Below are 57,671 nucleotides of genomic sequence, written 5' to 3' on the forward strand. Positions count from 1 at the left end.
ATATAACCGAAGGTTTGCGTGAACGCATTGTGGAACTTGACGGAAATTATAGTGTGTATGGCACGGAGATTACTTGGGACCAAGAAGAAATCGTCAAGGAATTACATGAGTACCCGGAACGGTTTAGTCCTAATGTCATTATGCGTCCCTTGTATCAAGAGGTGATTTTGCCAAACCTTTGTTACATTGGTGGAGGCGGTGAATTGGCTTATTGGTTTCAGTTGAAATCGAATTTTGAAGCCCATAAAGTCACCTTTCCAATATTGTTGCTAAGGAATTCGGTTTTATTGGCAACCGAAAAGCAGCAGGAGAAATTGGAAAAGTTGCATCTATCCATGGCCGATTTATTTTTGAATCAAGAAGATTTGGTTTCCAAAGTAACCAGATCCATTTCTGAGGTTGATATCGATTTTAGCACTCAAAAAAAACACCTCGAACAACAGTTTAAGGACCTATATAAACTTGCGGAAAAAACCGATCCCACATTTTTAGGAGCCGTGGGTGCTCAAGAGCGCAAACAAATCAAAGGTTTGGAACATTTGGAAAAGCGTTTGCTCAAGGCGCAAAAGCGGAAATTGAGTGGTCATTTGGACCGTGTTGTGCAACTTCAAAACGAATTATTTCCGAATCAAAGTTTGCAGGAACGTAATACCAATTTTTCTCAATTTTATTTAGAGTTTGGAGACCAATTAATTCATCAGTTAATAGTAAATTTGCAGCCCCTTAAAAAAGAGTTTATAATTCTAAATTTAGAGTAGCAAATGCATAAGATAGATATCGACTTGGTAGAAATGACATTGGATGTCATGAAATACGTTATCGATAGAGTTTCCGCGACTGAACGCCAAATAGGTAAACCCAAAAAAGCAGAAGAGTTAAAAGTCTTGGTAGGTGAGACCATCACGCCAAAAGGAGTAGGAGGCGAATACGCCTTCGACCTTTGGAAAAAACACTTGGCTAATACCAATGTTCCTGTAGACCATCCCCGTAATTTAGCCTTTGTGCCAGCATCTCCAACAAGAGCAGCCATTATGTTCGACTTGGTGACCTCGGCATCCAGTATTCATGGAGCGTATTGGATGGAAGGTGCCGGAGGTATTTTCTGTGAAAATGAAGCCATGAAATGGATTGTATCCTTAACCGGCTTGCCAGAAGGCGCGTTTGGAGTGTTTACCAGTGGAGGAACTTCAGCCAACCTATCGGCCATCGTGACTGCACGTGAACATTGGAGACAGGACGATGCTTTTAAAAGAGAAAAAGGACTGATCATTACCTCAATTGGCGCCCATTCGTCTGTAAAGGCGATGGCAAAAGTAGCCGATGTGGATATCTTGTTGGTGGATTCCGAAGAATGTTTGACAGGAGAAGACTTGAAGAAAACCATTGCAACCTTAACGGAGCACGAGCGCAAATGTTTGTTTGCCGTGGTGGCTACAGGAGGAACTACCAATGCAGGAATTATAGATGATTTGGAAAGCATTGCTGAGGTGTGTGAAGCTGAAAATCTGTGGTTCCATGTAGATGCCGCTTATGGAGGAGGTGCTTTGGTAGCAGATTCCGTAAGACATCAATTTAAAGGTATTGAGCGTGCCGATAGTATAACCATCGACCCACATAAGTGGATGTTCTCTCCTTACGACTGTGGAGCGGTAATCTATAAAAATCCTGAGTTGGCCAAAAATGCACACTCACAGCAAGGTTCTTATTTGGATATTTTTAAGGATGAAGGGGCGCACGGTTTCAACCCAACCGATTATCAAATACAATTAACACGACGTGTACGCGGTTTGCCTTTATGGTTTTCATTGGCGACCCATGGTACCGATAGATATAAGGAAGCGGTTGAGCGAGGCATTGAATTGGCGCAAATTGCTGGTAAAATGATTAAGGAGCATGATAAGGTAGAATTGGTAAGAGAGCCAAGTTTGTCCTGTGTACTGTTCCGAAGAAAAGGATGGAGTCCAGAGGATTATACCGAATGGACCTACAGAAATCATAAGTCGGGATTTGCTTTGGTAACACCAACCAAATGGAAACAAGGTGATGCCTTTGAAACGGTGTCCCGTTTTTGTTTTATCAATCCAGATACCACAGAGAAGGATATTGAAATGATTTTAGATTCAATGAATTGATATTTTTTCAATTTTCAATATATAATTTCCCATTTAATTTTAATTTTGCACATGCAACACGATAAGATACTCATTTTAGACTTCGGTTCGCAGTACACGCAACTAATTGCAAGACGAGTTAGAGAGCTCAATATTTACTGTGAAATCCATCCATTCAACAAAGTTCCATCAACGGTAGAAGAGTACCAAGCGGTAATTCTTTCTGGTAGTCCATTTTCGGTTCGTGCCGAAGATGCACCTCACCCAGATTTATCAAAAATCCGTGGTAAAAAGCCTTTATTGGCTGTTTGTTATGGAGCGCAATATTTAGCACATTTCTCAGGAGGTGAAGTAGCGCCATCCAACACTCGTGAATACGGAAGAGCAAACCTATCATTTGTTAAGGGAGGAGAGTCCTTTTTCGAAAATATTTCAGAGGGAAGCCAAGTGTGGATGAGCCATAGTGACACCATCAAGCATTTACCTGAAAATGGAGTGTTGTTGGCGAGTACGCATGATGTTGAAAATGCGGCTTATAGAATTGAAGGGGAATCAACTTATGCTATCCAGTTCCACCCAGAAGTATACCATTCTACAGATGGAAAGCGTTTATTGCAGAACTTTTTGGTGAACATTGCTGGGGTAAACCAAGACTGGACGCCACAATCTTTTGTTGACGAAACAGTTGAGGATTTGAAAGCTCAATTAGGAAATGATAAAGTTGTTTTGGGATTGTCAGGAGGAGTGGATTCTTCCGTGGCGGCTATGCTATTGAACAAAGCAATTGGAGAAAATTTATATTGTATTTTCGTAAATAATGGCTTACTTCGTAAAAACGAATTTGAGGATGTACTGGATCAGTACAAGCACATGGGGCTTAACGTTAAAGGAGTCGATGCTTCGGCACGCTTTTTGGATGCTTTGGCAGGAAAGAGCGACCCTGAAGAAAAACGTAAAACCATTGGTCGTGTGTTCATTGAAGTATTTGATGATGAAGCCCACCAAATTCAGGATGTAAAATGGTTGGCTCAAGGAACCATCTATCCGGATGTTATTGAAAGTGTTTCGGCAACAGGAGGACCTAGTGCAACTATTAAAAGTCACCACAACGTAGGAGGATTGCCTGATTTTATGAAGCTGAAAGTTGTAGAGCCATTGAAAGCCTTGTTTAAGGATGAGGTTAGACGTGTAGGAGCATCTATGGGAATGGAGCCAGCTCTTTTGGGACGTCACCCTTTCCCTGGACCTGGATTGGGAATTAGAATTTTAGGTGATATTACGGCTGAAAAAGTTCGTATATTACAAGAGGTGGATGCCGTATTTATTCACGGATTGAAGTCCTGGGGACTTTATGACGATGTGTGGCAAGCAGGTGCCATCTTGTTGCCAATCAACAGTGTTGGAGTAATGGGAGATGAGCGTACCTATGAGCAATGTGTGGCCCTTAGAGCGGTTGAAAGTACCGATGGTATGACCGCTGATTGGGTGAATTTACCATATGAGTTCTTGCAAAAAACCTCGAACGAAATAATAAATAAGGTAAAAGGCGTTAATAGAGTAGTGTACGACATTAGTTCTAAGCCGCCAGCAACCATTGAATGGGAATAGTATAGTGAACGATTTATTGCCCCATAAACGTAAACAATAATTTAACCATATGAAAAAACTTGTTTTAATTACCCTGTTTACTCTAGCAAGTATTTGCTTTGTACAGGCTCAAAATTTTAAACAACATAAAGTAAAACAAGGAGAAACGATAGAGGAGATTGCCAAATTATATTTGGTAACTCCTTTTGACATTTATGCCCTTAACCCAGATGCCAAAAAGAAGCTAACGGTTGGGACGGTACTTATTATACCTACTTCCAAAATTCGTCCAGAAGAAGCTGTAACCGAAACAAAGGAAGTAATAGGCTACCGCTACCATAGGGCAAAGAAAAAGGAAACTTTGTACAGCATCTCCAAATTGTACAATGTGTCTGTGGAGGATATCAAAAAATACAATACCTACTTGTATGCCAATAATTTGAAGAAAGGTGATAAAATTAAAATCCCAAGATTCAAAACGGTTATAGCTAAGGCAGAACTAAGCAACACATTAAAAAAGTACACTGTAGAGCCTAAAGAAGGCAAATGGCGAGTGGCTTATAAATTTGGGATTACTGTTCCGGAATTAGAAGCTCTTAACCCAAACATGAATGAGGTGTTGCAGCCAGGAGATGTACTGAACGTACCAAATATAGCCGATAACGAGGAAAAAGCTATTGAGGAAGATTTCAATTATTATACGGTTCAGAAAAGTGAAGGCTATATGGCCTTGAATCGTAAGTTTGGTGTTACGCAGGAAGAATTGGAAACCCTTAATCCAGAATTGAAGGAAAGCGGATTGAAGTTGGGTATGGTAATCAAGGTACCAGCTACTGCCAATGCTGCTATTGCAGGTGAAGATATTGAAAATACAGATTTAACGAAAACCAATTTTGAAAATTTAAAGACCAAGCGTTTGGCTTTGATGTTGCCTTATAGATTGAACAGGATTGATGTAGATTCTGTTCAGGAAGCAAAAACAGCCATTAAAAATGATACTAGATTATCCATTTCCTTGGATTTTCATGTAGGGGTTGAAATGGCTTTGGATTCTGCAAAACAGTTGGGTATTTCTACAAATTTAAAGGTGTTTGATACCAGAGACCAATTGTCTGAGGTGTCCAATATTTTGAAGAACAATGATTTTTCAACCTACGATGCCATCATCGGACCGTTGTTCCCCAAAAATTTGGAACGTGTAGCGGCTAGTGTTAAAGGCGATCACATTCCCGTGATTTCTCCTTTTACAACTCCAGAAAACCTGTACGACAATGTGTTCCAAACCGTACCTTCCATCGAATTGATGCGAAAGGAAATGATTCGTTATGTGAAAAGCGATACGCTTCCGAAGCATATCGTAATTATTGCCGATGCCAAAAACAAGGTGGTTAGCGATCAATTGAAATCGGAGTTTGTTGCTGCGAAACAAATCTTCTCCAGAAAGGATAAGGATGGGAAGGATAGCAACTACATATTGATTTCGGATTTGGAGGATATGTTTTTGGAAGGGGAAAACATCGTGTTTTTGGAGACCCAAAATGAGGCTTTTGCTTCTAATGTAACCAGTATGTTAAATGGTTTGAACAACGAGGATCAGCAAATTGTTTTGATGACCACTCAAAATAGTTCGTTGTATGAAGAAGGAAAGAATATATCAAATTACCATTTGTCTAATTTGAATTTCACTTTTCCATCAGCCAACAAAACTTTGGCCACGCCCACTACTAATGGGTTTATTACAAAATATAAGAGTTTGTATGGTGTGGAACCAAATAAATTCGCTATCCGTGGTTTCGATTTGACTTTGGATATCCTGCTGCGTTTGGCTTCCAAGGAAGACTTGTATGAGGCAACTACTCCTGAATTGGAAACAGAATATTTGGAGAATAAATTTAGATATACTAAAAAATATTTTGGAGGTTATTATAATGAAGCTGTTTACATTGTGAAGTATAAGGACTTAACAAAAGTTGAAGCGGAATAGGCTTTCAGAACAATATTCAATACTAACATAATCCCTAAAAACGTTACCTAGATATGACAGGTATGAAATTTTTAGGGATTTGTTGTGTTTTATGGTTGGGCTTCCTTGGTGTTAATGAAGAACGTTTGTCATGGCGGGAAGATTTTAAGTTAACTTGGACAGATTTTAAAGGCGAACCCAAAAGTGACTCTGAAGCAGCTGCTGTGACGGCCTCAGGAATCAGTTTTTCGTATAGTATTACAGAATCTAAAAAAGGTATAGAAACTTTTACTACGAAGGTAGAAGCTCATTTTTACCCTAAAAAATCTTGGGTTCTAAAACAAGAGGCTACAACTCATATTTTGGGACATGAACAGTTGCATTTTGATATCACAGAACTTCATGTTAGGAAGTTCAGAAAGGCTCTCGGCAAGTTGAAAGTATCTAAATCTTTAAAGGCTGATATAGATAGTTTACATAAATCCGTTAATGAGGAGTTGGCCAAAACCCAAAAGCAATACGATACCGAGAGTGATTATTCAAGGAATTTGGAAGCCCAAGCGCGATGGCGACAATTGGTAGCCCACGAACTCGAAAAACTTAAGGATTTTAAATCTAAAGATTAAATGTTAGGACTAGACAAAGAATTTTTGATAAAATTGGCACATACAAAAATGCCTTTTGGGAAATACGAGGGGCGAGACCTCATTGACCTTCCCGAACATTATGTGGTGTGGTACCACAATAAAGGCTTTCCCAAAGGAAAATTGGGAGACATGCTACAAATGGTGTATGAGCTAAAAGTAAATGGCTTGGAGGATTTGATTAGAAATATCAAAAAAAGGTATCCAAAATAAGGCTGTCTATTCATGCTCATAAAGACGAAGGCGGTTTTGTAAATTGTTGAGTTCCGCCTGTAGGGCATCTACTTTGTGCAATAGATTAAAAACAATGTCAATACCTTCTATGTTAAGGTTGAGTTCGCGCTGCATTCGGAGCACTTTGTCCAATGAACTTAAGGAATCGGTATCTAGGTAATATTGTTTTTCTACGGTAATTATAGAAATAAGCCCAATATCTTCTAGCTCTTCCAAAAATGAAATCGTAACGTTGTACGAGCTGCAAAGTGTGGCTAAGGGAATATAGTGAGAGGTGTCCATGATTATCGTAATTTTGCTAATTCTTCAAACAATACCTTTTCTTTTTCAGAAAGGTTGGTAGGCGTTTTAATGTGGTAGGTTACATATAGGTCTCCAAATTGGCCTTCTTTTTTATATACAGGAAAGCCTTTGCCCTTTAATTTAACTTTGGTGCCATTTTGAGTTTCAGGCTTTACCTTTAGTTTTAATTTGCCGTCAAACGCATCAATAAGCACTTCACCACCCAAAACGGCTGTGTACAAATCCAGATCTACATCAGAATACAGGTTATTGTGATCACGTTTGAATTTGCTATGGTTGTTGATGGAGAACTTTATGTGTAGGTCTCCATTGGGGCCTCCATTAATGCCTTCGCCTCCATAACCTTTTATTCTTATAATTTGTCCATTTCTAACACCTGCAGGAATGGTTAATCTTATATTTTTACCATTAACGGTCAAAGTGCGTTTGTGGGTTTTGTAAACATCTTCCAAGTCCAACTGCAATTCTGCATTATAATCCTGGCCTCTAAATTTTGGGTGGCCATGACTCTGTCCTCTAAAGCCGCCACCAGTGCCTCCACCAAACATGGAGCTGAAAAAATCTGAAAAATCCTCTTCAGAAAATCGGCCAGAGGAACTTTGGTATTGGGCCCTTTGGGATTGCTGTTGGCGCTGTGCTTCCTCAAAGGCTTCTGAGTGTTGCCAATCCTTTCCGTATTTATCATATTTTTTTCGGTTTTCAGGATGGCTCAACACTTCATTGGCCTCGTTGATTTCCTTGAATTTCTTTTCAGCTTCCTTGTCGTTAGGGTTGAGGTCCGGATGATATTTTCGAGCCAGTTTGCGGTAGGCTTTCTTGATGTCGCTTTCCGAGGCATTTTTGTCGACACCAAGTATCGTGTAATAATCTATAAATCTCATACGGTGTGAGTTTTAAAAAAGCCAATGCTTGGCAATACAATGATAAATCCTAATGGAGATTAACTAATTTCGGGTATTTTTTTTAAAATATCAAGTAGGACTCTGTTTAATTGAAAACCATTGTGTAAAGCAAATGCCAATTTGCTAAAAGCATCCCAAATAACTGAAAAACTATGTGCCATAACTATTTAAATTTTGTAAATTTGCCTGCGTTTAAAAGCGCAACATGACAACTGATACAAAATACATTTTTGTAACCGGAGGGGTTACATCTTCACTAGGAAAAGGAATTATTGCGGCATCACTGGCCAAATTGCTTCAGGCACAAGGTTACAGAACTACCATTCAAAAATTAGATCCCTACATTAATGTGGATCCTGGTACCTTGAACCCATACGAGCATGGAGAATGCTATGTGACTGATGATGGAGCTGAAACCGATTTGGATTTAGGACATTATGAGCGTTTTTTGAATGTGCCTACAAGCCAGTCTAACAACGTAACTACAGGAAGAATTTACCAGAGCGTGATCCAAAAGGAGCGTCGTGGTGAATTTCTTGGGAAAACCGTACAGGTAATTCCTCACATCACAGACGAAATCAAGCACCGAATCCAAATTTTAGGGAACTCGGGAGACTATGATATTGTTATCACTGAAATAGGTGGAACTGTGGGGGATATTGAGTCCTTACCTTATGTGGAAGCCGTGCGCCAATTGCGTTGGGATTTGGGTGAACAAAACGGAATCGTGATTCACCTTACTTTGGTACCTTATTTATCGGCAGCGGGAGAGTTGAAAACAAAACCAACCCAACACAGTGTAAAAACCTTGATGGAAAGTGGAGTGCAGGCGGACATTTTGGTGTGCCGTACCGAACACGAATTGCCAGAAGATTTAAGAAGAAAATTGGCATTGTTCTGCAACGTTAGGGAAGAGGCCGTAATTCAATCTATCGATGCCTCTACTATCTATGATGTGCCTAACTTGATGTTGGAGCAAGGCTTGGATAAAGTCGTGTTGAAAAAATTAGGATTGCAAAGCGATACGCCAAATTTAGAGCGTTGGAACCAATTCTTGAACCGTCATAAAAATCCGAAGGAAGAAGTTACCATTGGATTGATTGGAAAATACGTAGAATTACAGGATTCTTATAAATCTATTTTGGAATCCTTTATCCATGCAGGAGCAGAAAATGAAGTGAAGGTGAAAGTGGAGTCCATCCACTCTGAGCATTTAACACCTAAAAGCGCCGCCAAAAAGTTAGCACATTTAGATGCTGTTTTGGTAGCACCTGGTTTTGGAGAGCGTGGTATTGAAGGAAAAATTGAAGCGGTAAGATATGTGCGTGAAAACAACATTCCATTTTTGGGAATTTGTTTAGGGATGCAAATGGCAGTTATTGAATATTCCAGAAATGTTTTAGGATTGAAAGATGCCAACTCCACGGAAATGGATCCAGATACACAACATCCAGTAATTGACCTTATGGAATCCCAAAAAACAGTAACCGAAAAAGGTGGGACCATGCGTTTAGGGGCTTGGAGCTGTGAGTTGTTGGACGGTAGCATTGCAAAGGATGTGTATGGAGAGCGTCAAATTGAAGAACGTCATAGACACCGTTACGAGTTTAACAACGACTTCAAAACACAGATTGAGGACGCAGGAATGAAAGCCACGGGATTAAATCCAGACACCGGATTGGTGGAAATTGTAGAAATTCCTGAAAACAATTGGTTTGTAGGGGTGCAGTACCATCCAGAATATAAGAGTACCGTAGCCAACCCTCATCCATTATTTGTGGCCTTTGTAAAGGCGGCCTTGAGCTTCAAAAAGAATAAAAAAGGTGCCAGTGTGGCACAAAACTAAAAAGTGGACAAGGTTTTGTACAGCTTGCCACAAGACATTTAGATATAATTCATGGAAGAAAAGAAAATTGATGTTAACTCCATTGTAGGCTTTGTGCTTATTTTTGGAATCTTATTGTACATGCTTTGGAAAAACCAGCCAACTCCAGAGGAGATTGCTGAACAGGAAAAAGCAAAACAAGAACAAGTTGAGGCAGAACAAAAGGCCAAAGCTAAAGAGGATAGTTTTGTAACCTCTGCCGAAGATTTTTCTAATACTGGGGCTTTGGACTCTACAGCCCTAGAGCAATTAAAAATCAAATTAGGGCCCTTTGCCTATGCGTCGTCCTTGCCTTCTGCAAAAGATGAGGTAACCTTGGTGGAGAATGAGGTGTTGGCCCTTAAATTTAACAATAAGGGAGGATACCTTTCAGAAGTTAAGTTAAAGCAGTTTGTCGATTACGATTCGGTGCCAATTTATATGGTGAAGGATGGTAACACGCAATTCAATATCAATTTTGGAACTTCCGATAATAGAATCCTTAATACCCAAGATCTTTATTTTCAGCCAACAATTACCAAAAGTGGCGAGAACACTATAGTTTCCATGAAACTTAAAGTTTCTGAAACCAATTTTTTGGAGTATAGATATGAGTTGAAACCAAACGATTATATGGTTGGCTTTTCTGTGAAATCCCAAGGTTTAGGAAATGTATTCAACAGCTCTCAGCCAATAGATTTATCTTGGGGCTTAAAGGGGATTCGCCATGACAAGAGTATCCAATACGAAAACCGTTATACTCGTTTGACCTACCAATACGATGGTAAAAAAATAGACAAATTGGCTCAGGCCGGTGAAGACGAGGAAACCGAAGAAAATGTGGAATGGATTTCTTTCCGTCAGCACTTCTTTAGCTCTATTTTGGTAACCGATGTACCTTTTAAAAGTGTACAGATGGAGTCCGAGAACTTGGTTGAGGACGATGATGTGGACACCCTCTTTACCAAAAAGTACTTAGCCAAATTGCCATTGGAGTTTAAAGGTGGAGAGTTGGCTGAAAACATGGGAATGTATTTTGGTCCAACAGACAGCAAGGTTTTAAAGAAATATGACAGAAATCTTGAAGAGAGTATTCCATTAGGTTGGGGGATTTTTGGCTGGATCAACAAATCGGTATTTATTCCGTTGTTTGCAATGCTAAGTTCTTTCTTACCGTATGGTTTTGCTATTATTGTTATGACCATTTTGGTGAAAATCCTATTGTCGTTTGTGCAGTATAAGCAGTTTTTGTCTCAGGCTAAAATGAAAATTTTGAAGCCAGAACTAGACGCTCTTAGAGAGAAGTACAAGGACAATAAAATGAAAATGCAGCAGGAAACCATGAGTTTGCAAAGCCGTGCAGGGGCTAGTCCGTTGAGCGGATGTTTACCTGGATTGATGCAGATTCCTGTGTTCTACGCATTGTTTATGTTCTTCCCATCTGCTTTCGATTTACGTCAGAAGAAATTTCTTTGGGTAGAAGATTTATCATCTTATGATGTGATTGCCGAATTACCATTCAAGATTCCTTTTTATGGAGATCACATCAGTTTGTTCCCAATTTTGGCAGCTGTGGCGATATTCTTTTATATGAGAATGACCACCGGACAGCAAATGGCAAATCAACCAACTCAGGAAGGGATGCCAGACATGCAAAAAATGATGAAGGTGATGTTGTATATGTCACCGTTAATGATGTTGGTATTCTTTAACCAATATGCATCTGGTTTGAGTTTGTATTACTTCATCTCTAACTTGATTAGTATTGGAATTATGTTGGTGATCAAAAACTTTATCATCGATGAAGATAAGGTGCTGGCTAAAATTCAGCATAAAAAGAAACAGCCTAAAAAGGAGAGTCGTTTGCAGAAGAAAATGAAGGAAATGATGGAACAGGCCGAACAGCAACAAAAGGCGCAACAGCGCAGAAAATAAATTCAAAAAAGCTGCCTGTTTACAGGTGGCTTTTTTGTTCTATAACATTTGTATTAAATTTTCGTTTAATATTGCAAAAGCAATAATTTCTTTAACAGGACGCTCAAATTTTTACTCTATGAAATTGAAGTATATTCAAATAATGTTATGTTTTTTGGCAACTTCCGTGATGTTGGCCCAACAGATCAACCAGTTTGACAGTAAGGGATTAAGACATGGAATTTGGCGTAAAAATTTCCATGAAACCAAACAACCTCGTTATGAGGGAGAATTCAACCACGGAAAGGAAATAGGGGTGTTTAAATACTATACGTTGAACAACAAAAAGAGTGTGTTGAGCGCCACGAAAACCTTCAATCCAAACAATGATATTGCAGAGGTGAAATTCTTTTCATCTACAGGAAAGCTTATTAGCGAAGGAAAGATGAATGGGAAACTGTATATGGGAAAATGGGTGTACTACCACAACAAAACCAACGCCATCATGTCCACCGAAACTTATAATAATCAAGGGAATTTGGACGGGGAAAAACTGGTGTACTATGACAATGGACAGATTGCCGAAAGAGTGAATTACGTGAATGGAAAAATACAAGGTGTGTCCAGATGGTATTCGGAAACAGGGGTGGTGTTAAAAGAGTTCCATTATGTGAACGATGAACTTCACGGCGAAGCCAAATATTACAATGACGAAGGGCAGTTATTGGTCGAAGGAAACTACAAGCGTGATAGAAAAGATGGTATTTGGAAATACTATAAGGATGGCAAACTTGAGGAAGAAAAAGACTTTACCAAAAAGAGCAAAAATCCTTACAAACAATAGGTTAAAGCTATCAAGGCTATAATGTTTTATAATGGTAACTTTAAGAGGTTACCATTTTTTATTTTGTAATTTTGCAATGTATAATCAAATTCAATCACTTACATAAATGAAACGAGTTATCGTAGGCCTTTCAGGAGGAGTAGATTCCAGTGTGGCAGCCTATTTGTTAAAGGAACAAGGCTATGAGGTTATTGGGCTTTTTATGAAGAATTGGCACGATGATTCGGTGACAATTTCTGATGAATGTCCTTGGCTTGACGATAGCAATGATGCCATGTTGGTAGCCGATAAATTGGGGATTCCTTTCCAAACGGTCGATTTAAGTGAGCAGTACAAAGAACGTATTGTAGATTATATGTTTGACGAATACCAACGCGGCCGAACTCCTAATCCTGACGTGCTTTGTAATCGTGAAATCAAGTTTGACGTTTTTATGAGAATTGCCTTGGATTTGGGTGCTGATTATGTGGCAACAGGACATTACTGCAGAAAAGGAACGATTCAAAAGGATGGAGAAGAAATTTATCAATTGTTGGCAGGGGTAGATGGCAATAAGGACCAATCCTATTTTCTATGCCAACTATCGCAGGAGCAATTATCCAAAGCACTTTTTCCAATTGGGGAATTGACAAAGCCAGAAGTTAGGGAAATTGCCACAAAATTAAATTTGGTTACCGCTGATAAAAAGGATTCCCAAGGACTGTGTTTTATTGGTAAAGTTAGACTTCCAGAATTTTTACAACAAAAGTTAATGCCGAAGGAAGGTGTAATTGTAGAAGTTCCTTCGGATACGGAAGTATACTTAAATGGGACTTCTAATTTCGATTCCAAAGAAGAAGAACTTCAATATTTAACTAAAAAAATAGACTACCATATCACTGATGGAAAGGTGGTAGGAAAACATCAGGGCGCCCATTATTTCACAAAAGGCCAGCGTAAAGGTCTTGGTGTAGGTGGTACTGTGGAGCCATTGTTCGTTATCGATACTGATGTTGAAGAAAATGTCATTTATACAGGCCAAGGGAAAGACCATCCTGGTTTGTTAAAGCGTGCCCTTTTTGTGGCTAATGACGAGGTGCATTGGATACGAGAAGATTTGGAACTCCACCAAGGAGAAACAATGGAAGTCAAGGCGCGTATTAGGTACAGGCAGCCGTTGGAACCTGCAACTTTGTACAAAGTTGAGAACGGACTTTACGTGGAATTTCAAAACTTACAATCGGCCATTACTGAGGGGCAATTTGTAGCTTGGTATCTAGGAGAGGAATTGGTAGGATCGGGAGTAATTTCTTAAATTGCACCAACCGATTCCCAAATACAACTAGATGTTAAAAAAAATATTGCTGTTTGGCATACTTGCCATAGGTTATTTGGGCCATGCCCAAGAAGATGCATGGGTATATCTTACCGATAAATTGGATGTTGAGGCATCCATCAACAATCCCATATCCATTTTATCACAGGCGGCCATCGATCGAAAAAATGCGCATGGCATTCCTATAGATAATCGCGATGTTCCTGTTAACGAAGCTTATATTTCAACGCTTAAAACCCAAATAGGCATTACTGTTTTGGCTAAATCCAAATGGTTCAATGCTGTGCATGTTCGAGGAGCCCAAACAGATATTTCTGCATTATTGGACTTGCCTTTTGTAGACAGTATCGACTTTGCCGATAATAGCTTGGACCTTTCTTCGGGAAAAATGGCAGCGCTTCAAAATAAATTCAGTTTAGAAGAAACCACTGCCGATTTTGTTTATGGAAATGCCCAAAACCAAGTTGAAATGCTCAATTTGGAAACCTTACATCAACTCGATTTTACGGGAGAAGGTATTGTAATTGCAGTATTGGATGCGGGATTTCCAAATGTCAATACCATGGCTGGATTCCAAAGATTACGAGACAATGATGATTTATTGGATGGCTATGATTTTGTGAATAGAACCGAAGATGTCTATACCTACTCAGATAATGATCATGGGACACGTGTGTTGAGCACCATGGCAGGTTACGTGGAAGATCAATTTGTAGGAACCGCTCCAGATGCCTCTTATTATCTTTTTAGAACTGAAGATGCGGGAAGTGAAAATCCTGTAGAGGAAAGTTATTGGGTGGAAGCTGCCGAGCGTGCCGATAGTTTGGGAGTGCACATTATCAATTCATCTTTGGGCTATAACGAATATGACAATCCTAATTATAGCTACACTACAGCAGATATGAATGGAAACACGGCTTTTATTTCAAAAGGAGCCAATATTGCTTTTGAAAAAGGTATTTTGGTAGTGTCTTCAGCAGGAAATTCTGGGGCAACTGCATGGCAAATTGTTGGAGCACCGGCTGATGCTGCCAATGTACTTTCTGTAGGCGCTGTGGATTCGGAAGGAAATTATGCGGCATTCAGTTCTCAAGGAAATGAAACGCAGCCTACCCAAAAACCAGATGTTGTGGCTCAAGGAGCAGGAGCGTCCATTATTAGTCCGAGTGATGCTTTGGTATCCAATAGCGGGACTTCTTTTAGTGGTCCAATTATTGCTGGTGCCGCGGCTTCTTTGTGGCAGGCTTTTCCATTGGAAACGAATGCAGAAATTAAGCAACGGATCCAATCATCTTCCTCTCAATATGATTCGCCTGACAATTTGTTAGGCTTTGGCATTCCAGATTTTGGATTGGCCTATGATATGCTCTTGTCCTTGCATGAGATGAGTTTAGATGAAATTCATTTGTATCCCAATCCTATTAGAGAAGAATTGACCATTCAAATGGGAACGCTTTATGAGGAAACAACATATTCCTTGTGTAATCTCCAAGGGAAGGAATTACAATCAGGAACATTGACAAAATCCGTGGAAGATATTAGCTTTTCTGGCTTGGCTCAAGGCATGTATGTATTTTCCTTGAAAACGAAAACACAAATCAAATCGGTAAAACTTATCAAACTATAAATGACAAATAGAATTACATCACTTTTCGATATAGAATACCCCATAGTTCAAGCAGGAATGATATGGAACAGTGGCTGGAGACTGGCGTCTGCAGCCAGTAATGCTGGTATATTGGGATTGATTGGTGCAGGCTCTATGTATCCAGAAGTACTGCGAGAACACATCCAAAAATGTAAAAAGGCAACAACAAAACCTTTTGGGGTGAACGTCCCAATGTTGTACCCGAACATTGAAGAAATTATGGATATCATTGTGGAGGAAGGTGTAAAGATTGTCTTCACTTCGGCGGGAAATCCTAAAACGTGGACGTCTTGGCTGCAAGAGCGAGGCATTACAGTTGTGCATGTAGTAAGCAGTGTGAAATTTGCGTTGAAAGCCCAAGAGGCAGGAGTGGACGCTATTGTTGCTGAAGGTTTTGAGGCAGGAGGACATAATGGTCGTGATGAAACAACTACGTTGACGCTGATTCCTATGGTGAAGGAGCAGTTACAAATTCCATTGATTGCTGCTGGGGGAATTGCTACAGGAAGAGGGATGTTGGCAGCCATGGTTTTGGGAGCTGATGGTGTTCAGGTAGGAAGCCGTTTTGTGGCAAGTGAAGAATCTTCTGCTCACATGGCCTTTAAAGAAGTGGTGGTAAATGCTAAAGAAGGGGACACGCAATTAACTTTAAAGGAACTGGCGCCAGTGCGTTTGGTGAAAAATAAGTTCTTTAATGATATCCAGGAACTGTATATCAAAAGTCCTTCGGTGGAGGATTTGAAAGCACTTTTGGGAAGAGCTAGAGCTAAAAAGGGCATGTTTGAAGGGGATTTGGAAGAAGGAGAATTGGAAATTGGCCAGATTGCTGGTTTGATACACGATATCAAGCCCGTTCAAGACATTGTAACTGATATGGTTCGGGAATTTAGAGCAGCTCATTCCGAAATGCAAGCATTAAAAATTTAGGGGTTTTTATCAGAGAAAGGAAGGCAGTTTGCCAACTGTAAACTAAAACGGTAAGCCATAAAATAACAAAAAGGAGATCTTGTCTCCTTTTTGTTTGAAACCATTCACGACTTAATCTTTAAAATCCCTCAAAAATTATGGCGTAAAAAGTTTCAACTAGAACTAACTCAAATAATTACTTAAATTTAGGAATTAAATGCTTTTGTTAAAAGGAATTCCTAAAGGAGTTATTAACAATTTTAAATGTAATTAATTGATTTGTAATTAAATACAGTGTTTCGGCTTCTTCTTTACTATACGTTATAAAAGCATATCTTTGTCGCATTAAAAAGAATAACGTGAATCTTTCCCTTTATACCAAAGAGTTTAAATACAATTGGAAGTTGGCAGCCCCCGTGATGTTAGGGATGTTGGGCCATACTTTTGTGAGCTTTGTAGACAACGTTATGGTGGGGCAGTTGGGGACCGCCGAATTGGCGGCAGTGTCCTTGGGGAACAGTTTTATGTTTATCGCCATGTCCTTAGGAATAGGCTTTTCTACGGCCATTACGCCTTTGGTTGCGGAAGCCGATGGTGCCGAGGATTTTCAACAAGGAAAATCAGCGTTTAAACACGGCTTGTTTTTGTGTACGCTCTTGGGCATATTGTTGTTCTTGGTGGTTTATTTTTCCAAACCGTTAATGTATTTGATGAAACAACCTACAGAGGTTGTTGAATATGCCATGCCTTATTTGGATTTGGTGGCATTTTCCTTGATTCCATTAATCGTGTTTCAGGCTTTTAAGCAATTCAGTGATGGTTTGTCCATGACCAAATACCCTATGTATGCTACCTTATTGGGCAACATAGTAAATGTCGTATTGAATTATATTTTCATTTTTGGAAAGTTTGGGTTTCCAGAACTAGGAATTGTTGGTGCTGCTTACGGAACCTTGGCATCCAGATTTATAATGGTGGCTTTCTTATGGATGTTGTTAATGAAAAAAGAAAAATCCAAGGCCTTTGTAACCCATATTAAAATATTTGTACTCGATAGATTGATGCTGCGCCAGCTTTTAAAACTGGGAACCCCTAGTGCCATGCAAATGTTTTTTGAAGTAGCCATTTTTACTGGTGCTATTTGGTTAAGTGGGTTGTTAGGGAAAAATCCCCAAGCGGCCAATCAAATTGCATTAAACCTATCTTCAATGACCTTTATGGTTGCCACAGGACTTAGTGTGGCTGCCATGATTAGAGTAGGAAACCAAAAAGGACTTCAAAATTATAAGGAATTAAGACGAATTGCCTTCTCCATCTTTTTAATGGGTTTTATCTTTGCGGTGGTTTTTGGACTGTTTTTTTACGCCTTCCACGGAAGTTTACCGAAACTATATGTCGATTTTAATGATGCCAAAAACGCCATGGATAATGCCGAAGTGGTGGGGATAGCTTCGACTTTGCTAATTGTTGCAGGTTTTTTTCAGATTAGTGATAGTATCCAAGTGGTGATGTTGGGAGCCTTGAGAGGTTTACAGGATGTAAAAATACCAACAATCATTACTTTTATATCCTATTGGGTCATTGGGTTTCCGGTTTGTGTGTTTTTGGGGAAGGAAGAAGCCTATGGCAGTTTTGGGATTTGGATAGGCCTTTTGGCTGGTTTGACAGCAGCGGCCATTTTATTGTACATCAGGTTCAATTATTTGACCAATAAATTAATAGAAACAAACAAATTAGATTCATAATACACGATGGAATTACCAAAATTTTTATTGGGAGACAACACCGATTTCCCTGAAGCCATTTATATTGTACATACCGATTTTCCCAGGTTCATCATCAATTTGGAAAACGATGATATTGAATGGTTGGAAGAGTTCGACGAACACGATCAAAAGGAAGTGGAGGCTGAAATTGAAAATTTGATTAATGCAGCTACCGACTTTTATGACCGTGAAGTGGAACGTTACGAAGAGTAGGCATGGAGCAACTCATTCAGTATGACACCGACTTATTTTTATGGTTAAATAATTTGGGTAACCCTACTTGGGATAGCTTTTGGTTGGCGGTTACCAATAAATTCACATTTATACCACTGTATGCAGTCTTGTTATATTTGCTCTACAGAAAAATGGGCGCCAAGGCATTGCTTATTTCCGTAGTGGTAATAGCTTTAATGATTACATTTACAGACCAGATTAGTAGTTTGTTCAAACACGGTGTTCAACGTTCTAGGCCCTGTAAAGAAACTGACTTAATGGAGCAAATGCGATATATTGCAGAACGTTGTGGTCGCTACGGTTTCTTCTCGGCACATGCCGCAAATTCTATGGCTATAGCTGTGTTTACAGGTTTGTTATTAAGACCCTATTATAAATCCTTGATTTTTATTCTACTGTTTTGGAGTGCCTTTGTGGCATACAGCAGGATTTATGTGGGCGTACATTATCCTTTAGATATTATCTGCGGAATGACCTTTGGAGCGTTATCCGGTTTTTTGTTTTACAAACTCAAACAAAAGGCCGATTCCCGATTTATTTCTTCCTAAGAATATAATAGTCATTAACCAACCTACCATTATGTTTTTTGGAGTCTTTTTCTGCCAAGTTCAAATCAAAAGTGGTTTGAAATTCCATCTCGTAATGATTGGATAAGAAGACTTTATCTTCCTCAGATAATTTTTGGGTTAGGAGTCCGAATGCATCTGTTTCTGGAAGCTGAAATGTACCTTCTTCAGTTTTTAATGAAGGAATTTTGTCGCCAAATTGCCATATCACTTCAGGGGAAACATAGCCCAATCCATAAACTTGAAGTTGCTCTTCATCTGCTTCGGCTTTTAAATTGGAAACAGGGTTGTAATTGGCCCCTTTTAGGGCGTTGGCCAAAGGCAGACCTGTCAGGAATAAAGAAGCGAAAAATAGCACTGTAAAATAAAATACTTTTGGGAAATTCTTCTTTTTCAATTGTATAATAATTCCAATACCTAGCCCGAATACAGTAAGAGAAGTGAGTATATATGGAAACCAATAATTGGAAATGTTGGAGCCTAAAAAAAAGTAAGCCGCAACAGGAAATGCCACTCCAATCAAGGCAATCAATCCAAAATTGAAATACAAAGGAATAGTTTCTCTTTTATCTTTTAGATCCTTAAAGCTTCTAAACAGATATTCAATATAAAATCCGGTGTTAATCGCCAATGGAATAAGTACTGGCATTAAGTATCTAGATTTCTTTTCTGGTACAATAGACAACAAAACCACGGCCAAAATCGTCCAATAAAAACTAAAACGGTAGGCTTTAAGATTGGATACTCGTGATTTCAGATAAGGATATAGGAGACCTATAAAAGCAGGGACGGTCCATATGCCGCTTTGGGTGAAAAAGCTCCAATAGTAGTAAAACGGTCTTACATTGTAGCTTCCCCAGTTGCCAGTTTCTTTTTCGGCAATCTTGGCAAAAGTAGCTGGATCATTTAGTCTTACATACAGATACCACCAGCCGCCAATAATCAAACCAATAATTAAGAACAGCAAAAGTGCTGGAATTTTTTTAGTGATGGCTTTGTATTTGTAAACTATACCGTAAGCTATAAGGAAGGGAAGCAATAGGGCATAGAAGGATACGGGGCCTTTACAAAGAATGGAGCCACCCAACATAATCCCTGCAACGACGGCATATTTATAGTTGGTGGTTTGGGCTTGAAAAAATTGAAACAGAAAATAAATCCCCATAAGCATAAAACCATGGGTGAAAATGTCCCAGGGCGCTTCCATAGTAATGCCGATGACGTAGAAAGACGTAACTACAATCAAGGCATTTATAAAGCTGTGCTTGGTGTTTTCCGTAAGCTGTTTTGAAAGCAAAAATGTGAAAATTCCTGTTAGGGCAATAAAAATAATGGCAGGAAACCTGAGGGCAGTCAATTTTGTAATCCCAAATATTTGAGCGAAAATGGCCGTAAACCAAGTTGGTAATGGTGGTTTTTCGTAACGCGCTTCCCCGTTCATGGTGGTCAAAAGCCAATTACCGTCGGTTAACATTTCTCTGGCTGTAATAAAATTACGGGCTTCCATAATGCTAACTGGAAGGTAGTGAATCGTAAATCCTAACATCAACACTACAAATAAAAGTAGTGCAATGATAGGGTTATGCTGAAGTTTTTTGAGCATTTGATTTTCTTATTAAAAGTAAATTTCGGGCATAGATAAACGATCCCAAGCTATGGCCGGTAAAAAGAACAGGGTCTTTTCTAAGGATGGCATAGATTAAAATGAGCAAGGAACCTATAAGGCTCAATAGCCAAAATCCAAATGGCAATTCCGATTGCTTTCTTCTTTCAGAATAAATCCATTGGTACACAAACCGAAGGGTGAATATCACTTGGGACACAATTCCCAATAGCAATAGCCAGAATGGAATGGCTTCGTTTTTAAATAGTAGCTCTCTGTCTATGACATTGTTATTGTAATAATAGACTACAATAAGCACAGGAAACCCCAATAAAAAATATTGAAGAGGCTTGAATAGTTTTTGCCATTCTCCTTGTAGTTGCAGATTACGGATGTAAATGTAATAGGTAAGACCCTGCCCAAGCATAATAGCAAAATCGTTGCGTAAATAGCCATACACAAACAATAAAAAGGATGCTATCAAGCTAAGTGACCAAAACAGGGTAGGAGTGATGACTTTTTGTTGTTTTTCTGAGGTGACCCATTGAATGATTAACCTAGAGGAAAACAAGGTTTGGGCGATAAACCCAATACTATATATTAGCCAATCGCTCATTTACTTGATTTGGAAACCGTATAGTTGATGTATTTTTTCTTCATCCACAAATAGGCGAAGCAGTCCATTAAAGGACCGATAAGTCTATTCCAAAGTCCAAATTTTGCAGTTCCGGCAATTCTAGGGAAATGCTTCACAGGGACTTGCAATATCTTTCCGTTTTGCAATAAGATCATTGCAGGTAAAAAACGGTGAAGGCCTTTAAACATTGGGATTCTTTTGGCATAGTCGGCTTTAATGACTTTTAATGGGCAACCTGTATCGTCCATCCCATCGTGGGTAAAAGCTCTTCTGATACCGTTGGCAATTTTGGAAGACATATTTTTTACAAAGGAATCTTTTCTGTCTGCTCTTACCCCAGTCACAAGATCATAGTCTCCAATCTGTTCCAATAGCAAGTTAAAATCCTGAGGATCGGTTTGTAAATCGGAATCGATATAGCCCACCAATTCTGTATCGGCATAGTCAAAACCTGCTTTAATGGCGGCACTTAAACCTCTGTTATCCTTAAAGAGAATGTAATTAAAGGCGTCGTTTCTATTGCAAATCGTTTCAATAAGCTGCTGACTGTTGTCTTTGGAACCATCGTTTACAAATAACACACAGGTGGGGAGGGTTGCAATTTTGGTATAGGCCAATAATTCCTGTTCCACGCGTTCTAAATTATCTTCTTCATTGTAAACAGGAACAATTATGGTAAATTTGTAATGCATCTAAAATGTATTAGGTGGTACAAAAATATTCTTTTTTAAGTAAATCGAAATTATTCTTATTGATATAATAGTCGTTACTTTGCCTAAAATAGTTTCACAAATGAAAACACTTGTTACGGGAGCCGCCGGATTTATAGGATCCCACACAGCAGAACGTTTGCAGTCCTTGGGACATGAAGTGATTGGAGTGGATAATTTCTGTCCTTATTATAGTGTAGCTTCCAAGGAAATAAATGCCGAAGCACTTGCTGAAAAGGGGATCTCAATTATCAAGAAGGACCTTAGGGATGAGGCACTTTCAGAGGTATTGCCTACAGATATAGACTATATTTTTCATTTTGCTGCACAGCCAGGTATTTCTACCACGTCCACTTTTGAAGATTATTTAAGCAACAATATTTTGGCTACCAAACAGCTTGTAGATTATGCTTTGGAATGTCCCAACCTTAAATTATTTGTGAATATTGCTACGTCCTCCATTTATGGTTTGGAAGCTACTTTTACAGAAGATGTCGCGCCAAAACCAGCTTCACACTATGGGGTGACTAAGTTGGCGGCAGAACAAATGGTACTTCAAAAAAGTAGGGAACAATTGTTTAAGGCTTGTTCGTTGCGTTTGTATTCGGTGATAGGGCCAAGGGAGCGCCCTGAAAAAATGTACACCAAATTAATAGAATTGGGAATTAAGGACGAAGCATTTCCTTTGTATGAAGGTAGCGATGCCCACTTGAGGAGTTTTACTTATGTAGGCGATATTGTAGACGGGATTGTAAGTGTTGTTGGAAAGGAAGACACGGTGAATGGAGAGGTCATCAATCTAGGGACTGAAGTGGAGCACACCACACAGGATGGTATTGATGCAGTTGCGGAAGTTTTAGGAAAACCTATTGCTATTAACATCATCCCCAAGCGTCCAGGCGATCAATTACGTACCAAGGCCAATATCAATAAGGCACGCCGTTTATTGGGGTACAATCCGCAAACAACTTTGTTGGAAGCGGTAAAAGCCCAAGTGGCATGGTATAAGGAAACGTTTCTATAAAGCAGTTAAACAGATATAAAAAAATAAAGGGTACACAACGTGTACCCTTTTCTTTTTATGTTGAAACTTGAAATGGAGTTTCAATTTATATCTATTAATCTTAAGGCAGTGTATCCTTTTTTACAGAAATGGGCACGGCCACTTTGGTTTGGTCCCAAGCCATGGTTAGATCCAAATTACCGGTAGTATTGTCAAAACCAATGGTAAACTGCTCCACGGTATTGTTCAGGGATTCCACAGGGACTTCTATTTCCAGGATATCATATTGTGGTTCGCGCATTGGTTTCATCTGTGCATCCACTCCCCAAGGATATAGTTTTGTATTAAAAATTACGCTCCAAGAACTATCTCTGGGAACGGTCCATAGGGTGTAAATGCCTTTTGGTATGGCGATTCCCTGCACATAAAGGGCCTTGTTGGTCTCAAAGGTTGTGGCTTCGTTGGCTCCCGTACGCCATACTTGGTCATAAGGTACCAGGCCTCCAAAAATTTCCCTTCCTTTTTTATAAGGACGGTTGTACTGCACCTTCAGGTCCAGATCGTTCATGCTAAACTCTATGGTATCTTTCGGACTTAAACGTTTAGAGAAGATATTTTCAACAAAAAAAGAGTATAAAAACAGACCAACGGCAACCACCAACAGTACCCATAATACCCATTTAAAAAATCTATTCATTTCGCCATGTGATTTGAAGTGTAAATATAAGGATATTGTAATGCTTTCAAAACAGCAGAACGTTAATAAAACTGGCTTTAGTATGCATTGAAAACTTAAATTTAATTTTCAATGAAATCCTGTAATTTTATATCAATTAGAAAGCTGAGTGTTGATTTTTTATATCATTTTATCTGTCAGGTGAGAAAAAATGACTTTTTAGAAGAAAAAAATAACACAATTTGCCACACTTTATTTTTTTAGACGTCTTTAGAATGAACTTAACCGAGTAACCAAAAAGTTTCGAAGCGAATGTTTCAAATTGATCTTATTGAGAAATGCAAGCAAAACGACCGTGCTGCGCAGTTGCAGTTGTACAAGCAGTATTGTGACGGCATGTTTGTGGTAGCTATGCGTTTTGTGAAGGACTCTATGGAAGCTGAAGATATCGTACAGGAGTCCTTTATCAAAGCCTTCACCAAATTGCAACAATATAAGGGAGAAGTCACTTTTGGAGCTTGGTTAAAACGAATTGTAATTAATAAGAGCATCGACCTCCTGAAATCCAAAAAGCAGCATTTACAGCAATTGGAAGAGGTGCACCTCAAGGTGGTGGATGGTCCGGAAGATGACAATTGGTTAGTTGAAGATGCGCTTAGTTTGGAAGATGTTAAGGAAGCCATTCAAGAATTACCGGAAAGGTACAAATATGTGGTCATGTTGTATTTGATGGAAGGATACGACCATCAAGAGATTTCTGGAATTCTCAATATTACCGAAGTGGCCTCCCGAACACAACTGTCCAGAGGAAAGAGCAAATTAAAAGAACTATTAACACAAAGGAGCAATGGCACAAGATATTAGAAAACTGTTCAAGGAAGAGTCTAAGGTTTCCAATGAAACAATGTCCAAGGGGCACGAAGCCCGTTTTTTACAGAAATTGGAAGCCGAGTTACCTCAGCACAAACAATCCCGATCTATGTTTAGCATGTTAAGCATAGCCGCAAGCATTGTAATACTGCTGGGATTGGCTATCGGAGCTTATATGTTTTATGAGGGCAAAGAGGCGAAGCTTGTAGATACCAATAAAGAGATGGCATCCAACCTAAAGTCCTTAGGGGATATTTCTCCAGACTTGAAAAAGGTGGAAGATTATTATCTGGCCAATATCAACTTGGAGCTATCCAAAGTAGAATTGAATGACGATAATAAGGAGTTGTTTGACAGTTATGTAATTCGCCTAGAGGAATTGGATAAGGAATACAAACGTTTGTCGGTTGAATTGACCCAGTCCGGGCCAAATGAGTTGACCGTTAGTGCCTTGATCGATAATCTAAAATTGCGATTGAACCTTTTGTACCGTTTAAAAGAACAATTAAAAGACCTAAACGAATCTGAGTTTGGTCAAGACAATGTATAACAAATGAAAACAATAATGACACATACATGTAAACGCCTTTTAGGGCTATTTCTGCTCACCATGGTACTCACCGCGTCGGCCCAGCAGAAACTTAATAAAGTATCGCAGTCCATTAAAGTGGCCGATGATGTCACCATTGATTTAAATACCAGTCATGTTCAGATTGAAGTGGATACTTGGAATCGCGATGTGGTAGAAATCGAAGCTTATGTAGAAAGCGATAAGCTGTCTGCTGCGGAATTAGAAACAGCCATGAAGGCATGGAAATTGACCGTGGAAGGCTCAGGGAATTTAATCAAGATCCATTCCAAAGAACTTGGTGGTGATTGGAATGGGGTTTATGTTGGTGATTTCGACTATAATTTTGAATTCGATGCCATTCGGGACCTAGAGTTTGAGTTGGCACAGTTACCAGAACTTCCTGAATTGCCAGAGCTTCCAGATATGCCGGAGATGCCCGAAATACCAGAGGTGAATATGCCAAAAATGCCAGCGCTTCCCGAGTTGCCAGAGCTTCCGGATGGAATTCATAATGTTCATTTCGATACAGAAGCTTATAAAAAAGATGGCGAAAAATATTTGGAAGAGTGGAGTAGGGAATATGAGAAAAAATATGGTAAAGCCTACAAGGAGAAAATGAAAGCTTGGGCCAAGGAGATGAGCAAGGTAGACTTTAAATCTTATGAGGAAGACATGAAACGTTGGGGAGAAGCCTTTGGGAAGCAATTTGGAAAAGAGTTTGAAGTGAAAATGGAGCATTGGAGCAAACAGTTTGATGAAGAATGGGGGAAAGCTTATGAAGAAAGGATGCGTGAATGGGAAAAGCGCCATGAAAGAGAATTGGAATTGCACGCTCGCGAATTGGAAAGACGTCAGGCACAGCAAGAACGTAGACAGGCGCAGTTGGAACAACAGTTGGAGCAGCGTATCGAGGTGCAACAGCTCAGAGAGGAAGCGCGTATGAAACGTTTTGAAGAACGACAACAATTGCATGAGCAACGTCGAGAAGCACTGGAGCGGTCTATGGATGCCAAACAAAGCAAGATGAAAAGAGTGATAAAGATAAAAATGCCAAAGGATGCCAAGTTGAAAATGGATGTAAGGCATGGAGAATTAAAACTCTCTTCTGCTGTAAAAAATCTTAAGGGAGATTTATCCCATGCCACTTTATTGGCGGATCACATTGATGGAAAGGAAACTTCCATCAATGTGGCCTATTCCCCAATTTGGGTAGATTCTTGGGATATGGGAGAACTTAAATTGAAGTATGTAGAAGAAGCGCATATCAAATCGGCCAATAGGTTGGTACTTAGTTCCAATTCATCCAACATTAGTATTGAAGCCTTAAAGGGCAATGCCATAATTAATGGAAGTTTTGGAGATTTAACCATAGGCAAAATCGACGATTCCTTTCAAAATCTCAATGTCATGCTAGAAAATAGCGACGCCATTATTAGTCTGCCAAAAACAGAACATAGCCTACAGTACAATGGAAACCGTTCCAGGTTTAGTCATCCCCAAAAAGATGCTTCACAAAACACTTCTTCATTTTCCAATAACCTTTTAAGTGCCAATAAAAGTATTGTCATCAATGCCAAATTCAGTCATGTCACCATGAGATAATATCTATTATGTGTAGAGATTATCTCAAGGGATAGCGCTATTTTTGGAGAAACACCGTTGTCATGACAACTACCGAATTTATCCAATTGCTTAAGAAGTTAGGCTCGTCTAAGCCTGTTATACTGGATGGCTCAATTCCGAGGGAAGATTATTTTCCTATAGATCTTTCAAAAGAGAATCCTTTCCTCCAAAACATTGATGTGTCCAACAGTTCTAAATTGCAAACATTTGTCAATGACCATTTAAAAATAAATGTGGCAAGGGTTGCCTTTGGCGGTTTTATGGAAGTGCGGAATATTTATCAAAGGAGCTCTCATTTTAACCATAAACATAAAACTTTGGAGCGTTCCATACATTTAGGTATGGATTTTTGGGCGGAAGAAGGCATAGGTGTTTGTGCTCCCTTGGAAGGGCGTGTCCATAGTTTTCAAAACAATGATAGGCTAGGTGACTATGGCCCTACAATTATTCTGGAGCATGAGGTTGAAGGGGAAGTTTTCTATACTTTGTATGGACATTTAAGCTTAGAATCTTTGGCGCCTATATCGCTAGGGATGCCTGTAGAAGAAGGGAAGGTTTTTGCTACATTGGGAGCGGTTGCTATTAATGGAGATTATCCTCCGCATTTGCATTTTCAAATTATTAGAAACTTGCAGGGAAAGGTTGGGGATTACCCTGGTGTATGTAATAAATTAGAAGTGGATTTTTATCGGAAAAACTGTCCCGATCCTAATTTTCTACTGCAGTTATGATGTCTTCCTCGGCTTTAAAAAATGGACTTTTCACTCCTTTAACTCCTGGTACCGCCATAAAAATAGAACCTGCCAAAGGATAGGTTCCGTACTCGTCCGTAGTCATATCTTGGCTAGAGGTGGTGATAAATAGGGTATCCAAATTTTCTCCTCCAAAAGCACAAGAGGTTACATTGTGGGCAGGAACTTGAATTTTGGAAAGCACCTTGCCTGTCAATGGGTCAAATCGGATTACGGCATTGCCGTTCCACATACCTACCCATAGTTTGTCCTCTTCGTCTATGGTCATACCATCAGGGAAACCAAGGGAGTCTGGAACTTTTACAACAACACGTTCGTTTGAAATTTCGGCTGTTTGGTCGTTATAGTCGTAGGCTTTTATTTCGGCCGTTGGCGTATCAATATAGTACATGGTCTGTTTATCCTTGCTCCAAACAATACCATTAGAGATGGTAACACTATCTTTTTTTAGTTGAGCCTTCCCTTGTTGGTCTACCATATAGAGGTTTGCATCATGCGGACGTTGTTCCAAGCCCATGGAGCCAACCCAAAGTCGTCCAGAGGGATCGCATTTTCCATCGTTAAAACGGTTGGTAGGAATGTTGGATTCAACATCCGATAAAAGGGTGTAGGATTTTGTATCTGTGTTTAAAATGTAAATACCGTCCTCAAGGGCAACCACAGCCCTTTGCATATCGATAGGAACTACGGTGCCTATTTTTGAAGGCGTTTCAATGGAGCGGTCAATTTTTGTTTTAGGATTGTAAATATGTAAGGCTTTTCCATCGATGTCTACCCAGTACAATTCTTTGGTTTCATGGTTCCAAAAGGCCCCTTCTCCCAATTGGGATTTAATTTTATATTCTAAGGTGGCTTGTGTTTTTAGAGCCATATCTGTTGGCTTTTGATGCTGTTTAGTATTGCAACTGAATGCAAAAAGAAGAAGCGTCAACAGGGCGCAAGAGTTAGTAATCGTCTTGACATTAGAAACCGATAGCATAGGTTAAGTACTTTGATGGTGAATAAAAATACTAAAAACCCATTTAAAATCAATATAAATAATTGAAAAAGCGTTTTTTATAGTCCGAAAGCCCAGTAAACACTATAAAAAAAGCTCCTGATGAAAACATCAGGAGCTTTGATTTATTAGGGGTAACTTTGGTTTATTCTTCAATAAGTACCCAATCACCTTTGGCCAATAAAGGTTCGGCCTGCTTGTATTTCATGGTTTTGTTTTCACCACTCATCACATTTTTGATGGTAACCTTGTCGTTACGTCCAATTTTTGGTTTGTCTCTTACAATGGTTTCCACAGCTTCAGGTTGGCTTTGGGTATTTCCAGCAGCACGACTTTGAGCAGCACGCTCATCCATATTAGGGATTTCCTCCTTGGTAGTCTCTAATTTTTCTGCACGTTTGGCGCGAGCTTCCTGAATGGTACTTTGGGTTTCTGTTGGTAATTCCCCTTTGAAAAGGAATGAAATTACATCCTTGTTCACTTGGTCCAACATACGTTTGAACAATTCAAATGCTTCAAATTTATAGATCAATAAAGGATCTTTTTGTTCGTGAACAGCTAACTGAACGGATTGTTTCAGTTCGTCCATTTTACGCAAGTGCGTTTTCCAAGAGTCGTCTACAATGGCCAAGGTAATGTTCTTTTCAAAATCATTGATCAATTGCTTACCATTGGTTTCATAGGCCTTTTGAAGGTCTGTTACTACTTGAAGTGTTTTTACTCCATCGGTAAATGGTACTACGATGCGCTTGAATTTATCGCCTTGGTTTTCAAATACATTTTGAATTACAGGGAAGGCTAATTCTGCGTTGCGGTTCATTTTTTCACGGTAGTGTTCAAAGGCTGCTTTGTAAATTTTACCAGCGATTTCCTGTACCGATAGCTTCCCGAATTCAGCCTCATTGATAGGAGAACTCATGGAGAAGTAACGAATCAATTCAAACTCAAAGTTTTTAAAATCGTTGGCTCCTTTATTGGTTTCGGCAATGGTTTCAGCAGTGTCATAAATCATGTTAGCCAAATCCACGCGCAAACGCTCCCCAAAAAGGGCATGGTGACGACGCTTGTAAATTACTTCCCTTTGGGCGTTCATGACATCATCATATTCCAATAAACGTTTACGGATTCCGAAGTTGTTCTCTTCTACTTTTTTCTGTGCACGTTCAATAGACTTGGAAATCATAGAGTGTTGAATTACCTCTCCTTCTTCCAGTCCCATGCGGTCCATCATTTTTGCTATACGCTCACTACCGAACAAACGCATTAGGTTGTCTTCAAGTGATACGTAGAACTGTGAACTACCAGGATCTCCCTGACGTCCAGAACGACCACGCAACTGACGGTCCACACGACGAGAATCGTGACGCTCTGTACCAATAATGGCCAAACCGCCGGCAGCTTTTACAGCTTCGGTTAATTTAATATCGGTACCACGACCAGCCATGTTGGTGGCGATGGTTACCTGACCTGGTTGTCCTGCTTCAGCAACAATGTCGGCCTCTTTTTTATGAAGTTTCGCGTTCAATACATTGTGAGGAATCTTGCGAATGCTCAACATTTTACCTAAAAGCTCACTGATTTCTACGGAAGTGGTACCAATCAATACAGGACGTCCTGCTTGAGATAGTTTGGTTACTTCGTCGATTACAGCGTTGTATTTTTCACGCTTGGTTTTATAGACTAAATCTTCGCGGTCATCACGCGCAATTGGTCTGTTGGTTGGAATTTCCACAACATCCAATTCGTAGATTTCCCAGAATTCTCCAGCTTCGGTTACTGCCGTACCAGTCATCCCAGAAAGTTTGCGGTACATTCTAAAGTAGTTCTGAAGCGTGATCGTAGCAAAGGTTTGGGTAGCGTCCTCAATTTTTACATTTTCCTTGGCCTCGATAGCTTGGTGCAATCCGTCGCTATAACGACGCCCTTCCATAATACGTCCCGTTTGCTCATCCACAATCATGACCTTGTTGTCCATGACTACATATTGAATGTCTTTTTCAAATAGGGCGTAAGCTTTCAACAATTGGCTAAGCGTATGGATACGCTCAGATTTTACACCAAAATCCCTAAACAGTTCTTCTTTTGCGTCAGCTTCATCTTCTTTTGAAAGGTTTTGAGCTTCGATTTTGGCGATTTCCACACCAATTTCCGGCATGACGAAGAAATTAGGATCGTCATTTCCAGAAAGGTATTCTACTCCTTTATCGGTAAGTTCAACCTGATTGTTTTTTTCATCAATTACATAGTACAACTCCGCATCAATTTTCGGCATTTCACGGTTGTTGTCCTGCATGTAGAAGTTTTCAGTTTTCTGAAGCAACATTTTGATTCCTTCTTCACTCAAAAACTTAATAAGCGCCTTGTTTTTTGGCATCCCACGATACACGCGTAATAATTGGAATCCTCCTTCTTTCGTGTCACCGGAAGTAATCAATTTTTTAGCTTCTGCCAACACTCCAGTCAAATACTGACGTTGGGTGGCAACAATAGAATCCACTTTAGGTTTTAATTCGGTGAATTCATGACGGTCTCCCTGAGGAATTGGTCCAGAAATAATCAATGGGGTACGGGCATCGTCAATCAATACCGAGTCCACCTCATCCACAATGGCGTAGTGGTGTGGGCGCTGTACCAAATCGTCTGGCGAGTGGGCCATATTGTCACGTAGGTAGTCAAAACCAAATTCGTTGTTGGTACCGTAAGTGATATCGGCATTGTAGGCTTTTTTACGAGCAGCAGAGTTAGGTTGGTGGTAGTCAATACAATCTACACTCATCCCATGGAACTCAAACAACGGAGCCATCCACGCGCTATCACGTTTTGCCAAATAGTCGTTTACGGTTACCAAGTGCACTCCTTTACCAGCAAGGGCGTTAAGGTATACCGGTAGGGTAGCCACCAAGGTTTTACCTTCCCCTGTTTGCATCTCGGCAATTTTTCCTTGGTGCATGGTAATACCACCAATCAGCTGAACATCATAGTGTACCATGTCCCAAGTGATGGCTTTTCCTGCAGCATCCCATGAGTTGGCCCAAATAGCTTTGTCATCTTCCAGAACAACATAGTCCTTAGAACCTGAAAGTTCACGGTCGAAGGTGTTAGCCGTTACAGATATACTAGTATTGTCCTTAAAACGTTTGGCAGTTTCCTTCACAACAGCAAATGCCTCTGGAAGGATATCGGTTAAAACGGTTTCGGTAACCTTGTAGATTTCGTCTTTGATACCGTCGATTTCTACATAGATGTCTTCTCTTTGGTCGATGTCTTCGGTAGCTTCAGCTTCTTTCAATAAAGCCTCCATTTTTTCGTTCAAAGGCTGTCTAGCCTCAGCAATTTGTGCTTTAAAGGCCACTGTTTTGGCACGTAACTCGTCGTGTGACAGTTGTTCTAGGGCACTTTCAAAGGACTTTATTTTATTGACAATTGGCGTAATTGCTTTGACATCCTGTTTGGATTTGTCGCCAACAAATACTTTTAATACTGAATTTAAAAAACTCATGGTGTGTTGTTTAGCTTGTCGTTGGTGGGATGCCAACGTATATGTTATTAAATATGTTGTTACCTAGGTAAGCCTTTTTAAGGCTTCCAAAGATAAGGTTTGTGTTATGCTTATTAAAGTATAGCGTATAAAAAAAGTCTCTAAATGAGACTTTTTAACTATTCTTTCTGATTTATTTAGTATTCGTCCTCATTCCAGAGGTAATCTTCGTCTGTTGGATAATCTGACCAGATCTCTTCAATAGAATCATAGGAATCGCCTTCATCTTCAATGGCCTGTAGGTTTTCAACTACTTCCAATGGCGCTCCCGTACGGATAGCATAATCTATTAATTCGTCTTTAGTGGCAGGCCACGGAGCATCACTTAAATAAGATGCGAGTTCTAAGGTCCAATACATTTCTTATAGATTTAGAATTTTCTGCAAAAATAAATTTTTAGTCGAGAAAGTCAAGAAAAAAATGAATTATTTCAATGTTAACTAATCATTAATAAAAAGAGCGTCCTTTTTTTGTGAAATTCCTAACTTTCTATCTAGAATACTACAAAAAAATTGCACTTCCAAAATTTATTAAGATTCTTTTTTAGGAATCCATTTAATTTCTTCGGCTTGCAAGTCGTAGGACAACTTTCGTGCCAAGACAAACAGGTAGTCGGATAGGCGGTTCAAATACATTAAAGTTTCCGGTTGAAAGGGACTAATCTCGTTTAAGGCAGAGGCTAAACGCTCCGCCCTACGGCAGACACAGCGTGCAATATGACAGAATGACACGGTTTGATGGCCTCCAGGTAAGACGAAGTGTGTCATCGGAGGTAAACTGTCGTTCATTTGGTCTATGGCGGTTTCTAAAACCTGAATGTCCGCTTCGGATATTTTTGGGATGTTCAAACGATCCTTGCCGTTTTTTAAGGTCCATTTTTCGGGGTCGGTGGCCAAAATGGCACCTACGGTAAACAAATGGTTTTGGATGTCTACCAATAAGGCTTTGAATTCCGCAGCCATCTCCTGATCCCTTAAGAGGCCAATATGGGAATTGAGTTCATCTACGGTGCCGTAGCTTTCTATGCGTATATGGTGTTTGGGGACGCGGGTACCGCCAAATAGGGCTGTACTGCCTTTGTCTCCCGTTTTTGTGTAAATTTTCATGGGTTTAAAATCTATATTCCTAAGGTCAAAGGTACTGTATTTTAGATGGTTTGTACTGTGTCCTTTGGTAGGGTTTTATTTAAGTCTAGTGTCGCTTTCAATCATACCGTCTCGTAAACGGATGATTCGGTGGGCATGGGCGGCAATGTCCTCTTCGTGGGTTACTAAAATCACCGTATTGCCACTTTTGTGAATGTCGTCAAATAGAGCCATGATTTCCACGGAAGTCTTGGAATCTAAGTTTCCTGTTGGCTCATCCGCCAAAATAATGGATGGTTTGTTCACTAAGGCTCTTCCTACCGCCACACGTTGGCGTTGTCCTCCAGAGAGTTGGTTGGGGCGGTGGTCCATACGGTCGGCGAGTCCCACATCGTTTAGGACCTCTTCGGCTCGAATGGCACGATCTTTTTTAGAAGCCCCAGCATATACCATGGGTAGGGCCACATTGTCCAAGGCCGTGGTTCGCGGTAGCAAATTAAAGGTTTGGAATACAAAGCCAATTTCTTTATTACGGATGTCCGCTAGTTCGTCATCACTCATTTGACTTACATCTTTACTGTTCAGAATATAAGAGCCGCTAGTAGGGGTGTCCAAACATCCCAGTAAATTCATTAGAGTGGATTTTCCGGAACCTGAAGGCCCCATGATGGCGATGTAGTCGCCACGTTCTATGTCTAGATCGATGCCCTTTAATACGTGAACGGTTTCTTGTCCTAATTGAAAATCCCTAGTGATGCTGCGAATTTGAATGACATTGTCCATAAAAAAAGATAAAAGCTTAGTGGGTTTGGATTGCTTCTGCAAGATAGCAGAATTCTTTCAATAGGACGTTTTCTAAGCGAACTTGTTACACCCTAATGGAGAAATGTTCTTTCCTTTGTTCGGTTCTGAAAAATACCAGGCCCCAATAAAAGGTATCGATGGTGACGGTGACCTTTGGGTGGGCTTTAATTTCTTCCCAAGCTTCGGTCATGGCTTTGGACCAGTGAATGTCGTCCAAGATGATTACGGTATCGTTATGAACAGTGTCCAAAAGCTCTGAAAAGTAGTATAGGGTAGCTGTTTTTTGATGGTTGCCATCCATGTAAATAAGGTCATAGGTTTGGTTGTCCAATTGCTGGATGGCAGGAGTGAATTCGGCAATGATGGAGTTGATGTTATTCAGTTTGAACTGTTGGAACTGACTTTGAGCCGCGGCGGCAGTATTGGGACAGCCTTCAATGGTGGTGATTTGCGCTTCTTGATGTCCTATTGATAAAGCGGAAGTTCCAATGCCTAGGGAAGTCCCTAATTCCAAGATGTGTTTGACTTCTAAATAACTGACCAATCGATTTAAAAGTTTAGAACGTTTTAATGTAATACCAGATGTTTTGGCGATTTTGGAAACCTTTCTGGTATTGCCATTAAATATTCTGCTGCCTGCACCCAAATCGGTAATGGAGATTTGGGAATGGTTACGATAGAGTGCTTTTCTGTATTGCTTTAAAATGGTGTAGCTCTCATGCTTTTTTCGGTCGTAAAAACACAGGGTGACCAACTGGTATACAAAAGGGGAGTGGACACCGTGTTGGTTGGTGGAGCGCCAAAGGAATTTGAAATATTGTAGGAGTTGGTACATGTTGTGGCAAAAATAGGGTTCTATCCCATTTGTAAAAAGGATTTCAATTGGAAAATATCGGTTTCTACCGGTTCAACCTGATAGTGCTAAGTGGTGTTTAAGCGGATGCTATTCTATAGTGCAGGCGAGAATGAGGGTAATTGGTGTCAATTTGGGTTTGTGTTTTTGTCATCCTGAGCTTGTCGAAGGAGGACGTGGTATTCCGTATTGGGTATAATTTTTTGAAAATCGTTCTAAGTCTTTCCAGTTATTGTCGATTAGAGCTTTCTTCTTTTTTCTAGACCAACCCTTGATTTGTTTTTCTCTACTGATAGCTTCTGTGGGAGAGGTGCATTGGAGGTGCCATACCAAATTTAAGGGGCGTCTTGTTGCTGTATAACAGAATTTGTTTATACCTAAGTTATGTTGTGTCAAGCGTTCCTGTAAATTATTTGTTACGCCCGTGTAGTAGGAGCCGTCTGCACATAGTAAAATGTAAACATAGTAAAGCCTCATGTAGATAAAGATAATTAAAATTGGGATATGAAATGGGCTTCGACAAGCTCAGCCTGACAAGGAGGGATGTTTTGGACGATTACTATTGCTATGTTAAATCCCCTATAGAATTCATTAGATAAGATTTCTATGGATAGCTGTTTTTGGGTCTTCGACAAGCTCAGTCTGACAAGGAGGGATGTTTTGGGTGATTACTATTGATATATTAAATCCCCTGTAGAATTAATATTATAGAATTTATTAGATAAGATTTCTAGCTATGGCTGTTTTTTAGCCTTCGACAGGCTCAGCCTGACAAAGAGCGATTTTTAGGAGACACTGTTAGGCATCTCCTTCCAATTTTTCTGAGAGTTCAAACCAGCGGGCTTCCTTTTCCGCAATGGTATCCATAAGCTGTTGGAGTTCTTGGGATAGTTTGTTGATGGCTTCTGTGGAAAGACTTTCATCCAAGAACTTTGCTTCCAGTGCTTTTTTGTCTAATTCCAGAGAGCGGATCTTGCTTTCTAGGTTCTTTAGTTCCTTTTGTTCGTTATAGCTTAGTTTTTGGGCTTCGTTTTGTTTGGTGGCATCCGATGTTTTGGAAGTGTTCTCCTTAGGGATTTCGGCAGGAGGTGTGGATTGTTCGTAGATGCGGTAATCGGTATAGTTTCCAGGGAAGTCCTGAACTTCCCCTTCGCCTTTAAATACAAATAAGTGATCCACAATCTTGTCCATAAAGTAACGGTCGTGGGACACTACCAAAAGGCAGCCCGGGAAATCCAATAAGAATTCTTCCAAGACATTTAGGGTCACGATGTCTAGATCGTTAGTGGGCTCATCCAAAATTAAGAAGTTAGGGTTCTGTATTAAAACGGTACAGAGGTACAGGCGTTTTTGCTCCCCCCCACTTAGTTTTTCAACATAGTCGTACTGTTTTTTACGGTCGAAGAGGAAGCGCTCCAATAACTGTTGAGCACTAATTTGACGGCCTTTTTTTAACGGAATGTAATCACCAAATTCTCTAATGACTTCAATAACTTTTTGCTCGGGCTTGATGTTAATCCCGCCTTGGGTGTAATACCCAAATTTTACGGTATCTCCCACCACCACTTTTCCCGCGTCTGGTTTGATGGTTTGGGTGAGCATGTTGAGAAAGGTGGATTTACCAGTTCCATTTTTTCCTATGATCCCGATACGTTCCCCTTTTTTGAAGACGTATTCAAATTGATCGAGTATGACCTTGTCTTTATAGGCTTTGGAAATTTTGTGGAGTTCTACAATTTTACTGCCCAAGCGTTCCATGTTCAGTTCCAATTGCATGACATGGTCCTTGCGGCGTTGGTGGGCACGGGCCTTGATGTCGTGGAAATCGTCGATACGCGACTTGGATTTGGTGGTACGGGCCTTGGGTTGGCGGCGCATCCATTCCAATTCTTTTTTGTAAAGTTGTTTGGCCTTTCCGGTTTCGATGGCTTCTGTGGCGATTCGGTTTTCCTTTTGTTCCAAATAATAGGAATAGTTCCCTTTATAGGTAAAGAGTTGCCCGTGGTCCAGTTCTATAATTTCGTTGCAGACGCGTTCCAAGAAGTAACGGTCGTGGGTTACCATAAAGATGGTGAATTGTGCTTTTGCAAAATACTGTTCCAGCCATTCAATCATTTCTAGGTCCAAGTGGTTGGTAGGCTCATCCAAAATAAGTAGATCGGGATGGCTGATGAGGACTTGGGCCAAAGCTAAACGTTTTTTTTGTCCTCCGGAGAGGGTGCTGATTTTTTGCTCGAGGTCTTCCAGTTTTAACTGTGACAGGATTTGCTTGATCTGCAATTCAAATTCCCAAGCATTGTGACGCTCCATGGCCTCGAAGGCCGCTTGGTAGGCCTCGGTATCCTCGGGATGCAAAAGCGCCTTTTCGTATTGGTCCACAATTTTTAGGATAGGCAAATCGGCATTGAAAATGGTACTGTTGATGGTGGCGCTTTCATCAAACTCGGGCATTTGGGATAAAAAGGCCGTTCGGAGACCTTTACGCATCACTACCTGTCCCGCATCTGGAGTGTCCTCACCCGAAAGGATGTTTAATATAGAGGTTTTGCCACTTCCGTTTTTGGCCACAAAGGCAATTTTTTGGTCTTTATGGATGCTAAAGGAGAGGTTGGAAAAGAGCTCCAGTTCTCCATATGATTTCGATATTGCTTCGACGTTTAGGTAGTTCACGGTATTTTTTTTGCAAATAACGGAAATAAACCAAAAAAAGAACCAATAGTTTTGATATTCCTGTTGATGGTCTATATTTGTCTGTTAAGAACGTTGCTTTACATGAAATATACACTCCTTGTTGCCATCCTTATTTTGGGTGTCATGACTTCCTGTGTGCCCCATAAGGACATGTTGTACCTTCAGGACAAATCCACGGCTACCGATTCCTTACAGCTGATGGTGGAGACCCAAAAACCTTACCGCGTACAGATCAATGATATTTTGAGTATTCGTATCAAGGTGTTGGATCAGGATAATGTAAGTATTTTTAACCCCATTGCCGATGCCGCCGATTTGAATGCCTCTTCCAGTGAGCGTGCCTATTATGATGGGTTTACTGTAGATGTGCACGGGAATATCCGTATTCCTGTTTTAGGCGAAGTGAATGTATTGGGACGTACTACAGAGGAAATCCAAGGACTTTTAGAACAACAGTTGTTGGAAGAACAGTTTAAAGAAACGGCCAATATATTTATCACGGTCAAGCTTTCGGGGTTAAGGTATACCACTTTGGGAGAGGTGGGAAGTCCAGGGTCTAAAGTGTTGTTCCAAGAGCGGGTGAATATTTTTGAGGCCATCGCTAATTCTGGGGAGATTCCAGTGATTGGCGATCGTCAGCATGTACAGATCATCAGACAGTACCCGCAGGGGCAGGAGATCCATGAGATTGACCTGACCGATAAGAATGTGATGCAGTCTCCCTGTTATTATATACAGCCCAATGATATGATTTATGTAAAGCCTTTAAAGCAAAAGGCTTGGGGAACGGGGACTTCAGGTAAGGAGGTTATGACCACGATAGTTTCCGTGATGGCCTTGGTAAGTACGACCTTATTGTTAATTAATCGTTTGTAGTTCATGAGTGAGTTAGATTTTAACGATATAGAACATTCTGAATCAAGAGGGAGTACTTTTGACTTCAAGGGGTTTTTGTTCAAAGCCTTGAACTTGTGGAAATTGGTCTTGTTATCCATAGGTGTGGCCCTTGTTGTGGCCTATTTGATTAATGTGAGGAAGCAAAATGTGTACCGATTGAGTTCCTTAATTTCTGTAGAGAGTGAGCAGAATCCTTTTTTTACTGCCAATACTAGTATTTCCTTTAACTGGGGAGGCGTTTCCGGAAAAGTGGGGAAGGTGATGACTTCCATAAAAACCCGTAGCCATAATGAAAAGGTGGTCGATTCTTTGCAATACTATATGCAATATATGGTTCAGGGCAAATATCGACTACAAGATATTTATTCAGCGGCCCCATTTGAGGTACAATTGAACAAAAATAAGGGGCAATTGCTGGGACAACCCATAGGTATTCGCTTTATTAATGAGAGCCAATTTGAGTTATTTGTTGATTTTGGTTCGGCCCAAAGGCAGGTACAACGGTATTCGGATAAGGCCAAATATTCTGTTGAAGTACCCGTTGGTCCTTTTAAGGAGGTCTACTCTTTGGGGCAGCCTATTGATTTGCCCTTTTTTAGTGGTACATTGGTGTTACGTAAAGGGAAGCGCATTCTGCCTAATAAGGAGTTCTTTATCCGGTTTTTAAATTTTGACAGTGTTGTTTACTCCTATCAATCAGGAGTGAAAATAGCCCCTTTTTCGGGGTCTTCCTCTTCGGTGTTGACTTTGGCACTTTCCGGTACCAATAAGGCTAAGATTGTCGATTATTTAAATGCTACTACCGCTATTTTGAGTGAGACCGAATTGGAGCGCAAGAACCAATATGCTACCAATACTATCAAGTTTATCGACAGTAGTTTGGCGGCGGTAAATGACAATTTGAAGGATGTGGCTGAAGAGATGAATCGGTTTCGTAAGAAAAACAAGGTCTTTGATATTAGTGAGGAAATGTCCTTGACTTCTGAAAAGCTCAAAAATCTGGATTTGGAAAAGGAAACTGAGCGAGCGAAGTTGAACTATTTGGAAGCTTTGGAGACCTATTTAAGAACCAAAACCGATTATACGCAAATTGCAGCGCCCACCTCTGTAGGTATTGAAGAAAGCAATATTTTAAGTAGTGTGAAGACCATTACCTCTTTAGCCATCGAACGACAAAATTTGGAGTATACGGTCAAGGAGGGGAATGTTCTGTTTAAGGATTTGGACCGAAAGATTGATGCTGAAAAGAATGTATTGTTGGAAACTATTACGGCAACCAAACAGACCATCACTGCCAATTTGAACAGTATCAGTACAAAAATAGCCCGTTTGGAAATGGAGTTGAGCAGCTTGCCTGAAGATGAACAGGATTATTTAAAGATTCAGCGTAAGTTGAATTTGAGCCAGGAAGCCTATGATGTGTATATGGCCAAGCGCAGTGAGGCAGCTATTGTTAAGGCAGCTAATGTGTCGGATATTACCACTATTGACGAAGCCAAAGATATAGGCAATCCTCCTATAGGCCCAAATAAGAGTCTTAACTATATGATGGCCTTGATGGTTGGTTTCTTTGCACCGATGTTCCTAATTTTTGTTATTTACTTATTGGATCATACCATTCATGGGTCTGACGAAGTAGAGCAGTTGTCCAATATTCCCATTTTGGGCTTGATTGGGAAGTATAATTACAAAAACAATTTGGTCGTTTTTGAAAAGCCGAAAGCAGCCGTGTCTGAGTCCTTTCGCTCCATTCGTTCCAGTTTGCAATTCATTTTAAAAAACAAAGGAGAAGACGGCTTGGGGAAGAGTATCATGATTACTTCTTCGGTAAGTGGAGAAGGGAAGACCTTTACTTCCATCAATACCGCAACGGTGTATGCTCTTTCGGGTAAAAAGACCATTTTGTTGGGGTTGGATTTACGTAAGCCTAAGATTTTTGGGGATTTTAATATCACCAACGATAAGGGTGTTGTGAATTATTTGATAGGGGATAGCAGCTTGGAGGAAGTGGTATTCCATTCGCATATTGAGAACTTGGATGTGATTCCTTCGGGCCCCGTACCTCCGAACCCTTCGGAATTGTTGATGGGAGAGGCGATGCCAGAGCTTATTAAAACGTTGAGGGAAACTTATGACATTATTATCTTGGATACGCCTCCTTTAGGGTTAGTAACAGATGCCTTGGAATTGACCCAATATGCCGATGCGACCATTTTTATGGTGCGGTTAGACTATACCAAAAAAGGCATGTTGGCCTTGGTGAATGCCAAACACCGGGCTGGAGAGCTTAAGAATATCAGTTTTGTCTTGAACTTCTACAAGCATAAGACCAACCATAACTATGGTTATGGCTACGGTTATGGGTACGGTTATGGTTATGGGTACGGGGTGTATGGTGATGCCTATCATGAAGACCCTAACAAACGTGGGGTATTTAAAAAAGTACAGAACTTTATAAAACGCATTTAAGTGCTGTCACCATCCCAGAAGATTTTGAAGCGTAGCTTTGACTTTGTGTTGAGTGCGCTGTTGCTCCCTATTTTTATGTTGCCCATTATTGTATTGGTGTTGTTGGCCAGTTGGGATACCCGACAGTGGGGTTTGTTTTCCCAACAGCGGGTAGGGCAGTATGGGCGTTTGTTTCCTATTTATAAAATACGCAGCCTACGAGGTTACCAGCATTCCTTGGGCCAGTTTGAGCAGTATGCCAGTCCTTTTGGGAATTGGTTGCGGAAGCATAAACTGGATGAATGGCCGCAATTGTTCAATGTGCTCTTTGGGCATATGAGCTTTGTAGGTCCACGGCCTGATGTAGAAGGTTTTGCGGATGTCTTGGAAGGGGATGATCGGGTGGTTTTGGAGGTGAAACCTGGGATTACGGGGCCGGCCACCCTGAAGTATGCCAATGAAGATGAGGTTTTAAGGCAACAATCTGATCCTGAGCTGTATAATTGCAAAGTAATTTGGCCGGATAAGGTGGAAATTAACAAAAATTATGTGCAGAATTGGTGCTTTTTTGTAGATTTGAAATATATTATCCAATCATTTCAAATCAACCTATGAGCACACACCCAAAGATTGCTATCATCGGACTCGGTTATGTAGGTCTTCCTTTAGCCGTTGAATTTGCCAAACAGTACCCTGTTGTTGGCTTTGATGTTAATACCAAACGCGTTCAGCAATTATTGGAAGGTGTTGACACCACTTTGGAAGTGGAATCCAAAGACTTGCAAAATGTTATTGTTGGATCTTCTGAAAGCGGTTTGGGATTGTTTGTAAGTAGTGATCCTGCTGATATGGCCGATGCCAATATCTATATTGTGACGGTGCCAACCCCTACAGATGCCTTGAATAAACCTGTGTTTACGCCGTTGGTAAAAGCTAGTGAGACGGTGGGGAAGGTGTTGAAGAAAGACGATATTGTTATTTATGAATCGACCGTGTATCCTGGGGTTACCGAGGATATTTGTGTGCCTATTTTGGAAACGCACTCCGGACTTGTGTTCAATACCGATTTTTATGCAGGCTATTCTCCGGAACGTATCAATCCGGGGGACAAGACCCATACGGTGACCAAGATTTTAAAAGTAACTTCTGGGTCGACTCCTGAAGTGGCTGAGGTTGTGGATCGCTTGTACCGCTCCATTATTACGGCAGGGACCCATAAGGCGCCCTCGATTAAGGTGGCTGAAGCGGCCAAGGTGATTGAGAATTCACAGCGCGACATTAATATTGCCTTTGTTAATGAGCTTTCCAAGATTTTTCGATTATTGGATATTGATACGCAGGCTGTTTTGGAGGCTGCGGGTACCAAGTGGAACTTTATCAACTTTACCCCTGGTTTGGTTGGAGGGCATTGTATTGGGGTAGATCCTTACTATTTGGCCCAAAAAGCTATTGAGACCGGTTATAATCCGGAGATTATTTTGGCGGGACGGAAGATGAATGATAGTATGGGGCAGTATGTGGCCCAGGAGACTGTGAAGATGATGATCAAGAACGGGGCTCGTATTAAGGGGGCCAATGTGTTGGTGCTAGGGATTACTTTTAAGGAAAACTGTCCGGATATTCGCAACTCTCGAGTGATTGATATTATTAGGGAGTTTGAGACTTATGGGGTGGAAGTGGATGTGTTTGACCCCTGGGCTTCGGCTGAGGAGGTTCACGAAGAATATGGCTTGGACTTAATCTGTTGCGCTGATCAATTGCAGGCTCAATATGAGGGGATTGTTTTGGCCGTGTCCCATAAGGAGTTTTTGGAGTTGGATATACAGGGCTTGAAATCGGAGGGCTGTGTTTTGTTTGATGTGAAGTCTTTGTTGCCTAAGGGTGTTGTGGATGCGCGGTTGTGATATTTTTTCTTTTTATATTTTTATTAATAGATGATAGATTAGCTTTACGTAATCTAAAGGTTTCTTCGCTCTGCTCTGAATGACAAGGGATTTCTTATTGTTATTAAAGTATGTGATTTATTTAGAACCTATGAATGACAGGTGTTATTGTCATGCAGAAGGAGTGGAACGACTGAAGCATCTTTTTTCGGAGACGGTTATTGAGGGGGTAAAGATTAGCTTCGCCGAACCTAAAGATTCTTCGCTACGCTCTGAATGACATAGGACTATTTTTGAGATTGATAAATGTTTTTGTTATTCAGAAGGTTCTTCGCTGCGCTCTGAATGACATAGAGCTATTTTTGCGATTAATAAAAGGGGAATGTCATGCAGAAGGAACGGAGTGACTGAAGCATCTCCTAAAGGATAAGATAAAAGTGGCTTAAGATTCATCACTTCGTTCTGAAATCGAAGATTCGACGTTGTCAATGACAACTAGCTTTATTGAGGGGGTAAAGATTAGCTTCGCCTAACCTAAAGATTCTTCGCTGCGCTCTGAATGACATAGAGCTATTTTTGCGATTAATAAAAGGGGAATGTCATGCAGAAGGAACGGAGTGACTGAAGCATCTCCTAAAGGGTAAGATAAAAGTGGCTTAAGATTCATCACTTCGTTCTGAAATCGAAGATTCGACGTAGTCAATGACAATGGTTCTTCTTTTTTTGTTTCTTGATTATGTTCGTTTTGGATTGGAATCATATGGGAGAAATTTTAAATCTCATTATTTAGAAATCTCCATTCGGGATTGAATTGTTTTATTAATATCTCCTTCTTTACTCTTCTAAATCCTTTAAGCTGTTTTTCTCTTTGAATGGCTTGAGCAATATCGAAAAAGTGTTCGTAATAGATTAAGAAATAGCATTTGTATTTTGCAGTGAATGACTTAGAAAATGGTAAAGGGTTCATGTGGAATTCCAATCTCTCTTGTAGGTTGCCTGTAACTCCTGTATACAATACTGTTTTGGATTTGTTGGTTAAGATGTAGATATAGTAATTGTGAGTTCCCTTGGTTTTCATAGGATAAATTTAAGAAAAGATTAGCTTCGCTGAACCTAAGGATTCTTCGCTTTGCTCTGAATGAGAAGGGGATTGTCATGCAGAAGGAGCGAAGTGACTGAAGCATCTTTTTATGATGGGATACTGGGATTATAGATTCATCGCTACCGCTCTGAATGACATAGGGCTGTTTGTTGAGATTAATAATTATTTTCATTCTACAGAAAATTTTTCGCTGTGTTCTCAATGGCAAGGGGACTGTCATGCAGAGGGAGTTTAGCGACTGAAGCATCTTTTAATAGTCAAGAAGCTTTATCAAATTGAGATTCTTTGCTTTGCTCTGAATGATAATCGCTTGTTGTTATACAAGGGGAAAGAGAGGGACAGAATCATCTTTTTACGATGTGATACTGGGATTATAGGTTCATCGCTACCGCTCTGAAATCGAAGATTCGACGTAGTCAATGACAATAAGCTTTTTTTGAAGAAGAAGATTAGCTTCGCTGAACCTAAAGGTTTCTTTGCTACGCTCTGAATGACATCTAGCTTAATTGAGGGGGCTAAAGTTATATATTAGCTTTACTGAACCTAATGGTTTCTACAATTCGTACTGAAATCTAAGATTCGACTTAGTCAATGACAAAGGAGATTTCTTAATATAACTTTTACTATAAAAAAGCTTACTTTTACTAGACAATTTTTTATGATATGGGGACAGCAAATATTTCAGAGTATAGTTATTTGGTTACGGGAGGCGCTGGGTTCAACCCGTGAAATGATGATAAGTATGGAAAAGACGTATTATTATATTTACATTTTAAAGTCTTTAAAAGATGGTAAGAAATATACGGGCTACACCCAAGACTTGTCATCAAGATTTGAGGCACATCAGAGAGGGAACGTGTTATCTACCAAACATAGGAGGCCTTTTGAATTAATATATTTTGAGGGGTGTTTATCTCATAAGGATGCATTAAGACGAGAAAAGTATCTCAAGACACACTACGGGACATTGTTTTTAGGAAATCACCTCAAATCTTATTTCACAGGTCAAGAAATAAAGTAAAACAAATATAGTATGTTGCATATTAAAAACTATAGTTACTTAATTACGGGAGGAGCTGGGTTCATTGGGTCTAATTTGGTGGGGCATTTGTTAGCACATGGTGCGAAGCAGGTACGGGTGCTGGATGATTTTTCCAATGGGTATCGTGAGAACCTTCAGGAGTTTTTGGAGCATCCTGCGTTCGAATTAATGGAAGGAGATATTAGGAGCCTCTCGACCTGTAAGGCGGCTATGGAAGGGATGGATTATGTGAGCCATCAGGCGGCCTTGGGGTCGGTGCCGCGATCTATCCATGATCCTATTACCAGTAACGAGGTGAATGTTTCCGGGTTTTTGAATATGTTGGTAGCCCTTAAGGAGAGCCCTAGCGTAAAACGTATGGTGTATGCGGCCTCAAGTTCTACCTATGGGGATAGTCAAAGTCTGCCCAAAGTGGAAGAAGTTATTGGAAAGCCCTTATCGCCTTATGCGGTGACCAAATACGTGAATGAGCTGTATGCCGAAGTATTTGGAAAGACCTATGGTACCGATGTGATTGGACTGCGGTATTTTAACGTGTTTGGGCCGAAGCAGAGTCCGAATGGAGCCTATGCGGCCGTGATTCCCTTGTTTATGCAAGCCTTGAAAGACGGTATGCCCGCCACCATTAATGGGGATGGAGGGCAGACCCGTGATTTTACTTATGTAGGCAATGCGGTGCAGGCGAATGTGAAGGCCTTTTTTGCAGGGCCTGAAGCGGCCAATGAGGTGTTTAATGTGGCCTGTGGGGAACGTATTAGTGTGAACCAGTTGTGGGGAGCGCTGCGAGAAGCGGCTGGTTCGGAGTTGGAGCCCAATTATGGGCCGCCACGACAAGGGGATGTACGGGACAGTTTGGCGGATATTTCGAAGGCGGAACGTTTGCTGGGGTACCGTCCGAAAGTAAGTGTTGCCGAGGGCTTGCGGTTGACTTGGGAGTATTTTAATGGTAAGAATTAAGAGTCAAGGATCAAGAACCAAGTTTCAAGAGTAATGACCCTGAAGCAAGTTCAGGTTGTCATGTAGTAATCAAAGATTCGCACAGTCAATGCTAAAGGCTAATTGTCATGCAGAAGGAGGTGACGACTGAAGCATCTGATGCTTCACACCGCTGCGCTACATTCTAAAATCAAAAATTCAACAAGGTTAAATAAGTTTAGGGTGATAAGGCAAATGTGAATTGTCATGCTGAACTGGCCTGTCCTGACGCAGGTCAGGGTTTCAGCATCTTGAGTCCCTCTACTTTTTATGGTTTCTGATACAAGAACCAAGTCACGGGAAACCGTCATGTAGAAATCAAAGATTCGCACAGTCAATGCTAAGGCTCATTGTCATGCAGAGGGAGGTGACGACTGAAGCATCTAAAAAAAAGCCCTTTCAGTATCTCAGATCCCATCAAGAACCACAGTTTTAGGATTTTTTGAATACTTCCCTTGCATGCCTAGGGTTTTCCTTAGTATATTAGCCACATAAACTAACCCTAGTACAATTGGAGACCCCTACAGAGCAACCTTGGTTATATACCATTTCTTCCAAGCGCAAGTTAATCGATTTCAATTTTAAGGAACTTTGGGCCTATCGTGATTTGCTGATGCTGTTTGTAAAACGGGATGTAGTTACCGTATACAAACAAACTATTTTGGGTCCCCTATGGTATTTGATTCAGCCCCTGTTTACAGCCCTTACCTTTACCTTGATTTTTAATAAGGTAGCCAATATAGACACGGGCACGGTACCCCCGTTTTTGTTTAATTTGGCGGGTATTAGTATCTGGAACTATTTCAGGAGCTGTCTAACGGCCACTTCCGATACCTTTCGGAGCAATGCTGGTATTTTCAGCAAGGTCTATTTTCCACGATTAATAGCCCCGCTTTCTGTAGTGCTATCCAATTTATTTAAGTTTGGCATACAGCTGCTTATTTTTATAGGCTTTTATGGCTACTACTATAGCAAAGGCGCTCCCGTGTCTCCAAATAGTAGTCTGCTCCTGTTTCCGGTGTTGGTAGTCCTAATGGGCTTATTGGGGCTAGGACTAGGGATGTTCATTTCTGCCATGGTAACCAAATACCGCGATTTAAAATACCTCCTTAACTTTGGGGTGCAATTGTTGATGTATACCTCGGCGGTGATGTATCCCCTGGCTTTGATGCGCGAGAAATTGCCTAGGTTTGCCTGGTTGGTAGAGTATAATCCCTTGGCGTATATTATAGAAGCGGCCCGCTACATGTTGTTAAGTGTAGGAGAACTATCGCTTCAAGGCATTGCCTTTGCCATAGCCAGTACCTTGCTTATTTTGTTCTTGGGAATCATCGTGTTTAACCGCACTGAAAAAACGTTTTTGGATACAATTTAGTTATGCAGCAGACTCAGGTAATTTTAAAGGCTACAAACATCTCCAAACAATACCGTTTGGGCCTGGTGGGAACCGGTACCTTAGGGGACGATTTGAAGCGCTTTTGGTATAAGCTTAGAGGAAAGGAAGATCCCTTTATAAAAATAGGCTCGGTAAATGACCGCAGTATCAAAGGGGATAGTGATTTTGTATGGGCCCTTCAGGATATTAATTTTGAAGTGCAGCGCGGTGAGGTGTTGGGGATTATTGGTAAGAATGGCGCCGGGAAATCTACTTTGCTTAAAATATTGTCTAGAGTGACTAGCCCTACTACCGGGGAGATCAAAACCCGCGGGCGTATTGCCAGTTTGTTGGAGGTAGGGACCGGGTTCCATCAGGAATTGACGGGGCGTGAGAATATGTATTTGAACGGTGCTATTTTGGGGATGAGTAAGGCTGAAATAGCTGAGAAGGAAGCCGAGATTATTGCTTTTAGTGGGTGTGAAGCCTATATGGATACCCCCGTAAAACGCTATAGCAGTGGCATGCGCGTGCGTTTGGCCTTTGCCGTAGCGGCCTTTTTGGAGCCGGATATTTTGGTGGTTGATGAGGTGTTGGCCGTAGGGGATGCCGAATTCCAAAAGAAGGCCATAGGCAAAATGCAGGATATCAGTAAGGGAGAAGGACGTACGGTTTTGTTTGTAAGCCATAACATGGCAGCGGTAAAGAGTTTGTGTACACGAGGGATTGTTTTGGAACACGGCAAGGTGGTTTTTGATGGGGGTACGGACCATGCAGTAAGCTATTATTTGAAAGGGGGTGAAGGAGAGCCTAATCGTCGTCAATTTGGTAATGGATTTGGAAGTGACGTTTTTCAATTACAGGAAATAAGTGTTGTGAATACTGGAGCCTCTTACAAAATGCCTATAGTGGAAGATGTTGAGATTACATTATTGACAATCTTGCACCTCTTTACTGAAGAGGCCCAACGTTACCATATTACCTATCATCTTTACAATGAAATGGGTGAAAATATGTTTTCTTTTTCCCATGCTAGGGAAGGTGTTTTGTTAAAAAAAGGGAACAATGCGCTTGTTTGTAAAATTCCAGCTGCGTTTTTGCAGTCTGGACAATATTATTTAACTTTTTTCCTAATCAAAGATAAACGAAGGGCCCATTTTGTTGAAAAGGATGTTTTGAGTTTTACTGTGGTTGACCAAAAGCGGGAGTTAGGTGTGTATATGGGGCGGGAGCCTGGCTATATTAGACCTTCTTTTCAATGGGAATTAAGGGAGGCTTAGAAAATTTTGGGATGCGACAATTTGTTTGGAAATGTTTAAGTTTTTTGAGCCCATTTTTAGGGATGTTTTGTTTGGTAGAGCTTTATATTAGTTATGCGCCCAATACTTTTTATTTTAAATCTAGATATTTAAAAGATCATCTAAACGATGCTGAACTTGTGGTTTTTGGGTCTTCCCATAATCAAAATGCTATTAATCCTTATGATTTTGATTTACAATTGGTCAATTTGGCGTATGGAGGTCAAGACTATCAGTTAGATTCCTTGTTGTTTTTTAAGTATGTGCCTCAAATGCCCAACATAAAGGCTGTTGTTTTTGAATTTGACTACCTTACAATCAATAACCGGGTAGGAAGTAATTATTTTAGACTGCCTTGGTATTACAGGCATTATGGAGCCTCTTTAAATTCATTGAATTTAATGAACAAATTATCCCTTTACTTTTCTTCTCCAACTTTTTTCAATAACTATTTGAAACTAGAATTGGATCCTTCAGGGTATCGTTATATACTTTCCAATAATGGTTTTATTGTAAATGATTTTCCAGGCGAGATGTTTGATTGTAACTATAATGTTGAAGTTTTAGAAACAGTCTCTAACAAAGAGTTGCAAAAACTTCAGGAGTTGGAAACATTTCATAATCTCAACCGGAATTTTAGGACACTTGATCGTATGATTGCCTATTGCTTGAACAACAATATTAGGGTAGTTTTAGTGGCGCCTCCTAGCTATTTAAAGATGAAGGCGCTTGAGAAGAATGTGAAAAGTGGACTCATGCATAGATACCGGGATAGTTTAATGAATGCATCAGAAAGAATCTTATATAGTAATCATCAAAATAATCCTAAGTTTACGGTAAAGGATTTTAAAAACTTGACGCATCTTAATAGTGATGGGGCAACTAAATATTCTTTACTTTTAAATCATGAAATTAAAGGTATACTTCATAATGAATAATTTAAAACTAACCTATTGATTAACGTAACCAAAACCTTTTTGCCTCCTCAGGAGGAATACCAAAATATTTTACAAAGGGCCTGGGATACGGGCTGGATGACCAATCGCGGTGTTTTGGTCAAGGAATTGGAGGCTACACTCAAAGCTTATTTGGGCGTGCCCAATATGATTGCCATGACCAATGGGACCTTACCTTTGCAGATTGCCATAAAAGCACTGTGCTTAACAGGGGAAATTATTACTACGCCTTTTAGCTATGTGGCCACTACCAGCAGTATTGTTTGGGAGGGTTGTACCCCGGTATTTGTGGATATTCACCCAGAGTATCTGACTATAGACGAGACTAAAATAGAGGCTGCCATTACGCCAAAGACTTCGGCCATTTTGGCTACCCATGTGTTTGGGAATCCTTGCGATGTGGAAACTATTCAGGCTATTGCAGATAGGAATGGTTTAAAGGTTCTCTATGATGCTGCCCATTGTTTTGGAGTGGAATATCAAGGAAAGAGTCTCTTTAATTATGGGGATGTGAGTACCTGTAGCTTTCATGCTACGAAGTTGTTTCATACAGGAGAAGGGGGCGCTTTGTTTTGTAGGCCGGAATATTATGATACGATGTATTCCCATCATAATTTTGGGCATGATGGGCCAGAAGCTTTCCATGGTTTGGGGATCAATGCCAAAATGAGTGAACCTCAAGCCGCTATGGGCTTGGCGGTGTTTCCTTATTTTGACCGTATTATGGAAAGCAGAAAGGCTTCAGTTTCGCTGTATCGAGAATTTTTTAGTGGGTTGCCTCTACAAGTATTAAGGTTGCGGGAGGGTACCCAATGGAATTATAGTTATTTTCCAATAATTTTTGAAAGTGAGGCACAATTGTTAAGAGTTAAAGCAGCCTTGGAAGCGCAGAACATATCCCCTAGGCGGTATTTTTATCCATCTTTAACGATGTTACCTTATGTTAATTCTAAGGTATGCGATTTGGCCAATAGTATTGCTGAAAGAATTCTTTGTCTGCCATTGTATTTAAATCTAGAAGCCGAGGAACAAGATAGGCTTCTTGCTATAATAAAATCAGCTATATGAAAATAGCGATAATGCAGCCTTACGTGTTTCCCTATATTGGTTATTTTCAATTGATCAAAGCAGTAGACCTTTTTGTTTTTTACGATGACGTAAATTTTATTAAAAAGGGATTCATTAACCGGAATTCAATATTGGTAAACAACAAAAGGTTTAATTTTACAATACCATGTAAGGAGGTAAGCCAACATAAAAAAATAAACAAAACTGAAGTCTTTTTTGATGCTAAAGCTCAACAGAAGTTTTTAAATACCATAAGCCAAGCTTATGGAAAGGCACCCTATTTTGAGGATGTTTATCCTTTGTTGGAACATCTTTTTATGAAGTCAAATTATCATACGATTGCAGATTTAGCGATGAAGAGTGTTTATTTAGTTTCAGAATATTTGGGGGTCACCACTAAATTTAAGGTTAGTTCCTATTGCTTTTCTGAAACTGAACATTTGGTAAAAGAAGATAGGTTGATACAAATTTCTAAAAATGTTGGAGCGACCACCTATGTCAATGCTATAGGAGGTCAAGAATTATATGATCCCATCAGTTTTAAGGTTAGGGGAGTTGATTTGAAATTTTTAAAGACCGGTACAATTTGTTATGAACAATGGTCTAAGGAATTTGAAGCTAATCTTTCTATTATAGATGTTATGATGTTCAATTCAAGAGATGACATCAATGATTTTTTAGAAATGTATTCTTTGATATGAGAAAGGAATTTATCGCTTTTTTAAAGGCAATAGATGCCAATACAGGATTATCCGTAGTGCCAAGAGATGTTGAACCCTATGTAGATAAATTACTGGAAAACGCTACGATTATTCCACTGCGTGAAGGTGGAGTTTTAAATGCATTCATAGCCTATTATGATAATCAAGAGGATAGTAAGATAGCTTATCTTTCCATGTTGGCTGTATCTTCCATGGCAAGAGGGCAAGGGATTGGGAGTCAATTATTGGATGCCTCAATAGAAAAATTGAAACAAAAAGGATTTAGGGGTTATCGTTTGGAGGTATTAAAAAGCAATGATAAGGCCATTAGGATTTATGACAAATTTGGTTTTAAGGTTATAGGAGAGGACGGACAGATGTATAAAATGGAGAAAACATTAGTATGATAGAGGTTAGTGTAATTATGTTGGCTTATAACCATGAACATTATATTGCCCAAGCTATTGAAGGCGTACTAGGACAACAGGTTGATTTCGAGATGGAATTGATTGTGGCAGATGATTGTTCTTCAGATCGAACCAGTTCGGTTGTTCAAGATTATAAAAACAACCACTTAAATGGAAATCTTATAAACTATATTGGTCATCAAGTTAATATTGGTGTACAGCCCAACTTTTTGACAGCCTTAAAATTTTCTAAGGGGAAATATATTGCCCTATGTGAGGGTGATGATTTTTGGGTAGACCCATTTAAGCTTCAAAATCAATTGCAGATTTTAAAAACGAATCCAGAATATGTAATTTGTTGTACTAATGCTAGTTTTGTAAATGAAGGGGGAGTGCTGTTGAAAAAGGAAATGTTGCCTGCAGAGGGGAAGACTATTGGAATATTGGATTTCTTGCAAAATGTCAACCCCATTATTAGTTGTACTGCAGTGTTTAAAACTGATGCACTAAAAGATTATGGTTTTATAAAGGATTATGTGTTTGGTGATTGGGCCTTGTGGGCACATTTGTTAGCAGATACGCATGAAGGTAAGGCCGTATATTTGGAAGGTGTAACAGCTAGCTATAGGAAGCATCAAGCGGGCATCTTTAATGGTTTGGACAGAGTAAGAAAGTTGCAAAACAAAAAATATAATTTTTTAGTATTTAAGGCTAAGCATCCGGACTACTCTGCAAAAATTGAGGAGGTTGTAAAAAAAATAAACAGTGGTATCATTTTGGAATATTTGCATAATCGACAAAAGTTAAAAGGAATTGGTTTTTATCTGTTTCATAAAAATAATATGGGTACAAAGCAATTGTTTAACCATCTAAAAGGATGAAGATTTTAGAGATATCCACCTCATACCATCCGGAATCATTTATATGGACGCACCTTGAGGCTCTACAAGAAGTGGAAGGGCATGAGGTACTGTTGATGCATCCTCAAAAGAAGACTCAAGAAATAAGGGAGGACGCTTTAAACAGCTTAACCAAAGGCAATCTTCCACTAGTTGTATTAGGGCTTGGTAAACTGTTTAAAAAAGTGCCGGATATCTATGTCGATTATTTTAATTTGGCTACCATTAAGCGTTTTAAACCAGATCTTATCCATTGTCATTTTGGATGGTCGGCAGTAACTTACTATCCTTTGCTGGAAAAACTTAATATTCCTTTTACGGTGAGTTTGAGAGGAACAGATTTATTTATCAGACCGTTATTTGATCGGACCTATAAAGCCCAATTGACTAGGGTTTTGCAAAAGGCCTCGGGGATTCATGTGGTTAGTGAAAGCGTGAAAACTGAACTTGAAGAAAATTATATTTATAATTGTCCTGTAAACCTTATCTATACCCCTGCGAACTGCAACACTTGGAAAGTAAATGAAGACCATAACACGATTTCAGAGGGTTCAATTATTGTGGCCATAGGTCGATTGCATTGGATCAAGGATTTTGGAGAATTGATACAGCAATTTGCTTTGGTTCGAAAGACTATTCCAGATTTAAAATTAAGAATCATAGGCAACGGTCCTGAGAAGGAAAAGCTATTGTTTTTAATAAAGAAGTTGGGGCTGGGCGATAGTGTTGAACTGTTGGGTAAACAACCTCAACAAGTGGTTGCCAAGGTCATGCACCAGGCTTCTCTATTTGTGTTGACCAGTTGGTCTGAAGGCCTGCCCAATGTATTGATAGAAGCTGTGTTGGCTGGAAAATTGGCAGTGGTACCAGATCATCTTCAATTACAGAAGGTGTTTTCTGAGGACGAAGTCTTGTTTTATGATAAGTTTTCAGACAGTGCCCTAAGTACCATGTTGCAAACAGCTATTGCTATGGATCCTGAAAAGATGCGGGTCATGACGGGCAGAGCTAAAGCTAAAGCTTTAAAGGTATTTGACAGTAAAAACCATGCCGCTAACTTTTTTGAATTCTTTAGAAGCAGCATTGGGTATAGGTAAAAAGGTGCTTGTGAAATTAAAGGATGTGCAATTGTTTAAGACATCGTTGGTTTTGATTAACTTAATGAAGTTGAAATGATTTCATTTACTTTTTTTATAAAGAAGAGTGTTGGTTAATTGCGAGACTATCTGTTCGCTCTAATTTTAAGAGCTTTATTATATATCTGGTAATCTAAATCGTGGAAATCTTTTACACGTTGTAAAAACTCTGGATCAGCAAGGCAAGGTAGGACTCTTTTTTCTCGAGTAACATTTGACTTAACTACATTGTCAATTTTTAAATTGAGAAATGTTTCTGCGAAGAAAGTATAGTCTATGTCAAAATGCTCAACAATGCCTATGAAATCAAATTGCTCAATAGGGAATTTATAAAAGAATTTATGGTATGGGTTTCTCATTTTGTCGGAAAAACAAAACTCCTCAAAACTGTTATAATTGTAATGTATTTTTTGTTTCGTTGTGCCAACGGTATTCTCATACATTTTTTGTCGGTAGAAATAATGTGAAACCATTCTATCGATGGGCTCTCTAAGCCAGGTGACAAACTGATGGTTTTTTTTACCGTAATGATAGTTGTATTTATAAGGGAGAAAATGGCCGTGGATACATTGGGTATTTTTTAGCTTATATTTCCAATTATAATATAAGGTATATTTTTTGTTGAATTTTTCGGCCATTAAATGTTGTTGTTCCATACTGTGATTCAAAGGGCTATCACTATAATCATCAACCAAGTTGTCGTTATATTTGGATTTTAATAAGGTTCTGAAACTTCTTCCGGCAGTTTTGGGAATATGTACTGAGATTAACATTTTAGTTTATAGTTTATTGCAAGGTTAAATAATTAATCAATATATGGGTGTTTTGTGTTATTATATTCTGTTATAGTTTTCAATAATTCAAAATTCTCTATTTAAATTAAAGATTCTTGTTGAGGTATATGACAACGTCAATTTTATCTTTCTTTTTAATTGTGATGCCACATTAGGTTTCGTTCCAGGGTTAATAGGAACGTTTAATGTTTCTGGCCACATGTGATTAATCAGTTTTTTGTAAATCAAATAGTTTGGTGCTATCCTCGAATTCGGTTTACATGATAATAATAGCTCGATTATAAGCCGGCAATTAAAAGGACTAATTTCCTCGTTTGAAATATCTTGCTCGGAAGGATATTTGGCTCCCCAATTTCCTAATTTATGTTCCCAATATAGCAAGTTAAGTATACCAAAATTTTCTTTTTCCAGTGAGGGTAAGTTTTGTAGCCATATATTAATTTCATTTTCAAAAAAAGGGTTTGTATTCTTATATCCTAGCAGGCCTATTAAAACTTTAGGGGTTAATTCGCTTTCTGATAATGTGCTATATTTATCAAAATAGTTACGACATATTTCACTACCGTTACCGTTGATATTCACTCTAAAATCATTTTTGATTAAGTTATAATAAATCATTCTTGTCTTAGGTAAAATTCTAGAATCGGTTATATTTTGGGACAATAAATCAATTATTGAAGAAGGAATTTTTTTGTGAGAGTTTATAACTTTATATTTCAAATGAAGTTTTTTTGTTAATAAACGAGGTACCCAAACATCTGCATGTTCAATGCTGATGACACCTTTCCTATCAGTAAAGTAAGCTAGTTTTGAAACTTCTTTTTTTGATGCAGCTAGCAAAACTCTACTGTCCCATCCTGCGGTAAGTGCTAGTTTTGCATTATATCTATAAGTAATGGCTGCAATGGTTCCTTGAAGAAGAGTTGAAACGTTTTTAATAATTTCCTCTTCGCTTACTTGTCTTCTAGGTTGAAATGTAAATCTTGACTGGCTTTGGTTTTTAAGGTCTAAAAAGTGGTTAGGCATTAAGTGATATACATTTGAGTATATTGTTTTTGAACCAACCCACATCCCTTCAGTATTAATATAATCCTTGTTTTTTGTTATGGCATTGAGTAAAGGATCGATTTTAATGTCAAATAGATTGCAGGCTTTGATTATTTCAGGTTGTGAACCACAGGCAAAATCAGTTTTGTCCTTCAAATAAAAAATTTGTCTAAATCCACAAGGGTCTGTAAATAGAAAAGTGTCTTTATGGTTTTGGAAGATAATAATCCATCTGCCAGATAAGTGTAGAGTACTATTAAAAAGTGACTTAAGATCTGTTGCATTGTTAAGCAAAGATTCAAGAATTATTTTTTCGTCATCTGTAGGGGATAATGGATTTAAAATAATACCTAAAATTGAAATGGTAATATCGTTTACCGATTTTGTATAGAATGGTAAATCAATATGATGTGAAAGGTAGTGGTTGTTTGTCAATTTGTGGTTATTCCAATATTGATTAGGTTGGAATGGAGTTTTTCCAATTAAAAACTGTCTTCTAAATTGAAGTTTTTCTTTGTTGATTTTTTTCATTGATGGTTTTGAAAGGTAATTATCTTAAAAAGTCGTAGCTACGTCTTCTTGATTTATAAATTTATTTAATTTTTATCGAAATTGTACTTCCCTTCTAGTGATAAATATATTACAACTCTTTCTAGAATGTGTATATTCGCTGAAATAGTATGTATTATTAATTTTATGGAAACCTTGGTTTCAATCATCATCCCTGTTTATAACCGTTCTCATTTGATTGGGGAGACCTTTGACTCCATTATTAAACAAACTTATGCCAACTGGGAGTGTGTGTTGGTAGACGATGGCTCTAGCGATGCTTCAGTGGAAGTCATAAAATCATACAGAAAAAAAGATGCCCGTTTCAAGCTTTTTATGCGACCAGAAACAAGCCCTAAAGGTGCCAATGCCTGTAGAAATATTGGCTTAAGGCAAGCCCAGGGTGCTTATGTAGTTTTTTTTGATAGCGATGACCTGATGACGCCTGATCATTTGGAAGTAAAAATAAAGACAATTGAAGCAGCTAATTGTGATTATGTGATTGCCAAAACGAAATACTTTAACCATCCAGAAAATAACGATTGTATGGAAGCGCAATATTGTTTTGAATCTTCGGAGATATCTGCCTTCAATTATATTACACACAAGACTGTTTGGCTTACTTTGGACGTTTGTATTAAAACTACTTTAGCCAGGTCTTTACAGTTTAATGAACAGCTACAAAGTGGTCAAGAATATAACTATTTTAGCAAGCTGACCTGTAAAAGTGAGAACGCCATTTTTATTGATAACACATTGTCTTTGAGGCGTTATCATGAACAATCCATCAGAGCAGGGCTGAGGCACGATAAGCATGCCGCTTATTTGAGCTATTTTTATGCCTACTGGTATACTTACCAGGATATTAAGGATGGTGCCAATAAAAAGGTTAGGCAGTTTTTGTTGTACCGATGTTACCGTATGATGAGAAAATTACCAAGGGCAGAGAGATCCCCTCTAAAGGAAGTCCATAAGGTTTTCTATAGGGAATTAGGAGGGAAGGGGTTGTATTATACGCTGCTGCTAGAACTCAAACACGTTAAAGGATGAAAATAGCGGTGTATACTGCCTTGTATGGGGATAAAGATGTGTTACGAGCGCCTTTGAATGCCAGGGAAGACCGCAGTATTGATTATTTTGTGTTTTCGGACAATCCTGAGCTTGAGGTCGCTCCCTATAGATTGGAACTGAGAACCCCACAGTTTCAGGATGTAGCAAAAAACGCCCGCTATTATAAAATTATGGGAGATCCCATCCTGGAGCCATATGACTATGTTATTTGGCATGATGCCAATATTCAACTCAATGAAACGAAAATAAAAGACCTGATAAGCTTGAGTCAACCAACGTTTTTAACCACTTTTTCACACCCCAACCGGGATGACTTTTATAGTGAAGCCATGAGTTGCATTCGGGTGGGCAAGGACTTTTCATTACGGATTTTAAAGCAGGTTTTGGTATGTTTTTTTAATGGCATGCCTGCCCATGAAGGTATGTACGCCACAGGCATCCTGGTGCGAAATTATCATGTGAAATCAAAGATTGACCCCAAGGTATTTATGCGTTTTTGGTGGGAACAGACTTTAAAGTATAGTAGGCGTGACCAATTGTCATTGGCCTATAGTATTTATAAAATGAAGATGCCTATTAGTTGTATTAAAGGCGACATATTACATAATGACTTTTCAACATACCATCGCCATAAGTATACACATTATATTAATGGTAACAACCTTATGCGCTATAATGTTAAAGCTGTTAGAACCTTTGCATTTTATGGTGTACAAGTCCTTCGGAAACTACAAAAACTATGAGTATGCCCCAACCTTTAGTCTCCATTTGTATACCTACTTATAATGGGGCAGCTTATGTGGATGAAG

At 39.6% G+C, this 57,671-nt stretch carries 54 protein-coding genes (2 of these 54 only partly in view); 37 read left to right on the top strand and 17 right to left on the bottom strand.

Going from position 1 to position 57,671, the window contains the following annotated elements; genetic code table 11:
* The 6 genes in view from bshC to ZA05_RS11450 are tightly spaced (at most 53 nt apart) and all read left to right on the top strand, a layout consistent with a single transcriptional unit that may run on beyond the window.
* A protein-coding gene (bshC, locus tag ZA05_RS11425; RefSeq protein WP_053991812.1) for a bacillithiol biosynthesis cysteine-adding enzyme BshC crosses the window boundary here: on the top strand, positions 1–758 show its end. 847 nt of this gene lie to the left of the window's left edge; only the last 758 of its 1,605 coding nucleotides appear in the window; the start codon falls outside the window, past its left edge; its stop codon occupies positions 756–758.
* Positions 759–761: 3 nt separating this feature from the next.
* Positions 762–2,132, top strand: coding sequence for an aminotransferase class V-fold PLP-dependent enzyme (locus ZA05_RS11430; protein ID WP_053991813.1), 1,371 nt, complete (start codon positions 762–764; stop codon positions 2,130–2,132).
* Between the two features lie 51 nt (positions 2,133–2,183).
* The gene (guaA, locus tag ZA05_RS11435) at positions 2,184–3,719 is read left to right on the top strand and encodes a glutamine-hydrolyzing GMP synthase (RefSeq protein ID WP_053991814.1); all 1,536 of its coding nucleotides are present in this window, start codon (positions 2,184–2,186) and stop codon (positions 3,717–3,719) included.
* Positions 3,720–3,768: 49 nt separating this feature from the next.
* On the top strand, positions 3,769–5,682 hold the full coding sequence (locus ZA05_RS11440) for a LysM peptidoglycan-binding domain-containing protein (protein WP_053991815.1): 1,914 nt from the start codon (positions 3,769–3,771) through the stop codon (positions 5,680–5,682).
* 53 nt (positions 5,683–5,735) lie between these two features.
* Positions 5,736–6,287: a DUF922 domain-containing protein gene (locus ZA05_RS11445; RefSeq protein ID WP_082333753.1), complete on the top strand. Its 552-nt coding sequence runs from the start codon at positions 5,736–5,738 to the stop codon at positions 6,285–6,287.
* Positions 6,288–6,518 carry a DUF3820 family protein gene (locus ZA05_RS11450; protein WP_053991816.1) on the top strand — a complete coding sequence of 77 codons (231 nt, stop codon included), beginning with the start codon at positions 6,288–6,290 and terminating at the stop codon, positions 6,516–6,518.
* A gap of 6 nt (positions 6,519–6,524) precedes the next feature.
* On the opposite strand, the gene ZA05_RS11455 is transcribed toward ZA05_RS11450, so the two are convergent.
* Both ZA05_RS11455 and ZA05_RS11460 read right to left on the bottom strand, forming a co-directional pair.
* Positions 6,525–6,821: a chaperone modulator CbpM gene (locus tag ZA05_RS11455; RefSeq protein ID WP_053991817.1), complete on the bottom strand. Its 297-nt coding sequence runs from the start codon at positions 6,819–6,821 to the stop codon at positions 6,525–6,527.
* 2 nt (positions 6,822–6,823) lie between these two features.
* Positions 6,824–7,723, bottom strand: coding sequence for a DnaJ C-terminal domain-containing protein (locus ZA05_RS11460; protein ID WP_053991818.1), 900 nt, complete (start codon positions 7,721–7,723; stop codon positions 6,824–6,826).
* A gap of 226 nt (positions 7,724–7,949) precedes the next feature.
* Between ZA05_RS11460 and ZA05_RS11465 the strand changes: the two genes are divergently transcribed.
* The 9 genes from ZA05_RS11465 to ZA05_RS11505 all read left to right on the top strand — a co-directional run bounded on the left by ZA05_RS11465 (position 7,950) and on the right by ZA05_RS11505 (position 18,783).
* Positions 7,950–9,590, top strand: coding sequence for a CTP synthase (locus ZA05_RS11465; protein ID WP_053991819.1), 1,641 nt, complete (start codon positions 7,950–7,952; stop codon positions 9,588–9,590).
* 51 nt (positions 9,591–9,641) lie between these two features.
* A complete protein-coding gene (gene yidC, locus ZA05_RS11470; RefSeq protein ID WP_053991820.1) occupies positions 9,642–11,543 on the top strand; it encodes a membrane protein insertase YidC in 1,902 nt (633 codons plus the stop codon).
* A gap of 118 nt (positions 11,544–11,661) precedes the next feature.
* Positions 11,662–12,366 carry a toxin-antitoxin system YwqK family antitoxin gene (locus ZA05_RS11475; RefSeq protein WP_053991821.1) on the top strand — a complete coding sequence of 235 codons (705 nt, stop codon included), beginning with the start codon at positions 11,662–11,664 and terminating at the stop codon, positions 12,364–12,366.
* A 106-nt stretch (positions 12,367–12,472) separates the two neighbouring features.
* Positions 12,473–13,660 (top strand): tRNA 2-thiouridine(34) synthase MnmA, encoded by a 1,188-nt coding sequence (gene mnmA, locus ZA05_RS11480; protein ID WP_053991822.1) that lies wholly within the window; start codon positions 12,473–12,475, stop codon positions 13,658–13,660.
* Positions 13,661–13,691: 31 nt separating this feature from the next.
* Complete coding sequence (locus tag ZA05_RS11485; protein ID WP_053991823.1) at positions 13,692–15,308, top strand: S8 family serine peptidase; 1,617 nt, start codon at positions 13,692–13,694, stop codon at positions 15,306–15,308.
* The gene (locus tag ZA05_RS11490; protein WP_053991824.1) at positions 15,309–16,256 is read left to right on the top strand and encodes a nitronate monooxygenase family protein; all 948 of its coding nucleotides are present in this window, start codon (positions 15,309–15,311) and stop codon (positions 16,254–16,256) included.
* A 338-nt stretch (positions 16,257–16,594) separates the two neighbouring features.
* Entirely contained in the window at positions 16,595–17,980 is a 1,386-nt protein-coding gene (locus ZA05_RS11495) for an MATE family efflux transporter (RefSeq protein ID WP_053991825.1), read from the top strand.
* A gap of 6 nt (positions 17,981–17,986) precedes the next feature.
* On the top strand, positions 17,987–18,214 hold the full coding sequence (locus ZA05_RS11500) for a hypothetical protein (RefSeq protein WP_053991826.1): 228 nt from the start codon (positions 17,987–17,989) through the stop codon (positions 18,212–18,214).
* A gap of 2 nt (positions 18,215–18,216) precedes the next feature.
* The gene (locus ZA05_RS11505; protein ID WP_053991827.1) at positions 18,217–18,783 is read left to right on the top strand and encodes a phosphatase PAP2 family protein; all 567 of its coding nucleotides are present in this window, start codon (positions 18,217–18,219) and stop codon (positions 18,781–18,783) included.
* Here ZA05_RS11505 and ZA05_RS11510 read toward each other — a convergent pair.
* Genes ZA05_RS11510 through ZA05_RS11520 form a run of 3 tightly spaced genes read right to left on the bottom strand, consistent with a single transcriptional unit; the run spans position 18,770 to position 21,733 of the window.
* A complete protein-coding gene (locus ZA05_RS11510; protein ID WP_053991828.1) occupies positions 18,770–20,404 on the bottom strand; it encodes a glycosyltransferase family 39 protein in 1,635 nt (544 codons plus the stop codon). The two genes, ZA05_RS11505 and ZA05_RS11510, sit on opposite strands and share 14 nt — an antisense overlap.
* Positions 20,382–21,020, bottom strand: a complete 639-nt coding sequence (locus tag ZA05_RS11515) for a lipid-A-disaccharide synthase N-terminal domain-containing protein (protein WP_053991829.1) — start codon at positions 21,018–21,020, stop codon at positions 20,382–20,384. The genes ZA05_RS11510 and ZA05_RS11515 overlap by 23 nt, the downstream gene beginning before the upstream one ends.
* Positions 21,017–21,733 (bottom strand): glycosyltransferase family 2 protein, encoded by a 717-nt coding sequence (locus ZA05_RS11520; RefSeq protein WP_053991830.1) that lies wholly within the window; start codon positions 21,731–21,733, stop codon positions 21,017–21,019. The genes ZA05_RS11515 and ZA05_RS11520 overlap by 4 nt, the downstream gene beginning before the upstream one ends.
* Positions 21,734–21,833: 100 nt before the next feature.
* Here ZA05_RS11520 and ZA05_RS11525 point away from each other — a divergent pair, with 100 nt between their 5' ends.
* Positions 21,834–22,775: an NAD(P)-dependent oxidoreductase gene (locus ZA05_RS11525; protein WP_053991831.1), complete on the top strand. Its 942-nt coding sequence runs from the start codon at positions 21,834–21,836 to the stop codon at positions 22,773–22,775.
* A 100-nt stretch (positions 22,776–22,875) separates the two neighbouring features.
* On the opposite strand, the gene ZA05_RS11530 is transcribed toward ZA05_RS11525, so the two are convergent.
* Entirely contained in the window at positions 22,876–23,451 is a 576-nt protein-coding gene (locus tag ZA05_RS11530; protein ID WP_053991832.1) for a DUF2911 domain-containing protein, read from the bottom strand.
* 291 nt (positions 23,452–23,742) lie between these two features.
* Between ZA05_RS11530 and ZA05_RS11535 the strand changes: the two genes are divergently transcribed.
* The 4 genes from ZA05_RS11535 to ZA05_RS11550 all read left to right on the top strand — a co-directional run bounded on the left by ZA05_RS11535 (position 23,743) and on the right by ZA05_RS11550 (position 27,225).
* Positions 23,743–24,294 (top strand): RNA polymerase sigma factor, encoded by a 552-nt coding sequence (locus tag ZA05_RS11535; RefSeq protein WP_053991833.1) that lies wholly within the window; start codon positions 23,743–23,745, stop codon positions 24,292–24,294.
* The gene (locus tag ZA05_RS11540) at positions 24,278–24,850 is read left to right on the top strand and encodes a hypothetical protein (protein WP_053991834.1); all 573 of its coding nucleotides are present in this window, start codon (positions 24,278–24,280) and stop codon (positions 24,848–24,850) included. The genes ZA05_RS11535 and ZA05_RS11540 overlap by 17 nt, the downstream gene beginning before the upstream one ends.
* 15 nt (positions 24,851–24,865) lie before the next feature.
* Entirely contained in the window at positions 24,866–26,473 is a 1,608-nt protein-coding gene (locus ZA05_RS11545) for a hypothetical protein (protein ID WP_157514695.1), read from the top strand.
* 62 nt (positions 26,474–26,535) lie between these two features.
* Positions 26,536–27,225 carry a peptidoglycan DD-metalloendopeptidase family protein gene (locus ZA05_RS11550; protein WP_053991836.1) on the top strand — a complete coding sequence of 230 codons (690 nt, stop codon included), beginning with the start codon at positions 26,536–26,538 and terminating at the stop codon, positions 27,223–27,225.
* Here the strand turns inward: ZA05_RS11550 and ZA05_RS11555 are convergent.
* The 8 genes from ZA05_RS11555 to ZA05_RS11585 all read right to left on the bottom strand — a co-directional run bounded on the left by ZA05_RS11555 (position 27,203) and on the right by ZA05_RS11585 (position 37,193).
* The gene (locus ZA05_RS11555) at positions 27,203–28,117 is read right to left on the bottom strand and encodes an SMP-30/gluconolactonase/LRE family protein (protein WP_053991837.1); all 915 of its coding nucleotides are present in this window, start codon (positions 28,115–28,117) and stop codon (positions 27,203–27,205) included. The two genes, ZA05_RS11550 and ZA05_RS11555, sit on opposite strands and share 23 nt — an antisense overlap.
* Positions 28,118–28,388: 271 nt before the next feature.
* Positions 28,389–31,742: a preprotein translocase subunit SecA gene (gene secA, locus ZA05_RS11560; RefSeq protein WP_053991838.1), complete on the bottom strand. Its 3,354-nt coding sequence runs from the start codon at positions 31,740–31,742 to the stop codon at positions 28,389–28,391.
* A 176-nt stretch (positions 31,743–31,918) separates the two neighbouring features.
* Positions 31,919–32,140 (bottom strand): DUF2795 domain-containing protein, encoded by a 222-nt coding sequence (locus ZA05_RS11565; protein ID WP_010177336.1) that lies wholly within the window; start codon positions 32,138–32,140, stop codon positions 31,919–31,921.
* A 171-nt stretch (positions 32,141–32,311) separates the two neighbouring features.
* On the bottom strand, positions 32,312–32,887 hold the full coding sequence (locus ZA05_RS11570; RefSeq protein WP_053991839.1) for a cob(I)yrinic acid a,c-diamide adenosyltransferase: 576 nt from the start codon (positions 32,885–32,887) through the stop codon (positions 32,312–32,314).
* A gap of 75 nt (positions 32,888–32,962) precedes the next feature.
* On the bottom strand, positions 32,963–33,649 hold the full coding sequence (locus ZA05_RS11575; RefSeq protein ID WP_053991840.1) for an ABC transporter ATP-binding protein: 687 nt from the start codon (positions 33,647–33,649) through the stop codon (positions 32,963–32,965).
* An 85-nt stretch (positions 33,650–33,734) separates the two neighbouring features.
* A complete protein-coding gene (locus tag ZA05_RS11580; RefSeq protein WP_053991841.1) occupies positions 33,735–34,505 on the bottom strand; it encodes an O-methyltransferase in 771 nt (256 codons plus the stop codon).
* Between the two features lie 168 nt (positions 34,506–34,673).
* Positions 34,674–35,000 (bottom strand): GIY-YIG nuclease family protein, encoded by a 327-nt coding sequence (locus ZA05_RS18075; RefSeq protein WP_082333755.1) that lies wholly within the window; start codon positions 34,998–35,000, stop codon positions 34,674–34,676.
* Positions 35,001–35,321: 321 nt separating this feature from the next.
* On the bottom strand, positions 35,322–37,193 hold the full coding sequence (locus tag ZA05_RS11585) for an ABC-F family ATP-binding cassette domain-containing protein (RefSeq protein ID WP_053991842.1): 1,872 nt from the start codon (positions 37,191–37,193) through the stop codon (positions 35,322–35,324).
* A 102-nt stretch (positions 37,194–37,295) separates the two neighbouring features.
* Between ZA05_RS11585 and ZA05_RS11590 the strand changes: the two genes are divergently transcribed.
* From ZA05_RS11590 to ZA05_RS11605, 4 genes are read left to right on the top strand one after another with little or no spacing between them, the layout of a single operon-like run.
* A complete protein-coding gene (locus ZA05_RS11590) occupies positions 37,296–38,090 on the top strand; it encodes a polysaccharide biosynthesis/export family protein (RefSeq protein WP_053991843.1) in 795 nt (264 codons plus the stop codon).
* Positions 38,091–38,093: 3 nt separating this feature from the next.
* Positions 38,094–40,580 carry a tyrosine-protein kinase family protein gene (locus ZA05_RS11595; RefSeq protein ID WP_053991844.1) on the top strand — a complete coding sequence of 829 codons (2,487 nt, stop codon included), beginning with the start codon at positions 38,094–38,096 and terminating at the stop codon, positions 40,578–40,580.
* Positions 40,581–41,174, top strand: coding sequence for a sugar transferase (locus ZA05_RS11600; RefSeq protein ID WP_231632484.1), 594 nt, complete (start codon positions 40,581–40,583; stop codon positions 41,172–41,174).
* Positions 41,171–42,463, top strand: a complete 1,293-nt coding sequence (locus tag ZA05_RS11605; protein ID WP_053991845.1) for a nucleotide sugar dehydrogenase — start codon at positions 41,171–41,173, stop codon at positions 42,461–42,463. Before ZA05_RS11600 ends, ZA05_RS11605 begins: the two co-directional genes overlap by 4 nt.
* A 751-nt stretch (positions 42,464–43,214) precedes the next feature.
* On the opposite strand, the gene ZA05_RS11615 is transcribed toward ZA05_RS11605, so the two are convergent.
* Positions 43,215–43,520, bottom strand: coding sequence for a GIY-YIG nuclease family protein (locus ZA05_RS11615; RefSeq protein ID WP_053991847.1), 306 nt, complete (start codon positions 43,518–43,520; stop codon positions 43,215–43,217).
* A 766-nt stretch (positions 43,521–44,286) separates the two neighbouring features.
* On the opposite strand from ZA05_RS11615, the gene ZA05_RS11620 reads away from it, so the two are divergent.
* From ZA05_RS11620 to ZA05_RS11665, 10 genes are all read left to right on the top strand, one after another.
* Positions 44,287–44,565 (top strand): GIY-YIG nuclease family protein, encoded by a 279-nt coding sequence (locus ZA05_RS11620; protein ID WP_053991881.1) that lies wholly within the window; start codon positions 44,287–44,289, stop codon positions 44,563–44,565.
* A 12-nt stretch (positions 44,566–44,577) separates the two neighbouring features.
* Positions 44,578–45,543, top strand: a complete 966-nt coding sequence (locus tag ZA05_RS11625) for an SDR family oxidoreductase (RefSeq protein WP_053991848.1) — start codon at positions 44,578–44,580, stop codon at positions 45,541–45,543.
* 529 nt (positions 45,544–46,072) lie between these two features.
* Positions 46,073–46,936: an ABC transporter permease gene (locus ZA05_RS11630; RefSeq protein ID WP_053991849.1), complete on the top strand. Its 864-nt coding sequence runs from the start codon at positions 46,073–46,075 to the stop codon at positions 46,934–46,936.
* A gap of 2 nt (positions 46,937–46,938) precedes the next feature.
* The gene (locus ZA05_RS11635; RefSeq protein ID WP_053991850.1) at positions 46,939–48,216 is read left to right on the top strand and encodes an ABC transporter ATP-binding protein; all 1,278 of its coding nucleotides are present in this window, start codon (positions 46,939–46,941) and stop codon (positions 48,214–48,216) included.
* Positions 48,195–49,172, top strand: coding sequence for a hypothetical protein (locus tag ZA05_RS11640; RefSeq protein WP_053991851.1), 978 nt, complete (start codon positions 48,195–48,197; stop codon positions 49,170–49,172). The genes ZA05_RS11635 and ZA05_RS11640 overlap by 22 nt, the downstream gene beginning before the upstream one ends.
* Positions 49,173–49,187: 15 nt before the next feature.
* Complete coding sequence (locus ZA05_RS11645) at positions 49,188–50,258, top strand: DegT/DnrJ/EryC1/StrS aminotransferase family protein (RefSeq protein ID WP_053991852.1); 1,071 nt, start codon at positions 49,188–49,190, stop codon at positions 50,256–50,258.
* A complete protein-coding gene (locus tag ZA05_RS11650) occupies positions 50,255–50,959 on the top strand; it encodes a WbqC family protein (RefSeq protein ID WP_053991853.1) in 705 nt (234 codons plus the stop codon). Before ZA05_RS11645 ends, ZA05_RS11650 begins: the two co-directional genes overlap by 4 nt.
* Positions 50,956–51,366, top strand: coding sequence for an N-acetyltransferase (locus ZA05_RS11655; protein ID WP_053991854.1), 411 nt, complete (start codon positions 50,956–50,958; stop codon positions 51,364–51,366). The genes ZA05_RS11650 and ZA05_RS11655 overlap by 4 nt, the downstream gene beginning before the upstream one ends.
* Positions 51,363–52,247 carry a glycosyltransferase gene (locus tag ZA05_RS11660; RefSeq protein ID WP_082333756.1) on the top strand — a complete coding sequence of 295 codons (885 nt, stop codon included), beginning with the start codon at positions 51,363–51,365 and terminating at the stop codon, positions 52,245–52,247. Before ZA05_RS11655 ends, ZA05_RS11660 begins: the two co-directional genes overlap by 4 nt.
* Positions 52,244–53,362 carry a glycosyltransferase family 4 protein gene (locus ZA05_RS11665; protein ID WP_053991856.1) on the top strand — a complete coding sequence of 373 codons (1,119 nt, stop codon included), beginning with the start codon at positions 52,244–52,246 and terminating at the stop codon, positions 53,360–53,362. Before ZA05_RS11660 ends, ZA05_RS11665 begins: the two co-directional genes overlap by 4 nt.
* Before the next feature lie 125 nt (positions 53,363–53,487).
* On the opposite strand, the gene ZA05_RS11670 is transcribed toward ZA05_RS11665, so the two are convergent.
* Positions 53,488–54,174 (bottom strand): sulfotransferase family 2 domain-containing protein, encoded by a 687-nt coding sequence (locus ZA05_RS11670; protein ID WP_053991857.1) that lies wholly within the window; start codon positions 54,172–54,174, stop codon positions 53,488–53,490.
* 87 nt (positions 54,175–54,261) lie between these two features.
* Entirely contained in the window at positions 54,262–55,773 is a 1,512-nt protein-coding gene (locus tag ZA05_RS11675; RefSeq protein WP_053991858.1) for a hypothetical protein, read from the bottom strand.
* Positions 55,774–55,938: 165 nt separating this feature from the next.
* Between ZA05_RS11675 and ZA05_RS11680 the strand changes: the two genes are divergently transcribed.
* The 3 genes in view from ZA05_RS11680 to ZA05_RS11690 are tightly spaced (at most 2 nt apart) and all read left to right on the top strand, a layout consistent with a single transcriptional unit that may run on beyond the window.
* The gene (locus ZA05_RS11680; RefSeq protein ID WP_053991859.1) at positions 55,939–56,841 is read left to right on the top strand and encodes a glycosyltransferase family 2 protein; all 903 of its coding nucleotides are present in this window, start codon (positions 55,939–55,941) and stop codon (positions 56,839–56,841) included.
* The gene (locus ZA05_RS11685; protein WP_053991860.1) at positions 56,838–57,605 is read left to right on the top strand and encodes a glycosyltransferase domain-containing protein; all 768 of its coding nucleotides are present in this window, start codon (positions 56,838–56,840) and stop codon (positions 57,603–57,605) included. Before ZA05_RS11680 ends, ZA05_RS11685 begins: the two co-directional genes overlap by 4 nt.
* A gap of 2 nt (positions 57,606–57,607) precedes the next feature.
* A protein-coding gene (locus ZA05_RS11690; protein ID WP_197276088.1) for a glycosyltransferase family 2 protein crosses the window boundary here: on the top strand, positions 57,608–57,671 show its start. The gene runs 812 nt beyond the window's last position; only the first 64 of its 876 coding nucleotides appear in the window; its start codon is at positions 57,608–57,610; its stop codon lies beyond the right edge, outside the window.

Origin of the sequence: Mangrovimonas sp. TPBH4, from assembly GCF_001280505.1 — a bacterium.
Lineage (GTDB): Bacteria > Bacteroidota > Bacteroidia > Flavobacteriales > Flavobacteriaceae > Mangrovimonas_A.

Coding starts and splice junctions, on each gene's coding strand:
- ZA05_RS11430 (WP_053991813.1), top strand. CDS start 762: ATGCATAAGATAGATATCGACTTGGTAGAAATGACATTGGATGTCATG.
- guaA (WP_053991814.1), top strand. CDS start 2,184: ATGCAACACGATAAGATACTCATTTTAGACTTCGGTTCGCAGTACACG.
- ZA05_RS11440 (WP_053991815.1), top strand. CDS start 3,769: ATGAAAAAACTTGTTTTAATTACCCTGTTTACTCTAGCAAGTATTTGC.
- ZA05_RS11445 (WP_082333753.1), top strand. CDS start 5,736: ATGACAGGTATGAAATTTTTAGGGATTTGTTGTGTTTTATGGTTGGGC.
- ZA05_RS11450 (WP_053991816.1), top strand. CDS start 6,288: ATGTTAGGACTAGACAAAGAATTTTTGATAAAATTGGCACATACAAAA.
- ZA05_RS11455 (WP_053991817.1), bottom strand. CDS start 6,821: ATGGACACCTCTCACTATATTCCCTTAGCCACACTTTGCAGCTCGTAC.
- ZA05_RS11460 (WP_053991818.1), bottom strand. CDS start 7,723: ATGAGATTTATAGATTATTACACGATACTTGGTGTCGACAAAAATGCC.
- ZA05_RS11465 (WP_053991819.1), top strand. CDS start 7,950: ATGACAACTGATACAAAATACATTTTTGTAACCGGAGGGGTTACATCT.
- yidC (WP_053991820.1), top strand. CDS start 9,642: ATGGAAGAAAAGAAAATTGATGTTAACTCCATTGTAGGCTTTGTGCTT.
- ZA05_RS11475 (WP_053991821.1), top strand. CDS start 11,662: ATGAAATTGAAGTATATTCAAATAATGTTATGTTTTTTGGCAACTTCC.
- mnmA (WP_053991822.1), top strand. CDS start 12,473: ATGAAACGAGTTATCGTAGGCCTTTCAGGAGGAGTAGATTCCAGTGTG.
- ZA05_RS11485 (WP_053991823.1), top strand. CDS start 13,692: ATGTTAAAAAAAATATTGCTGTTTGGCATACTTGCCATAGGTTATTTG.
- ZA05_RS11490 (WP_053991824.1), top strand. CDS start 15,309: ATGACAAATAGAATTACATCACTTTTCGATATAGAATACCCCATAGTT.
- ZA05_RS11500 (WP_053991826.1), top strand. CDS start 17,987: ATGGAATTACCAAAATTTTTATTGGGAGACAACACCGATTTCCCTGAA.
- ZA05_RS11505 (WP_053991827.1), top strand. CDS start 18,217: ATGGAGCAACTCATTCAGTATGACACCGACTTATTTTTATGGTTAAAT.
- ZA05_RS11510 (WP_053991828.1), bottom strand. CDS start 20,404: ATGCTCAAAAAACTTCAGCATAACCCTATCATTGCACTACTTTTATTT.
- ZA05_RS11515 (WP_053991829.1), bottom strand. CDS start 21,020: ATGAGCGATTGGCTAATATATAGTATTGGGTTTATCGCCCAAACCTTG.
- ZA05_RS11520 (WP_053991830.1), bottom strand. CDS start 21,733: ATGCATTACAAATTTACCATAATTGTTCCTGTTTACAATGAAGAAGAT.
- ZA05_RS11525 (WP_053991831.1), top strand. CDS start 21,834: ATGAAAACACTTGTTACGGGAGCCGCCGGATTTATAGGATCCCACACA.
- ZA05_RS11530 (WP_053991832.1), bottom strand. CDS start 23,451: ATGAATAGATTTTTTAAATGGGTATTATGGGTACTGTTGGTGGTTGCC.
- ZA05_RS11535 (WP_053991833.1), top strand. CDS start 23,743: ATGTTTCAAATTGATCTTATTGAGAAATGCAAGCAAAACGACCGTGCT.
- ZA05_RS11540 (WP_053991834.1), top strand. CDS start 24,278: ATGGCACAAGATATTAGAAAACTGTTCAAGGAAGAGTCTAAGGTTTCC.
- ZA05_RS11545 (WP_157514695.1), top strand. CDS start 24,866: ATGACACATACATGTAAACGCCTTTTAGGGCTATTTCTGCTCACCATG.
- ZA05_RS11550 (WP_053991836.1), top strand. CDS start 26,536: ATGACAACTACCGAATTTATCCAATTGCTTAAGAAGTTAGGCTCGTCT.
- ZA05_RS11555 (WP_053991837.1), bottom strand. CDS start 28,117: ATGGCTCTAAAAACACAAGCCACCTTAGAATATAAAATTAAATCCCAA.
- secA (WP_053991838.1), bottom strand. CDS start 31,742: ATGAGTTTTTTAAATTCAGTATTAAAAGTATTTGTTGGCGACAAATCC.
- ZA05_RS11565 (WP_010177336.1), bottom strand. CDS start 32,140: ATGTATTGGACCTTAGAACTCGCATCTTATTTAAGTGATGCTCCGTGG.
- ZA05_RS11570 (WP_053991839.1), bottom strand. CDS start 32,887: ATGAAAATTTACACAAAAACGGGAGACAAAGGCAGTACAGCCCTATTT.
- ZA05_RS11575 (WP_053991840.1), bottom strand. CDS start 33,649: ATGGACAATGTCATTCAAATTCGCAGCATCACTAGGGATTTTCAATTA.
- ZA05_RS11580 (WP_053991841.1), bottom strand. CDS start 34,505: ATGTACCAACTCCTACAATATTTCAAATTCCTTTGGCGCTCCACCAAC.
- ZA05_RS18075 (WP_082333755.1), bottom strand. CDS start 35,000: ATGAGGCTTTACTATGTTTACATTTTACTATGTGCAGACGGCTCCTAC.
- ZA05_RS11590 (WP_053991843.1), top strand. CDS start 37,296: ATGAAATATACACTCCTTGTTGCCATCCTTATTTTGGGTGTCATGACT.
- ZA05_RS11595 (WP_053991844.1), top strand. CDS start 38,094: ATGAGTGAGTTAGATTTTAACGATATAGAACATTCTGAATCAAGAGGG.
- ZA05_RS11605 (WP_053991845.1), top strand. CDS start 41,171: ATGAGCACACACCCAAAGATTGCTATCATCGGACTCGGTTATGTAGGT.
- ZA05_RS11615 (WP_053991847.1), bottom strand. CDS start 43,520: ATGAAAACCAAGGGAACTCACAATTACTATATCTACATCTTAACCAAC.
- ZA05_RS11620 (WP_053991881.1), top strand. CDS start 44,287: ATGGAAAAGACGTATTATTATATTTACATTTTAAAGTCTTTAAAAGAT.
- ZA05_RS11625 (WP_053991848.1), top strand. CDS start 44,578: ATGTTGCATATTAAAAACTATAGTTACTTAATTACGGGAGGAGCTGGG.
- ZA05_RS11635 (WP_053991850.1), top strand. CDS start 46,939: ATGCAGCAGACTCAGGTAATTTTAAAGGCTACAAACATCTCCAAACAA.
- ZA05_RS11640 (WP_053991851.1), top strand. CDS start 48,195: ATGGGAATTAAGGGAGGCTTAGAAAATTTTGGGATGCGACAATTTGTT.
- ZA05_RS11650 (WP_053991853.1), top strand. CDS start 50,255: ATGAAAATAGCGATAATGCAGCCTTACGTGTTTCCCTATATTGGTTAT.
- ZA05_RS11655 (WP_053991854.1), top strand. CDS start 50,956: ATGAGAAAGGAATTTATCGCTTTTTTAAAGGCAATAGATGCCAATACA.
- ZA05_RS11660 (WP_082333756.1), top strand. CDS start 51,363: ATGATAGAGGTTAGTGTAATTATGTTGGCTTATAACCATGAACATTAT.
- ZA05_RS11665 (WP_053991856.1), top strand. CDS start 52,244: ATGAAGATTTTAGAGATATCCACCTCATACCATCCGGAATCATTTATA.
- ZA05_RS11670 (WP_053991857.1), bottom strand. CDS start 54,174: ATGTTAATCTCAGTACATATTCCCAAAACTGCCGGAAGAAGTTTCAGA.
- ZA05_RS11675 (WP_053991858.1), bottom strand. CDS start 55,773: ATGAAAAAAATCAACAAAGAAAAACTTCAATTTAGAAGACAGTTTTTA.
- ZA05_RS11680 (WP_053991859.1), top strand. CDS start 55,939: ATGGAAACCTTGGTTTCAATCATCATCCCTGTTTATAACCGTTCTCAT.
- ZA05_RS11685 (WP_053991860.1), top strand. CDS start 56,838: ATGAAAATAGCGGTGTATACTGCCTTGTATGGGGATAAAGATGTGTTA.